This is a genomic window from Vibrio sonorensis (genome assembly GCF_001854765.1).
Taxonomy (GTDB): domain Bacteria; phylum Pseudomonadota; class Gammaproteobacteria; order Enterobacterales; family Vibrionaceae; genus Vibrio; species Vibrio sonorensis.
Window position 1 is genome coordinate 171,229 of the sequence record NZ_LJJE01000063.1, and the last position, 57,671, is coordinate 228,899.

Consider the following 57,671-nt stretch of genomic DNA (forward strand, 5'->3'; position numbering starts at 1 on the left):
AAATTTCCATCCCAGTTCAAACTTACAGATTGTCCATAGGCATCGGAGGAGTTTGGGTTTAAACCGCCGCTACTACCACCAATGTTCATGTTGTCGTTAGATTGAAAGAAATCCTCTTGTTTCCACAAAGCGTTTGTTTCATCAAAGCGGAAGATGTAAACCACATCTTTGTCTCCAACCAAGTTACTTCTGCTCGCGGGGTCACCGACGACTAAGGTTGTGCCATCTCCACTTAATGCAATGGACTCGCCGAAAGCATTTTCTGTATCACTTGCAGAGTTTTCCGGTTGGATAAGAGCAGGTGGATTGACACTTCGTTGCCACGTATCGTTGTGTTTTTCATACTGATAAACAAAGACACTTCCTTTTTGATTGTTTAGGTTGGGATCTCTGGGCATGGAAACGGCCAAAGTACTGCCGTTGCCGTTTAATGCTACTCGATAGCCAAACCAATCATCATTTTGTGGTGAAGGCGCTTTAATGTAGTCGATGTTTTGCCATTCGTTATTTTGACGTTTATACAGATAAACCGCTCCAGCCAAAGTTAGACTGGTATCAAACGGGTCTAAGCCGTTAGAGCGCTCGCCGGGTGCAGCGACGGCGAGTGTTTCACCATCCGCACTGAGTACAACCGAATACCCCATATATTGGTTGTCACTGCTGTTGGGCAACTCTATTTGCTTAATCATGCTATTGAGGCTGTTAGAATCGAAGTTAACTGAATAGAGGTTAGACGATGCTTGTTGCCCGCCTGCCTCTGCGATGACGAACATCTTGCTATCAATCAGGGGAAGAGGGTTCACTTTTATATATAGCTCGGAGGCATCAGTCACACTACCAAGATAGATACACGCCTCGTGATCGTCTGGATTGGCTTGGCATAGTGTGTATTCAACACTTTTCCCCTCTGCTTCCACGTCTTCCCAGTCTGCTTTTACAGTACCGTCCTGTTCTATGGTGAGCGAACGAAAGTTAAAGGCAGGTAATACGAAAGATTCAATGTTGGAATCGTTTTGTTGATCTTCTGCTTGGTTATCCGCATGTGGGCTGTTTTCTTCACCTAGATTAAAAGGGGTTGAACTGTCGCTGCAAGCGGAAGCAACTACACTGATACCCAACATCAAAGCAAAGTTTTTGGTTTGTGAAATCGTCAATGCCATTTTAATTACCGTTGTTAGAAATAACGCAGAGTAGTCAGCTCTTGGTAGGAATGTAATTGGCATATCTAAATAACAATAAACAAGAGTGGCAGTTGTATTGATGAAACCGGTGATTAGGAAGGAAGGTTTTATTAAGCGTTTTGGGAAAAAATGGCGCCACACTGGGCAACGCATTAGTCTAGGTATATCCCCTGCTGTTATCTTTGTGAAGGGTATTTCATTCTAAGGGCCATATTGACTAAGAAGATCAGTACAGGTACTTCGATAAGCGGTCCAATCACACCGGCGAATGCCTGATCAGAATGGATGCCAAACACGGCGATAGCGACAGCAATGGCGAGCTCAAAATTGTTACCTGTTGCAGTAAAGGCAATAGAAGCATTTTTATCGTAATCGATTCCCAGTTTTCGGCCGACAATAAAGCTGATAAAGAACATCACCACAAAGTAGATGGTCAGCGGAACGGCAATTCTAAACACGTCTAATGGAAGTTCGAGAATCATATCGCCTTTCAAACTAAACATTAAAACAATAGTGGCTAATAGAGCGATCAAGGTAATGGGTGAAATCTTAGGGATAAACACCTCTTCATACCACTGTTCTCCTCTGGTTTTGGTTAACCACTTTCTGCTTAGGTAGCCAGCTAGGAAGGGGATACCAAGATAGATAACAACGCTTTTCGCTATGTCACCTATAGAGATGTCGACTTCAATACCTTGAAAACCAAAATAGGGAGGAAGTACGGTGATAAACAACCATGCCATTGCGCTGTAGGTGAGAATTTGAAACGCACTGTTAATGGCGACGAGTGCGGCGCCATACTCTTTATTTCCCCCGCCTATATCATTCCATACCAAAACCATGGCGATACAGCGTGCCAAGCCGATAAGAATAATCCCCACCATATAGCCCGGTTTATCACCTAAAAACAATAAGGCGAGCACAAACATTAGGATTGGCCCCACTATCCAATTCATTATCAAAGACAGGGAAATGGCTTTTTTGTCTCGTGTGGTTTGCCCCATTAGGCGATAGTTCACTTTTGCAAGGGGTGGGTACATCATTAAGATAAGTCCGATGGCTAAGGGTATGTTTGTCGAGCCAATTGAGACGGCCTGATTCCAATCTGCGACTTGTGGAAACATTGCACCGATTGAGACGCCAATAGCCATGGCGATAAATATCCATACGGTTAGATAACGGTCCAGAAAACTCATCTTTGAGCTGGCGTTTTGGGCTAGGGATTGTTGCATATTGAATTCTCTATTGCTTATCGTCGATATACGATTAATCAGGTCGTTTAAAGTCCGAAATTTGCTGTTTAGTTAAGTGTGCTGGCCAACAGTTTTTCGAAGGCATGGATTTCACTGCGATTAATGCGATAACACACCTTAGGGGGCCTAGGCTCACTAATTATAAAGTCCGCTTGTTTCAGAATTCTTAAATGTTCTGACACTGTTGATTGCGCCAAACCCAGTTTAGAAACCAGATCGCCATTCAGACAGCCATTGGCTTTATCCATGGCAATTAGAATACGCAAGATCCGAACTCTCGCTGGATGAGATAGGGCTTTAGCTTTTGCCGCTAGTTCCTCTTCTTGTTGGATGCAGTTTGCATCAGTTTTGAAAATGGAATCATCGGTTACTTGGCATTGGCTCATAAGTTCAATCCTTAATCGTCGAATCGCGATAAAGGATACTCTGATTCATTGGATTTTCAACCTTGTCACCCACGCGCTTGCGTCAGTTCCTTGATGTCTTTTTTGTTGATGAACGTAGTTAAATAATGTATATCAATGAGTTGCAGGATAATAATTGGTCTCATGAAGGCCTTAACACTCAGTTTGTTCAGTATCGATACAAGCGAGTCACAGAGAAGCCACTAGACGTTCAATCAATTTTGGTCTACCCAAACTTAGTATTCGATTAGAGGTGTTGTTTTACTCTCAATCTTCGTTTTCTGGCCTAACACCAGAAACGATAGTCGAATCTAGCTTTATATTTTCTAAGTAGGTGAACATGCGCACATTACTATTGGGCCTTTTACTATTTGTTACTGTTGGCTGTAGCGTCGAAGATGACGCTAAGCCGCTAACTCCCAGTCCATTATGGGTTCAAGGTGAACTAGATAATGGATTGAAATATCATATCTATCCACTGGAGTCGAAGCCCGTCTCTATCCGTTTGTTTGTGAATGTTGGTTCGCTGGTGGAAACAGAGCAGCAGCAGGGCTACGCTCACTTTGTTGAGCATATGGCTTTCAATGGTAGTAAACATTTTACTTCCAACGATGTACTTAAACTCTTTGAGCAAAATGGATCGTCATTTGGCGCCGATATCAATGCGTATACCAGTTACAAAGAGACGGTGTACAAACTTGAAGTCGTTGACAAATCAAAGTTGGATAAAGGTCTGCTCTGGATGCGTGATATCTCTGATGGACTCACTTTTGCGCCCGAAGAGGTAGAGAAAGAAAAAGGCGTAATTTTTGGCGAGTTTAGACACTCTCGACCAGAACAAAAATCGTTTATCGATAAATCGTACCAGGATTTGATCTCGGGCTCCGCCCTAGAAAATAGAGACCCACTAGGAACAAAAGCGATAGTACAAGCGGCAACGTCTGAATCTCTAAAGGCGTTTTATCAGCATTGGTATCAGCCACACCTAAGCCATATTGTGGTCACTGGAGGTGTCGACGCGAAAGAAGTAGAAGCCTTGATTAAAGCAAAGTTTGAGAGTTGGAAAGGGGACGCAAAACAAACTCTACCAGCGAAAGCACCTGTTGCGATCAACTACCAAGATTTTGTTGCCCACGCAGGTGTTAATGAGCCATCAACAATAGATTTATTGATCCCACGTGGAACGCATTTGGTCAACGATGAAAGTTCAGTGCATCAGTCTATGTTTGATAGCCTGTCCAATGACCTGATATACCGAAGAATCAGTCGCGTTTTTAACGACTCCTCGATACCACTTGCCAGTATGGACGTCAGTTGGTTTAGCATGGAGCTAGATCGCGTCCATCTGATACACCTTGGTTTTGCTCCGGAATCGCGAGATAAGGCGCAAGAACTTCTGTTACACACGTTGGCATCACTGCGCGATCACGGCGTTTCTCAATTGGAGCTAGATAGTGTGTTAACGAGTTCGCAGCAAGAGCTAGATAACTTGGACACTGATTGGGATCTGATTTCAGCGGAAACGCATGCCGATAACCGAATCCAAACCATAAGCTATGGCCAAATCAAACAATCGAAAGAAGGCTACAAATCAACACTTAGCAGTTTTATTGCCAAAGCAAAACTGGAAAAAGTGAATGAGCAACTAAAGAGCTTGTTGAGCACTAAAGCGAGTTGGCACATGGCGGCGGACTCTAAGGAGAGTATAGAGGCTATAGAAAAAGCGCTGCCAATGTTAAAGCAAACGCTAGCGGAAAAGGGTAAAAAACCGCTAATTTTTAAGGTGAGTGACTCTGGGCTTGAATCGCCACCGGTTACTGGAGAAATAGTTGCGGCCAGTGAACAGAATGGCTTTTATCGGTGGACACTAGAAAACGGTATTGAAGTTTGGTACGAGCGAGATGAAAAAGCAGGAGATCAAGCCTATACCGTTTATTCGGCCAAGGGTGGAATAAGCGCGCTACCTGAGGCGCTTTATCCCTCGTTACAAGTCGCTGGGACAGTAATTTCGCGAAGTGGCCTTGGTGATTTTGATGGCTCAGAGCTGGACAGCTATCTAAGCAAGGAAGGTATCGCACTGTATCCGTTTGCTTTCTACACATCTCACGGTTTTGAAGTTACTTCTCCAGCGGACAAAATCGGCGATGCGTTTAAGACGATTTACAATGCATCGGCTCATATTCGCATCGATGATCGTCAGGTAGAGAAAGCGAAGAAAGAGTTTTACGACAATCGCACGCAGTACTTGAAGTCGCCTGAAGGCCAAATAGGCCAAACGGTTAACCGTAACTCTTATCGAGATTCCAGTATGCATTGGTTACTGTCTGGTGCTGAAATTTATTCAGTAATGAGCGATCAAATACGGCAAACACACCGTGAGTTATTTGGTAAGTTCCACAATCAAAAGCTGGTTGTTATCGCCAATTTAGATCCAGCAGACATCGCTGAAGCGTTAAGGCGCTACATCGCTCCCATTAAGTTTGAAATAGCTGAGCAGAGGCCACTTAACATTGGATTTAAAGACGAGATAAAGCCAAAAATTACCTCTGCAATTAACAACGAAAACAATACGGTTTACGTGATGAGAGTGGTCCAACCCGACGCCCCTTATCCCGGTGCGATAACCCCGTTCGTCGATGATATGTTGTCTCGCGTGTTGACACAGAGGCTTGATAAATTCGTTCGTGAAGAAAAAAGCTTGGACTACGCTCCGGCGGCATTTTCTTTGCGCTTTGATGGTGAACCAATTAATGATTGGTACTTCGAAGCGAGAGTAGAAAACGATAAATTAGAAACGCTTGAGAACGCGATGGATAAAGTTATTACCGACCTACTGGCGGGTGTCACTCAACAAGAAATCGATAGTGTTTCTAAGCAGTTGGTGGCCGATCTTTTGCCTTTGGAAAACGACTACATCCAGCGAGGTTGGTTTTACGCTCGATATCTGACTCATGGTTATGGTTTAGATATTATCACCAATGTCGAAACATCGATTCCGACCATTACGTTAAATGATATTCAGAAGCGCATTGATCAGAGTTTTGGAGAAGGGAGCATGACTTCGAAATACATCTTTACGCCGACGAAGTAAAACGGCAAATAGAAAAGTGGCATTCGCCACTTTTTTATTATTTACAGATCTGCTTTTACTTAACTTGATTCTACGGCGTTTTATTCGTGTTGAAAGCTACTGTGCTGGATAAAGTGGTCTATCTGTTCTGGAACAAAGCGACTGTAGATTATACTGGTATGGGTTTGGCCAGTGATAATGTGGTCTGTCATCCCCTGAATTCGAGTCTCTTCTACTGTCACCGTGCCATCAGAAAGAGTATCGTTTTCCATCATTAGTATGGGGCGAGCACCTAAAGCAACATTGCCAGCAATACTGCCCAACTTTTGGGGGTAACACCATTCGTCTTGGTGATTCTCCAGCCCATAGTCAGTGGCGTTACCCAAAATAGCACCAAGTCCTAGATCTTGAAGTCGGTGGACAATTGACGCCCCTTGAAGAGGTGAACCAATGGCTACAGCGTGAGAAATAAGGTCGACAGAAGGTTTGCGTTGGGCTAGGTAGTGTTTGATCATCAACCCACCTAGACTATGGCCGACCAGCACATTGGTCATACTCGGGTCAATCGCTTTGTCTATAGCGCGAAAAACCTTCTCTTCATCAATGGCAAGTGTGTTGTAGGTGATAACCTGACTAATATAACCAAGTTTACGTAGCTTCTGACTAAGGGGCTGCATGACGATACCGTGCATATATAGACCGTGAAGCAATACGATTTTCATACCTCTCTCCCTGAAAAGTTAAGGCACACTCCTATAGAGTGTGCACTTTGTATTCTAAATGCGCGTAAAGCGGAAACTCTGAAGTGGCTGTTCTTGTCCATCTAAAAATGCGTAAGACGTTAGGGTCCATACTTGCTGTCCGGCGAAACTCAATTCCAAACGCGTATCTGCAGTTGCAATGTCTTGATATATAACATCATTTATATTTGTAGGGTAGAAGTTATAGCGATTGCTATTGGCGTTAAATTCTCCCGCAAAGTTGACATCAACCTGTTTTGCATTGTTGGCAACGGCCAGTTGGTAACCTTTTTCAGGGGTAAATGAGAACTGTGCAGTTAGGTCTATACCGTGCTGGTTGGTTATCGCTACGTCTGCTTGTGTTGTTTTTGCCAAAGAGCCGACAGCACTTAGTTCATTGAGCTGAGACTCGTGGCTACCGTGATTCTGAATGTTGACGTTCCACTCACCGACAAAGTTGTCTAGTTCACTCCAGTTGCTCAGAGCAGTCTGGTTGTGACTGCTGTTACCTATTTTGCTAAGCGCATCGTTGCGATTGTCGTCGCGAATGTTTTCGCGATTGTTTTGAATGTCTGCCCCTGCGCCAGCGACACCACCAGTAACGCCTCCCGCAATGGCGCCTTTAACCGCAAGTTCAGGTTCGCCGGTTAATGCTCCTAAAGTAAGCCCTAATAAGGCTCCTCCAGCGGCTCCTTGCTTAGTTAAAGCATTTGGATCGTCCTCACCCGGTGTAACACACGCCGTAAGAAGAGGAAGGCTAATAGCGGCACAAAGTGCAGAAAGTTTAATGTTGTTCATACACAGTTCTCAAAGTTAATTAGTAAAAGCTGTGTCAAGACTAGAACACTAATGTCAGGAGATTATTATGAACGCTGTTTTATTGTATTTCAAATTGTTTCCACTATTTGTGAATAGCCTTAGGTATAAGAGACTGGAAATAGACTAAACTTTAATAATTACAGTTAATTACAACTTGTTTTAAAGGAAAAATGTCAATATGGAACCAAGAGTGAGTATTATTACCTTGAGCGTGTCAGACCTTGCGCGCTCTTATGAGTTTTACACGGCATTGGGTTTAACGTCGTCCCAATCACCGCAAGACGGTATCATTTTTTTTAAAACCCGCGGTACTTGTTTAGCACTGTATCCCGCAGAAGCGCTTGGTAAAGATATTGGTGGTGAGTACGCATCGAAGACAAAAGGTTTTTCAGGGGTGACGCTTGCGCACAATACGCGTACTCAATCTGAAGTGGATGACTTGTTGCAACGCGCGGAACGTTTGGGTGGAAAGATAGTGAAGCCCGCTGGAGACGTATTCTGGGGCGGTTACAGTGGATACTTTTCTGATCCCGATGGGCATTTGTGGGAAGTAGCTTATGCAGATAGTTGGCAGTTTAACGATGACGGCAGTTTAGTGATTGAATAGTGTCTTTCTGCTGGTTGAAATGACTTAATAAGGGTAGGGGCTCTCACTACGGGTAGATAGCCCTTTTTTTATCTTTAAGAATTAGAAATAATAGAAGCTATTCTTTCCAAGTATTTAATAATCTTATGCGCGCAGATGATCTTATTCTTTTCGCCCAAGTGGTCGAGCTTGGCAGCTTTAGTAAAGTTGCTGAGTTAAATAACTTGACCAACTCCGTTGTGAGTAAAAGGGTTGCCCGTCTTGAACAAGAAATTGGGGTGCAACTACTTTATAGAACGACGCGGAAATTGACGTTAACCGAAGCGGGTAAAGCGCTACTTAGCGGCGCTAAGAACGTCAAACAAGCGACTCAAGAAGCGTTAGACAAGGTCTCTGGATACGGTGAAGCCATCAGCGGCCACATTAAAATGTCAGTGCCGACGATTTCCGGTGACCTTATTCTCGCCGATGCCGTTGCAGAATTTTGCAATAAACACCCCGGCTTAAGTGTTGATATGTCTTTAGAGAACCGCTTTGTCAATTTGGTTGAAGAGGGTTATGACTTAGTAATTCGAACGGGTTATTTAGAAGACTCGTCCATGATCGCTCGCCATATCTTGGATTCACAATGGATAGTTTGCGCGTCTCCGTCATATCTGGCTCAAAATGGAAAGCCGCTAACTCCAAAGGATCTAACAACGCATAACTGCCTTCAATACGCCTACCAAACCACTGGAGCGGCGGATTGGGAGTTTAAAGGTGATAAAGAGAACTATATCGTACAAGTTTCTGGTAGCTTTTCGACGGACAATGCGACGGCTCTGCGCAAAGCAGCGCTTGGGGGGCACGGTATCGCCTATGTGCCAAGATGCCTTGTCTATCACGATATTCGAGATGGTCAGCTAGTGGATATTTTCCCGCAGCAAGTGGGAAAAAAGTTGGGCATATACGCGGTATACCCCTTTACGCGGCAACCGCCAAACAAGCTCAGGCTGTTAATTGAACATATCAAACAGCGATACTTGGCTATTTCTCACTATTTTTAACGCAAAAGAGCCACTGTTTATTATCAGCGGCTCTTTCTTATTGATACTTAACGTTATTAAGCAGCGACAACTTCTTCGTCTAGATCGAATGACGCGTCAATCAGTTTTCGAGTGTAATCGCTCTTCGGTGAGTGGAAGATCTCTTCAGCAGAACCTTGTTCCATCACTTCGCCTTTTTGCATCACCAAAACTCGGTCCGAAAGGGCTTTTACTACACTGAGGTCGTGGCTGATAAACAAGAAACCAATGTTGTGTTTCTTTTGAATATCTTTAAGCAGGTCTATTACCGTTAGCTGAACAGAGCGATCAAGTGCAGAGGTAGGCTCATCGAGAAGAATAAACGATGGCTCCAATATTAGGGCTCTTGCTATCGCGATACGCTGTCGTTGACCACCAGAGAACTCGTGTGGGTAACGGTTGATTGAATTCGGGTCTAGGCGCACTTCTTCCAAAGCCTTACGCGCGCGTTGCATGCGTTCAGCTTTTTTCATTTCTGGCTGGTGAACTGTTAGTCCCTCAGTGATGATATCGCCCACTGTCATTCTTGGAGAAAGCGAACCATATGGGTCTTGGAATACCATTTGGATGTCTTTTTTAAGCTCAAAGCGCTCTTTATCACTCAGTACTGCAACGTTACGACCTTTAAAGTGGATGCTACCCGTGCATGGCAGCAGTCCGATCAAGGCTCTACCCAAGGTCGATTTACCTGAACCGGACTCTCCTACGATTCCCAGCGTTTCCCCTTGCTTCAGTTCAAGAGAAATGCCTTTGACCGCTTCGAAATACTGGTTTTGGCTCTTAATAAAGTGCGATTTCACTAGGAACTTAACGCGGATATCTTCGGCTTTTAGCAAGTCGTTCGCGTGTTCATCAATCGGGTCTTTTGCCCCTTTTGGAATAGAGTTGATTAGCATCTTGGTGTAGTCGTGCTGAGGAGCGGCGAACAACTCGCTACAAATACCTTCTTCAACTACATCGCCTTTACACATCACCATAACGCGATCGGCAAAGTGCTTAACTACGCCTAAGTCGTGAGTGATGAACAAGATTGCCATCCCCATCTTTGCTTGGATCTCTTTGATAAGAAGCAGTACTTCGGCCTGAACTGTTACGTCCAGTGCTGTTGTAGGTTCGTCAGCGATCAAAATGTCTGGTTCGTTAATTAGCGCCATTGCATCATAATACGCTGTAACTGACCGCCGGAAAATTCGTGAGGATACTTAGTGTAGGCCTGTTCGATGTTTGGCAAATGAACCAGTTCGAACAGTTCTAGTACTTTTTTCTTCGCTTCCGTTTTGTTGACGTTACGGTGGCACATGATGGCTTCCGCTACTTGGATACCCACTCTCATGTAAGGGTTCAATGACGTCATTGGTTCTTGGAAAATCATACCAATACGGTCACCGCGTATGGTTAGCATCTCTTTTTCTGGGGTATTGATAAGGTCTTTACCTTCAAAAACCGCACTTGAACCTTCACGAATAATCGCGTTGCCCGGTAAAAGCTGCATCAATGCGTTTGTGGAAACTGATTTTCCGCTACCCGACTCACCAACGATGGCTAGGGTTTCACCTTTGTAAAGGTCGAACTCAACTTTCTTAACGGCATCTACAATACCGTCGTTAGTGGTAAAACTGACCGAAAGATTTCGAACAGATAGAATTGGTTGTGACATTGTACTTCCTTATCAATTTATCACGTGGGCTTCTTGCGCCCCCGCGTTTTGGTACTTAAGTGACGAGAAATGATGATGAGCGCGCTGAACGTGTTCAAACTCTAACATCCATTCGGCGTTTCGCTGGGCACTGCAAAATGCACCCATATGGCGTAACAGGTCTTCACTATGTTTCTCAAGAACGGTGGCAGTGGAATCGATTAAAGACCCTGTTTCAAGGGAGATAAATTGCAGCAAGCCATAAGCTTGGTTTAATGCATCGAAAGCTCGTTGCTGTTGTCCTAAACGATTTAGGATCTCCGATTGAGAAACAGTGGCGTCTCTTAAACCCGTCAGTAGACATGCAAACTGACAAGGTTTGGTCTCCTCATCACTAATTGCAGAGTGAATATGGCCGGGCATGTATCCTAATACCTGCTCGTAGAGGTAATGGGCTTCAGGCCAATGCCCCTGTTCTAGCAATTGTTCGGCTTTTAGATAATGTGACCAGCATTCTTGTAAATCCATGAAGGAAACTCCGCAAAAACAAACGCTGATATTTAAATGCAATTCATTAACTATTGCAAATAATTATCATTTAAATGTTAGTTTTTGCTTCGAAATTGAACGATATTTGAACACTTAGTGTCAATTACGCTGTAAGTCACTAAAATGTAAATGAAATCAAACTACACTCATAAAATAACCAACAACAAAGTAAGCGGATGGGGAGAGGGCGATGGCGATAAACAAACTGAAAGCTGAACAGCTCTATCATAGTGCGCAGCTAGAAAAATTGGAGAGTAAGTCAACTAAGGAACTGGCTCCAATAGACGAAATTGTCGGGCAAGAGCGCGCTCAGAAAGCCGTTGAGTTTGCTATGTCCATAGAGGAAAAAGGGTACAACATTTACGCTATCGGCCAAAATGGGCTGGGTAAGCGTACCATGATACTGCGTTATTTGAATCGCCATAAACACGATGGCGACGCTCTCTATGATTGGTGTTATGTCGCCAACTTCGAAGATACTCGGACTCCCAAGGTGCTTAAGCTACCTTCTGGTGTCGGTACGCGATTGAGGCAAGATATTGAAAAATTAATGTCGAAGCTACTTAAAGCGATGCCACTTGCCTTCGACAACGAACTTTATTACAGCCGTGCCGATAAACTCAAAGGGCAGCTAGAGCAGAAACAGCAGACTGAATTAGAAAACATCAGTAAAGAAGCGAAAACCAAAGATATTAGCTTAACCATTACGTCCCAAGGCGACTATCAGTTTGTCGCTATGAATGGTGAAGATCTCCATACTGAAGATTCTTTTGATGCGCTGAGCAAAAAAGAACAAGAAAAATTCGGTACCAGTATTGACGAGCTAGAGGTGCGCTTGCGATCTATGGTAAGGCAACTTACCGAGTGGGAAGAGGCGTACAGCGAGAAAATTAAAAAGCTCAACGATGACGTAACGCTTGATGTTATTACTCACTTTATCAAGCAACTTAAGGTCGACTATTCGCCTTATCCGGAAATCAAAAGTTATCTGACCGATTTGCAAAAAGATATCGTTGAAAATGCTGATATCTTCTTAGAGCAAAGTAATGAGCAAGGTGAGATAGCGACCGCCTCACTAGACAAAAAACTGCCTAGAAGGTACAAAGTTAACGTTCTTGTAAGCCGAAAAGATGAAAGCTTCCCAATCGTGGTGGAAGAGAACCCCAACTACCACTCACTGTTTGGATATATTGAAACAGCAACCTTTAAAGGCACCGTGTTTACCGATTTCTCCCTGATCAGAGCGGGTAGCCTGCACAAAGCTAACGGTGGTGTCTTGCTGATGGACGCCCAGAAGGTGCTAGAGCAGCCGTATGTATGGGATGGTCTAAAGCGCGCGCTAAGGTCAAGGCACCTAAGTTTTACTTCGCTAGAAAAAGAAGTCACGCTGACGGGTACTGTCTCACTAGATCCTGAGCCAATACCTTTAAAAATCAAAATTATCCTGTTCGGTGACTATCGCACTTACCAATTACTGCAGCACTACGACCCAGAGTTTAGCGAGTTGTTCAGAGTGACGGCTGACTTCGAAGATGAGATGAAGCGCGATGACAATGCTGAACTGCAGTACGCGAAATTCATCTCTAGTGTTGTGAATGACAATAACATGCTTCACTGCGACAGAAAGGCGATAGCTCGTATTATTGAGCACAGTTCTCGCTTGGCCGGAGACCAAAATAAACTGTCATTGCACTCTGCTAACATCGCCAACTTACTCCGCGAGTCTAATTACGTAGCGCGGCAAGCCAACTCAAACATGATTAGACAAAGCCATGTTGAAGAGGCGCTGAGCAACCAAGAGCTAAGAGTCAGTCGTCTGAAAGACAGCGTGATGGAAGGCTTTGTTAATGGCACCACCCTCATTCGCACCGAAGGGAGCGCGATAGGTCAGGTGAATGCTCTTTCGGTATTGAGTACCAGTGAATATATGTTTGGCGCGCCCAACCGAATCACCGCCACGACTTGTTACGGTGAAGGGGAGGTTATCGATATAGAGCGCAGTGTCGACCTAGGTGGCAGTATCCACTCGAAAGGGGTGATGATTTTGACTGCTTATTTGTCTTCGGTATTTGGCAAAACCGCACGAGTGCCATTGACGACGACCATTACCTTTGAGCAATCTTATGGTGGTGTGGATGGCGACAGTGCCAGTATGGCGGAGTTCTGCGCGGTTGTGTCTGCGTTTTCAAAGCAAGCAAACCGACAAGATATCGCCATTACCGGCTCGATGAACCAGTTCGGGGAGTCCCAGCCTATTGGTGGCGTTAACGAAAAAATAGAGGGCTTCTTTGACGTTTGTACTATCAAAGGCAGGAACAAAGATCAGGGTGTGGTGATCCCAAGGGCCAATATGCACAACTTGATGTTAAGGCCTGATGTGGTTAAAGCGGTCGAAAAAGGGGAGTTCCAAATCTGGGCTATTGACCACGTTACCGAAGCGATAGAACTCTTTACAGGTAAACCTGCTGGTACACCTAGCGATGAAGGGAGCTATCCAATCGATACGATATTTGGAATTGCACAGGCCAAGCTAAACGCTCTGAGAAAGTAAATTTGTTTTTTGGGTGAACAAAGTAAAAGTCCGGCGATAAACCGGACTTTTTTAATTGGCGATATTCATTGTAAGCTGCACATCAAGGGAGAGCTTAGCGAGCTTTTTGCTCAAGGATTTACGCGCTCTTTCCAATTCAGCAATTTCAATGTGTTTTTTGTTGGTATGAACGTCAATATTAATGCGCAGTTCTCTTCCAACTTTCGTAACACCCACTAGTTCTATGTCTTGCTCTAGCTTTCGATCAGCCTCAAGGATTTCATGGTCTACAGCACTGCATATTTCCTTGCTCGGTCTCATCATTAACAGTTCTTTAAGTGAATCGATGACCATTTGGGCTGGCACTTTAACAAAGTAAAAAGACATGACTATCATCATGATCGGGTCGGCATAAACCGCATAAGCGGAAAAAGGGGATAACGACACTAACCAAGCAACAACAAAACCCAATGTCACCGCAACGCTTAGCAAAGTGTCCATTTGCCACTGTTTAGCTTCAGCATCGATAAGGCCAGACGAGAAACGTTTAGATTTTCTGGCGATGTACCACCAAGCATAACCGCAACCGAGCACGTTGATAACGCCAAACAGAGTGGCTAACGAAGGATCGACTTCACGACCACCATTGAACATGGCGACGACGGCGGAATAAAGAGAATAGCTAACAACAAGTAGAATAACACTACCCTTGATAGCGATTACCACGGGTTCTAGTACGGCCTTACCAAAGGGAAAATAGTTTGAAGAAGGCGCGCTAATGTATTTTGAGACCGCAAGTGACAATAAAGTTAACAGCAGACTGACTAAAGAGTAAACGCCATCAAAAACGATAACTAATGAACCAACCAGTAATCCAAGTACCAGCCCTCCAACCGCAAAGCCTGATGCTAAAAGCGCTGAGAAGCCTAAGATTCTATTTTCATTTTTGCTGGTATTGGCACACATACAGGACTCATAGTCGATAAACACCTTTCTATTGTTCGCATATGAGCAGAATTAAACAATGAAAGTATGCCATTCCGGAATGGTGTGCATGTACAATTATTAGCAAAGTCTTTTAATTACAGTATCTTACAGTGATTATAGTGTGCCAGTATTTTTGACGCTGACTGATATTTAGCCAGTATAGAGGTTAAAAATCGAATAAATATTCGTTTAATTGATCGGCTAACCAAGTCATGGCTGGGTGTTCATTCATGCCTACAGCAGTAAACATGCAGTAGTCTTCTTGGTTTAATCCGTAGGTGTGTTTGATAACGGCTAACTCTTGCTTGCGCAGAAGATGGCGAATTAAAGGCTCAGGTAGAACGCCCCAAGCATTTTCGGTCAGTATGGTGCTCAGCATGTAATCAAAACTAGAAAAACCAATATGACGATTAGAAAGAGGCTCTAGTTCAGGGTTGTCTTTTTCGCTTAAATAAACCATCAGCGCTTGCATTGAACCTCTCAGATCTTCGTCGGTGACTCGGTTCTTTTTGCTCAATGGATTACTGCTTGCACATACTGACATCATTCGAATCTTACCCAGAGGATGAGAAACGGTGTGAGGATCGTCGATTCGTTCGTAATCGACACCGAAGGCAAAGTCTACTTGATGTGTCATGACAAGGTTGGATAGTCACCGCTAGACGCGAGAACAATGTTAAACGAGGTGGCGGGAAACTTGTCGTTTATCCGGTGCGCTAACTCCTGCCACATGTCGTCGGGAAGGGAGTCATCACGCGCTATCCATATTTCTGCGTTAAACTCCCCGCGAACTTGGGCGCAGGTCTGACGTATTCGGGACGTCGTAATTAATAGGGACTGGCAATCTTTATAGATGGCTTTTCCCGCTTCGGAAAGCGTTACATTATTTCCTGAGCGAACAAATAGCTCTATGTCGAGCTCTTTTTCTAGTGCTTTTATTGCCATGCTTAGTTTGGTTCGATTGCACTCTAGCTGACGAGCAGCCTCCGATACAGAACCGGTATCCGCGATAGAACAGAAGGCTTCAATTTGAGTTAAGTTCATAGGCTAGCTTTGATCCATGAGACGCAATCGTTTATTGAAAGAATCTTAACCAAAAAAAGGGCAATTGTCCGTTTTATTAGGGATAAAGCTATGAAGAGACATAGGTTTTGGTTTACTCTTGGGGCAGATGCCAAGTGCAAAATGTTATAGGGAGATCAAGATGACAATTGATTGGGATGCTCTTGCAGCGGACTGGGATAATCAAGAAGCGACCGCAGAGTACGCAGCCAAAGTATTTGAGTCACTACGCCAAGTGTACGATGTGAAAGGTAAGCACGTACTCGATTTTGGTTGTGGAACAGGGTTACTAAGTGAAAAGCTGGCCCCTGTTGCAAAAGATATCGTAGCTCTCGATGCGTCAGAATCGATGATCGAGCAGTTAGACACCAAACAGTTAGACAATGTTGAACCAGTGGTAGACATGCTCACACGTGGTTTGGTGGCTATGCATCCCGCGTTCCGCGGTCAATTTGATCTCGTTGTTGCCTCATCGGTGTGTGGGTTTTTAAATAACTTTGCTGATATTGCCGATATTGTTTTTAGTATTTTGGAAGAGGACGGCGTGTTTGTTCACTGGGATTGGTTAGTCGACAGTGACAACCTAGGCAGTGGTTTCACCGAATCTAAGGTCAAGCGCGTATTGACCAGCGTCGGCTTTTCTGAGGTTCAGGTCACTACCCCATTTTCTGTAAATACACCTGATGGCGAAATGCATGTGGTCATGGGGATTGGCAAAAAGTAGTCTTTGATTTCCTTTTTGTATACAAAACCCAGCCTAGGCTGGGTTTTTCGATGATCAACAAAGGAATAGATAGGGTTTAGCGAAACAGTTCAGAAATCTCATCTAAGACTTCGGGGTTGGCGATGGCCCCTCGATTCACGACCTGCTGCCCATGCACCACCTGTTTTACGGCAAGTTCGACCAGTTTGCCAGACTTAGTTCTAGGCACGTCGCTTACTGCATAAATACGACCGGGTACATGTCTGGGTGAACAGTGGTTTTTAAGACGATTACGGATTTTCTCTTGTATGGATTCATCAAAATCCAAGTGTTGTGCGACTTTTACGAATAGGACAATAATTTCATCGCCATCCACCAATTGCCCAACAGCAACACTGTCTAACACTTCATCTAATTGGTTCACCTGCTGATAGATTTCTGCTGTACCTATGCGAATACCACCGGGGTTTAATGTCGTGTCGCTTCGTCCGTAAAACACCATACCGCCGTTTGGCGTTATTTTCACTTCGTCACCGTGATGCCACGTATTTGGAAAACGACTCCAATACGCGTTGTGATAGCGTTCGCCGTCGTCGTGCCAAAAACCTAGCGGTTGATTTGGGAAACTGTTTAAGCAGACGAGCTCTCCCCTTTGATTGACAACGGCAACCCCAAGGTTGTTGTAGGCTTGTACATTCATACCTAATCCCGGCCCTTGGCATTCTCCTCGATACACTGGAGAGATGGGGTTACCTAGTACAAAACACCCGCAAATATCGGTGCCACCTGAAATTGATGCAAGATGGAGATCCGCTTTTATCGCTGAATATACAAAATCAAATTGCTCTGGGAAAAGTACCGAACCAGTAGAACAAAGGGTTTTGAGGTGGGTTAACGAATAGTATTGGCAGGGGTCATAGCGAGCTTTTTCTAACGCTTCTATATATTTAGCGGAAGTGCCGAACAAGGTCACTTCCGCTTCTTCTGCGAGATCCCACAGGCAGCCCGCCATAGGGTACATAGGGCTGCCGTCGTAGATGACCAGTGTTGCGCCACTGGCTAGCGCGGAGACGTGCCAGTTCCACATCATCCAACCGCAAGTTGTGTAGTAGAATACTCGATCTTTTGGTTGAACGTCGCAGTGCAGTTGATGTTCCTTTAAATGATTGAGAATTGTTCCGCCTACTGAATGAACTATGCACTTCGGCTTACCGGTTGTTCCCGATGAATAGAGAACAAACAAAGGGTCATTAAAGGCAACTCTTTCATAACGCAGTCCGCGGGGAATATAACTGGCTAAAATGGCTTCCCAATCAGAAAAGGATTCGTTGTAAAAGGTGTCGCTGCCACCTGTCTGTAAATAGTCAATCTGACAAGTGTTTTCGATACTGTCGATAGCGTGAACAAGCTGGCTGTTTTTCTCTTCCATCATGTGAGTTTTACCACCAAACGAATAGCCGTTGCAGCAAAACAGTATTTTGGGTTTGACTTGACCAAAGCGTTCAATAACGCTGTCGACCCCGAAGTCTGGCGAAGTTGACGTCCACATCGCGCCCAAACTGGTTGTGGCTAACATGGCAACGATAGTTTCAGGCATATGGGGTAGGTATCCCGCCACGACGTCACCGCGCTCGACACCGTTCTGTTTAAGCCATTGCTGCAGAACCGAGACTTGGTCGCAAAGTTGTTGCCAAGTTATCTTTCGGCTTTGGCCTCTTTCGTTTTTAAACCAAATTGCAATTTCATCTGGTGCTTGGAATGCGTAAGAGAGTAGATTTTCTGCATAGTTGAGTTGAGCTTGAGGGAACCATATAGTGTCACGGCTGGAGTAAAACTCACCCCATTTGGCAATGGCCTCCCCGTGAATGCAGTCGCCCTTGTATCCGATCACATCGCAGAACTGCCAAATCTCCAACCAAAAGTGCTTTTTGTTTTTGATTGACCAATCATGGAGCATTTCAAAATTGTCTATATGCTCGCTTTGCATATTTATATGTTTGATAAATTGCTGAATATTGGAGTCTTCGATTCGTTGCTTGCTTGGAACCCAAAGCGGTAGAGAGTCTTCCATGACGTCCTCGCGGTATGATCCTAATGCCTTAAATAAGTCTTGATGATGAACTAGCTAAAGTCAAACTTTTACCGATAATCATATTGCTGAAAAATAAGAAGAAAACGCAGTTATGTAAAATAATTGTTACAGATCTCGGCGTTAGACGTAACAAGATCAAATTGGCAGCAGAGAAAGGAGGGGATAGGCTTAATGTAACGATATTGTTAAGGAGTTTGCTATGGCGAAGTATGTCTCCAAACCAGTGAATTCTAACGGCTTAATAGCGTGGGAGCCCCATGAAAATGAGGTTTGGCGCGACTTAGTATCAAGACAGCTATCCATAGTCCATCAACGAGCGTGTAGGGCGTATTTGGATGGTCTTGATATGTTAAAGCTTCCACGGGATCGCGTACCACAACTTCCAGAAATCAATGGCGTTTTACTAAAACAAACAGGCTGGCAGGTAGAGCCTGTTCCAGCGCTTATTAACTTTGATCGATTTTTTGGGTTACTCGCTGAAAAGAAGTTTCCAGTGGCCACTTTTTTGAGAAGCAAAGAAGAGTTTGATTACTTGCAAGAACCGGATTTTTTCCATGAAATATTCGGCCATTGTGCGATGCTGACGCATCCGGATTTTGCTGCATTTACTGAAACCTATGGAAAGTTAGGTAAGTGTGCAACTGAGCGAGAACGAGTTTTTTTAGCAAGGCTATATTGGTTTACGGTTGAGTTTGGCTTGGTTAAAGAGTCGGGTGAAACAAAAATATATGGCGGAGGAATCTTATCGTCACCCGGAGAAACACTCTACGCTTTAGACAGCGACAAGCCAAACAGAGAAGCGTTCGACCTGTTGACCGTGATGCGGACACCTTATCGTATTGATATCATGCAGCCTGTCTATTATTGCTTGGATTGCATCAGTGACCTATACCTCCTAAGTCAAAAAGACTTGATGAGTGATGTTCATCTAGCGGACAAAAAGGGGCTGTTACCACCTCTATTTAAACCTAAGGAAATCGACCATGCTTGAAGAATTGCGTTGCGAAGCGTGTGGCAAAGAAGCGACACCGCTTAGCAGTAAAGACATTGAGTTGTTAATGACTGAGATAGAGGGCTGGGAGCTCATAGAGAAGGAGGGAGTTCCTCAGCTAGAAAAGCAGTTTCGATTTAAGAACTTTAAACTCGCTTGGGATTTTACCAACAAAATAGCCGAAATGGCGGAAGAAGAGTTTCACCACCCTAGTATTGTCCTAGAGTGGGGAAGCGTGACGGTAACTTGGTGGAGCCACTCGATTAAGGGGCTTCACCGCAATGACTTTATCTGTGCTGCAAAATGCGACCAGTTGAGTCCTTAGCCAAAACATCTTGCTTGCGTTGTTTAACTCCCTAGGCAATTCTCTCTTCAGAATCGACGAGGTGCAAGGCTGGCGGGTTTAATGTTTGAAGGAGCTTACAGCCGGTGACTGGTTTAGATTTGTAGAACCCTTGAATGTAGTCACATCGGAATTTCTCCAAAAGGGCAAGCTGCTTTTCTGTCTCTACACCTTCGGCGACGACACTCATATTGATGGTGTGTGCCATATTGATCACGGCTTCACACAAGTTGTTTGAGGTAATGTTCTCATCGTCGATTTTGCTAACGAACCCTCTGTCCATTTTAACGATATCAACGGGATAGTCGTTTAATACCGCAAGGGAGGAGTATCCCGTTCCAAAATCATCGAGGTAAATGACGAGCCCCATATCTTTTAGTTTTTGCAGGTTTGTCGCGCACACGGCGAATTCGTCTAATAAGATAGATTCCGTTAGCTCGATACCTAGCCTGTTTGCAGGAAAATCACATTCTTTGAGTAAGTGTTCAATTGTGTTTATCACGTGTTGAGATTCAAACTGCTTAGCAGATACGTTGACGTTAAATCGCGGTATCAGGTCTACTTTGTCACTGTGCCACAGGCGTTGAAGCGTTTTGCAGGTCTCTTTTAGCACCCAATCACCAAGTTTAATGATGAGCCCCGTTTCTTCTGCAATCGGGATAAACTCGGCTGGAGAAATATGCCCGCGTTTTGGGTGATTCCAACGTAACAGAGTTTCAAAGCCAACAATAGAATCTGAATGGATGCAGTATATTGGCTGGTACACTAGGTATATCTGTCGCAGTTCGATGGCGACAGTTAAATCTTGTTCGAGCTGAAACCTTTCCTTAGCGTTGTTAAACATGCGCTCGTGGAAAAAGACCACCTTTTCGTGAGTTGAACCTTTGGCATGATACATAGCGGTATCTGCTTCTCGCAGAATGCTGGCGAGATCTTGATCGTGGTCGGTAACAATAGAGACGCCAACGCTTGCCCCAATATGGCAGCTTTGTCCCTGTACTTGATAGGGCGCAGAGAGCAGGCTGGCATAGCGCTCTGCTATGCGGGCCAGTTGATGCTGACAGGTTTGCTCACTGAGCAATACAACAAACTCGTCACCACCAAACCTAAAACAGATGTCTTCATTTCGAGAGTTTTTTACTAGGCGTTGAGCAACTTGTTGTAACAGTTCGTCGCCCAGTAAGTGTCCCATAGAGTCGTTGATCATTTTGAAGCGATCGAGGTCCACGAACAAAATCGAGAACCCTTCTATTTCATTTTCTCGAATGCGCTTGAGTTCAAGCTCTACTTCATTGCTCAACGCTTGTCGATTAAATAGACCTGTCAAACTGTCTTTGATCGCTTGAATAGCTAAGGTTTGCGTTTTCTCTTCGATAACCTTGTCAGACACTCTTAGTCTGATCATGTAAAAACGAACGGCGGTCGAAACCGAACCGGTCAGCGCCATAATAAGAAGGAACGCCAGACCACCGTAGATGAAAAAACCGGAAGAATTACTGATGACAGATAACGAGACATGCCATTTTTGCTTGAGAAGCTGTGGCTCGATTAAATGCTCACTGGACGCTTTGTGCTGGAACAAATGTTCAGTCTTCAAGGTTTGATTTAAGTGAGAGGCAAACAACATGTTGTGATGCTTTTCATCATAGACGGTTAAATCAAAACTGTGAGAGTTGACTTCCTGTTTCCATGCGTGGCCTAAAAATTCGTGAATGACTAAGTTTGCAATAACAAAGCCTAATAGTCTTTCAGATTTATAAACCGGCAGAATCAAGCGCAGGCCAGGCATTCCTTCATGATTAAAGGTAGAAACGGTGAGTCGATTGAAAAAAGCGGCTTCTTCCATTGCCTTTCTGGTTTCGAATTCTGTTTCCATTCGTTTGCCCAAGTAATCGCTGCCTTCAAATTTTGGCGAGGCATAGAGTACTGGAAAAATGATGTCTGAATACCAAGCGTCAGAATTTGGTACCTGCTTCGGGAAGGGGGTAACTTGGTAGCCTAATAACCCCATTTTCCGGGCTCGGATTTCAGTGTTAGCAGTGTCGGCAACGGATACTGCTGGAAGCCAGAGAACGGAGTCAACACCAGTATCTATTCCCGTTCTATTTCTCAAGTAGCTTTCGAACTGAGTGACGGTTGGCGCATTGCTGTTCTTGATAAAGGCAGCGGTAGATTTCATTACTTCGTAGAGATCTTCAGAGGCAAGATCTAGAGAGTTAACCTTGTTGTTAAAGTGGTGATTGACTTGCTCTTGAAGCCGGTTAGTTTCGTAAATTCCAACCGAAATGACAGCACTAATGGCAAGGGAAATACCAGTAGTCCAGATTGCCAGTAAAGATTTGTTAGGAGTACGAATAGACAAGTTAATCTGCGCGCGTGATAGTGAATGTAATTCAGATGATAATGATTCTTACTATAATCGCAAGGTATTATTTTTAAAGGAATCGTACGGAATATTAATAATAAGCAAAGCTTTGCGTAAGCGTTTGTATAATTGGTTTTACCCCAGTTTTTACAAGGGAAATTCCGTCATTGTGGCTGGGATTGATCAAACTTTGCTGTTGTGAGGGCGGTAACTTCGTTGTAGTACTTGTTTTGTAACAGCCAAAGTTTATCTATCAGAAGCTGTATATCTTGCTTCAGGGATTCGTTAAATGCGACGTACTCGGAAGCGGATATGGCATTGACATTAAGCGCCGCTTGATTGCAGTGTCGACTTATCGACACCCACTGAGCTTGTAATTGTTCTATGTTTGGAAAACGCTGACTCAATCTATCAATCTCTATGCGAATTTCCTTGAAAACGCTATCCGAAAGCTCAATCTGACGTTGCATTTTTTTGTGCAACTGAGGTTTGCCCGGAAGCCAAAAACTCGATAGCTCATGGTCGGTGAACTCGATATGGAGAAACTTGTGCTCTTTGTAAACGGTTAAAAAACGATTGAATGCTTCAGCGTGCTGATTGTACCAAGCGTCGAGTGAGTGCTGCTGAGAAACTAGGTTTTGCCAGTGTTGTTCGTCGCAATGTTCTGCGTGAGCAGCCACTGGTAAAGAAATAAAACAAACGGCCGTTAACAATAAAAGCGGTTTTGCCATATTATGGTGTCAAAGGTGTTGTAGGTTCTCCAAAAGTATAGAAACGGAATAATGAAAAAGATAATAATGATTCTGCTGCTAATGGTAGGCATAGCATGTGCTGGCGGTGGATATTACATATTTTACTATAAGCCTCAACAAGATGCTCTTGCGTCTGCAAATGCAGAGGAAGAAGAGGTGGTTGAAGAATCGACTCCAGTTGAGGAGGAAGAAGTTGCACCACCAAAACCAGAAGTAACAGATTACTACGTTAGCCCGCCTAAATTAGGGGTGAGAGAAACCCCAAATCACGATGCATTTATCGAAAGTGTGGTTTATCGCGGTGATAAGCTACACATTTTAGAGAAGCGCGACGGCTGGGGAAGGATTTCGCCTTATTACGTTTATGAAGAAGGGGGACCTGAAGTGGCGGAGTGGGTTCCTATGAACGCTCTGTTAGAAGTCGCGCCAACCATCACCAAAGAAGAGCGAATAGAAACGGTTTCTGCATACATCGAAAAGTCTGACGATTTTAAGCAATATTTTGAGCGCTATATCGAAACCACGGACCGGTTGTTGAAAGAGAAAACCTGCTCCCCAGAAGATTTTGAGGAGCTAGGTGGCTGGGTACGTTCGCTTCGCTATAAAGATCGCGATGTTTATTTTGTTTACTGTGGCGGCTTAAAACAAGCCAACAAAATCTATTTAGATGTTCAAACGGGTGAAATTTTCTATCGCTAGAACAGAGCCGACTAAAGGGTATTTGCTTCTAAGAAATTCACCAATTTAGCCCATGATTTTTCGTCTGCATCTTGTCGATATCTCGGGCTATCAAAAACGGTAAACGCGTGGGGTGCTCCGCTGTACGTTACCATCTCATGAGGTACGCCGTTTTCCTCCAGTTCAACTGCTAGATTCGCAAAATCCGTCATAGTAATGGCTGTATCTGCGGTGCCGTGAAGGACAAGTATCGGGGCTTGAGTATTTTGGTGGCTTTGCCCTTCAGGTGTTTTGAGGCCTCCGTGGAAGGTGACAAACCCCTTGGCTTTCATTCCAGAACGAGCCGACTCAAGAGCTGCTGCGCCCCCAAAGCAGTATCCTACGACGACTACATTGTTAGGGTCTCCCCCAAGTGAAACGGCTTTGGCGAGGCTAAATTCCATTAGATTGCGAAGCTTTTCCCTGTCTTTGTAAAGTTCACCCGTGTGTTGACGCTTGTCTTCAATTTCTGTCGGCCTTACACCTTGACCAAAAAGGTCAACAGCAAACACGTTGTATCCCAGCTCGTTTAACATTTCAGAGCGTTTCACCTCGTAATCGGTTAAACCGTCCCAATCGTGAACCAGTAAAATTAACGGGGCATCTTCACTGACCATAGACCAGTGGCCCTCGTAGTTATTACCATTTACATTGTAAACTGAACTTTGATTGGCAAATGACACAAATGAAATCAGTGTTAAGCACAGTGCAATAGTGATTCTCATATTTCGTCTCCGTCGTTGGTTGTATTAGACTTAACTTTAGTACGAAGTGATAAAAAATAGAGATTAAAAAAGCCTCCCTTATTGGGAGGCGTATTCAGAAATGGAAACAACGACATGGCTTGTGAAAAGATTTCTAATAGTTCTGTATGCGTTGCTTGTTTTGGGTTGGTAAAGCCACAAGCGTGTTTAAGTACGTTGTAAAATGCCATTCCTGAGGTCTTATAGAACGCTCTCACTACGCCAATTCAACTAGCTTTTTAATCATGGCTTCAATGCCACTTGCGGCTTGTGAAATGTTGTCTGCGATCATATATGCAGGGGTAGATAAGACTTTGTGCTCTTGGTCATACACGTAGTCGTCTACGGGGCAAGAAATATGCGCTCCTCCCATTGTTTCAAAGGCTTGTGCGGTGTCACTGTCGTTGCCAATAGTGCCTTTTGTTCCCTTGGGGTAGATCATCGGAATGATTATCGGTGCTATACACATATAGGCTGCGGGCTTTCCAGCTCGGCAAAAACTTCGACAGGCAGAGGCAACGTGGGCGTTAATACTACACTCTGCACCTTTTAGCGCAAAATCAGTGAGGTTTTTCGCTGCGCCAAAGCCTCCCGGTAAGACCAAGGCGTCGAACTCTTCGCTATGGAGTTTACTCACATCTTGAATGTTACCTCGACAAACTCGCGCAGACTCTTGCAGTACGTTGCGCTTATGCTCGTCAACGTCACCGCTTAAGTGATTAATGGTGTGCGATTGCTCGATATCAGGTGCGAAGCAATGCCATGTTGCTCCACTTTTCTCAATGGCGTGTAAGGTGAGAACGGCTTCGTGGATTTCGCTTCCATCGAAGACACCACAGCCACTTAATATGACGGCTACTCTTTTCATGCTATTCCCTTCCAAAGTGCTTAATGACGGTTGCTCGGTAAGCTCAATCTTCCGAGCAAGGTGTCAACGTTATCCATGATTAGGGTATAGCACTGTTTTAAGTGGCCTACTTAAAATTAATCTTTTTGTGAGGAATCTTTCTCGCTAGTGACCTCATGACCCTCTTCGTTCTGAGCATCCTCATCTGATTCGTTATCGTAATGCTTTACCAAAAAGGGTGTGAGCATAACGCTCGATGGTAAAAAGTGCTTCATAATTTCCCCCGAATTTAACTGCTTTTCACTGTTTATAACTTGGATTAACGGACAAGATATTGAGGAGCGTCATAGGTTTAGGGGAAAGTGCTTTGGAATTTGATTACATGAGCTAAGTATCACATCCCGAGTTCTTTATCCCAGTATGCGATATCACCTCCAAGTTTACTGCTAATAAAATCGATAAAAACTGATACTTTTGAAGGTAAGTGCTTTCTTTGCGGAAATACCGCATATGCAGCATGTACGGGTAGCTGATAGTCTTGCATTAGTGGGATAAGATGCCCTGACTTTAAATCTCGTGCGGCAAGAAAAGTGGGCAGTTGACCTATGCCTAAACCAGAGAGCAGTGCTTGACGAATGGCTTCACTGTTATTAACACTAAAACGACCTTTGGGTAGCACTTTGTATTGACGTTTGGACTTTTCAAAGGTCCATTCATTACCCCCTTTGAAATAGGTGTACTGCAAGCAGTTGTGTTGGGTTAAATCCAGGGGAACAATTGGGGCTAAGTGGTTGGCAAGGTAATCCGGTGACGCACAAAGTACGCTCCGACAGGTTACTAAGCGTTTTGCAACTAAGGAAGAATCGGGAAGGTGGCCAATTCTTATTGCTAGATCATAACCGCCAGCGACTAGATCTACCATTTGGTCTTCCAATTGCAGGTCTATTTCGATCTTGGGATATTGGTTTAAGAACTCAGCGATAAATGGCGCAATGTGGTTGATGCCAAATGACATGGGTAAAGTGATTTTTAGTTTGCCTTGCGGCAATCCTTGTAATTCACTTACCGCGTCTACACCTTGTTGTGCAAGGCTGTAGGCTTGAGATACGTAGTCGAAATAACGCTGTCCCGCTTCTGTCAAACTAAGCGTTCTTGTGGTTCTATTTAGTAAGCGCGTGCCCAACTGGTCTTCTAACTGGTTGATGCGTTTACTCAAGGCGGATTTGGTGACTCCAATCTTGTTGGCTGCGAGTGAGTAGCTTCCGGACTCTACCACTGCGATAAAAGCGGGAATGGCATTGAATGAGTGCATATTGTGTAGGTGTGGTTAACAATGAGTTTACGTATCGCTAGATTATCATCTTGTGCAAAACAATATAGACTAAGTTGCTTGATATTGAGGAGTCGATCATGAAGTACGAATGGATTCTGTTTGATGCAGATGAAACCCTTTTTCACTTTGACGCATTTAGAGGGATGCAATTGATGTTTGAACGCCGTGGCGTCGCCTTCGACCAACAGGATTTCGAGCAGTATCAAAAAGTAAACAAACCTCTCTGGGATGATTATCAAAATGGCGATATCACGGCACAGGAAATTAAACACCAAAGGTTTGTGGAGTGGGCCAACAAGTTAAACACCAGTACCTTTGAGCTCAATAGTGAGTTCCTCAATGCCATGGCAGATATATGCACCCCGATCCCTGGTGCATTAGACCTTGTAGAGTCGCTGCAAGGTAAAGCCAAGTTAGGTATCATCACTAATGGTTTTACCGAGTTACAGCAAATTCGCCTTCAAAAAAATGGTATGTCTGATTATTTTGAGCAAGTGATCATCTCTGAAGAGGTGGGTGTGGCTAAGCCCGATATCGGCATCTTTCAGCACGCATTAAACGAGATGGGCAACCCTTGTAAGAGCAAAGTGTTAATGGTGGGAGATAATCCAAAATCTGATGTATTGGGCGGTTTGCAATTTGGCATTGAAACCTGTTGGTTAAACCGATCTGGAAGTCAAACAATTGATGGTATTGAACCTCATTACAATGTGAGCTCTTTGCACGATTTAAAGCGGATTCTTCTCGCTTAAGAATGGCTTATTCGTCTGGAGCGTACATAGATATATAGTGTTTGAGGGATTTGTTCTCTTCCGTTGTGAATCCCTCATCGAGAATGGTGAGTTTTTCAATTCTATCCAGTCTAAAATTTCGGTAGCTATCTCGCAGTTCACACCAAGCGACTAAGGTCCAAACCTTACCCCAAAAGATCTGCCCAAGTGGTTGCAGTAAACGCTTGGTTTGAACACCAGATTCCGCGGTATAGGAAATTTCTACTTTGAGTTTATTGTCAGTGGCGTGGCGAAGCATTTGTCCGCGTTTGGCCGTATCCGACTGAGTGTGGTAATCGGGGACAAGCAAGGGAAAACTTTCCACCTGCTGCTTTAGTTTGTCCGGTAATACGGAAAGTATCTTTGCTGAAGCACTTTTAGAGCCGTTGGCAAGCTCCTCGTCAGACCAAGCTCTTACCATTCGCATGCCAAGTTCTAAAGCCATCATCTCTTTATCGGTGAACATAAGAGGTGGCAAATGTGCACCCGACTTGAGCAAGTATCCAACGCCCGCCTCTCCTTGAATGGGGACTCCTGAGTTGATTAGAGACTGTATATCCCGATAGATGGTGCGTTCGCTGACTTCCATCACTTCTGCCAAGTGATTTGCGGTGACAGCATATCGTTTTGAACGCAACAATGTCAGAAGTTCAAACAGTCTTTCAGATTTACTCATATCATCTTAAATATTTTGATCGTTAAAGAAAAATGGTCGCCTACGAGGTAGAGTGGGCGACCAAAATTATAACCGCACATAAGCGAGCAGGATAGCGCAGTGTGGTGACTTTGTGGTTTAGTCTTGTTGGCTACCGCAAGTCTTCATTTTAACAACACTATGCTGCATCTTTACCGTGGGAGCGTCGATAAGTGCCATAAGTGGCGCACAATCGGCAGAGGAGGGAAATTGTTTGCCAGCGTTTAGCGCTTCTTCCATCGAACTCCAATATACCGAATCTGTCCATTCGTTTGTTTCTGCATTATGGCTTAGGGAGCGGTAACAAAAGCCCGGTAGTGTCGAGACAAATTTTTGGCTTTGCTCTGCGGCTTCTAGTAAATCATTTTCTGTAACGCCTTTGTTTAATTTAAAGCTAACCAGTTCTAGTACATTTTCCATTGTATTTTCCTTTTGTTTGATGGCTGTGATTTGCTGAGTTAAAGATTACCTATGTGCATTGTCAAAACCTGTCAGGAGGAAAGAATTAACTATCGATTCGCCTCCTCTCTTGTAGGTGAAATTTGAGATATGCATCACTATTAATATTAAATTTGATGCCTATTATTTAACCGGATAGGGCACGTCTTTGACGTTAGACAGGGAAGCTAGGGACAAAAAAGGCTTAAACAATGGCTATTTTAGGAACGATAAGTGAGTGGAATCGCTCAAAAGGTTGTGGATACATAGCAGTTGAAAACCAAAAAACGAAAATCTTTTTTAATATTCACGACGTTAGAGGGTATTCTCGCGAACCTGCAGTGAGAGAAACCGTCTTATTCAAGTTAAGCAGTGATACTGCTGGCAGTCTAAGGGCGGTAAACATTGAAAGACCGGTGGTCTTCAATTTTTCTTTGGCTATGGTGATTTGGTTCAGCACCGTAATGGGCGCAAGTATTGCACTGTTGGACTATCCACCTGTAGTGGGGATGTTCTATTTGCTACTCAGCTCTATTAGCTATATGTGCTATCTATTCGATAGGTCTGCAGTCAGACTTGGAAAAAATAGAGTACCGGACTTTTTATTTCACTTGCTCAGCTTGTTGGGTGGTTGGCCGGGGAGTTTATTGGCGCAAAGCTTTATGCACCACAAATACGACAGCTTGGTGTTTAAATCGGTTTTCTGGCTAACAGCGGTGATTAACTTTTGCTTTTTCGCGTGGACAATTACAGAACCAGGAGAGCAAATGTTGAATTATTTGGTTGGCTCTCTTAACTATGTAATCTAGCTTAGAGTGTGCGGTTCTAGTTAAGTTTAAGCCCGTCTGATCGGCGTATTGTCTTCAAAGCCATATCATTGCTCGTATTAGGTAGCGAGCGCTAAAGAGTAAAACTTTTAGCGCTCGCTAATTTATATATGACAAAAAGCTCTTTTAAAGGTGAAGTTTAGAAATGGGTAGGTTAAGCCTCGGCTGTTATTTTTTGCTTTTCCACCAGTATGAAAGAACTAGTACAGTAATAAGTAAAGCTATGATACCTGCTAGCTCTTCTGGGTGGCTATGAGCTTCTCCACTGATGTGGGCCAGTGCAATACTTGGCAGTAACGAAAGTAGATACAGAGTTTTTTTCATGACGTTTCCTCGTTAAAAGTGTTTTTACTTTGAGATAGAGCGATAGCGAGTTGGCCTAAAGAAAGACCGCCGTCACCACAAGAATATTGATGGTGTTCAAGCACGGATATCTCAGGGTTTAGTCGTTCAATAATGAGCTTTTTCAATAGGGAGTTATGAAACACTCCTCCGGTTAGAGCTAAATAAGGCAGTCGATACTGCTCAGATGCTTCGTTCGCTAGATTAGCGAGAGCTCGCGCCAGCGAAAGATGAAATAGGTATGCCTTTTCTTCGACGTTTGTGTTGAGAATGTGCCAACTTAACCAGAATGGAACTAGGTCTAGTTTTTGTCTTTTAATAGGTATTTCTATAGGTTGCAATGGCAGGTGACAGGCTTTTTCTGCCAGTGATTCTAATTGGTTAGCTGCTTCACCCTCATACTCGATTTTTTGTGGGCAAATATCTAAAGATGCTGCAACTGCATCAAACAAGCGTCCAGCCGAGCGTGCCCTATGGCAGTTTAGGTGCTGTGAGCGAATGAGCGATTGATAGGGGATATTTGGAAATTGAACAGTGAACACGGTCTCTGCAATGTCTGGAACGAACTCTAATAAGTGGCCTAGATAGGAGCGCCATGGCTGTTTAGCTGCCTTATCTCCTCCTATCAAACTTATGGCTGGTATTCCTCCTATTGTTTGGCAATGGTCGTAATCGGCGATCATTATTTCAGCTCCCCAAAGTTCGTCTTTGCAACCCCAGCCTAGGCCATCGAGTGCGAGAGCTAATACGGGCCCAGACTTCCTCTTCCAACCATTCTCAATTAAACACGAGGCAACATGCGCATGGTGGTGCTGAACCAAACACAGGTTTTGATTGGATTTATTGGCTCTGTTTTCTGCTAGTTGATGGGTGAAATAATCTGGGTGACAGTCCGCGACGTGGTGAGTGGGAATCAACTGATAAACTTGAGTCAAATGCTCTATGCATTTTTCGTACTGCTCTTGTGCCTGAATATTTGTTAAGTCTCCCAAATAGGGGCCTACGGTGACATGCCTCCCTTTACCGAAGGCAACACTACTTTTAAGGTCTCCACCATAGGAAAAGAAACCGTCAGCGTCTGGAAAGTCATCTGGAAGAACAAGAGCATCTGGCACCATGCCTCGCGACCGTCTTATTGTTTGTTGTTGTCCTCTAAAATCCACCTTCACAACAGAATCATCACAACGCTGCGCTATGTCTCTGTTGTGTAAAACGAACACGTCTGCGACATTTTTTAGTGAATGAAGTGCTTCGTGATTGTTTATAGCTGGGGGGAGTCCAGTACAATTTCCAGATGTCATGACCAATGGAGTGTCTATGGCGTGTGCAATGAGATGTTGGAGTGGATTAGAAGGCAACATGATCCCGATATGATTTAGGTGTGGAGCGACACCTTCACATAAGCTGCCAGACTCTTTTTTAACTAATGTGATAGGAGCAGCAGGACCTTGGAGCAATAGCTTTTCTTGAGGCGTTATGCTGGCGAACTGCTGAGCGGTTTCAACATTTTTTACCATGACGGCAAAAGGTTTACGCTGGCGGTGTTTTCGTTTTCTAAGTGCGGCGACTGCATTGGCATTAGTCGCATCGCAGACTAGATGAAAGCCACCTACTGAACGAAGTGCAATAATTTTTTCTTGTTGAAGAGCGTTGACCACTATTTTCAACCAACTTCCGTTGATTGGTTGACCTCTATTATCCGTTATCCACACATTTGGGCCACATCGATGACACGCAGTTGGTTGAGCGTGGTAGCGCCGATCGTTAGGGTCGCAGTAACTTGAATGGCATTGCGGACATAAATCAAAATCTTTCAACACTGTATTGCGGCGGTCATAAGGCAAAGCGTAGACGATAGAAAACCGTGGGCCACAGTGGGTACAATTAGTAAATGGATAATTGAAGTAATGGCTATTTGGAGTGATTAAATCATGGATGCAATCCGGACAGGTAGCGCTATCAGGAACGATCTGGGTATTAACTTGTGTTGTTTGAGAGCAGACAATATTAAATGTTTGTGGTGGAGTAGTTTTCCAGTAGTAGGTGCTTTTGTGGATGTGAAAAATTTCTGCCAGCATTGGTTTTTTCTGTTCCACCTTTTGGATAAATCGATCTGTAATCGATTTGTCTTTTGGCTGACATATCCGAATAAGAACCCCATGACCGTCATTGAACACTTCACCTACCAACTGAAATTGGTGAGCAAGTTTCCATATAAACGGTCGGAAACCTACCCCTTGAACTTTGCCGGTAATCCGTATTTCAAAGCCTTGGGTCATGATGTCAAACCTTGTTTATTTAACATATACGAGGCATAGGCTCGGTTATTGGAAGCTCTAGAGGACGACTTGCCCCTAAAGCGTTGTTAACTACAATGCGGCCGCTTGAGTTTACCGAACCGATTATGGCGGCACTTCTACCTATGTCAGTGTTTTTTATCGCTTGTAAAGCGGCTTGGCTATCTTGTTTGGAGACGATAGCAATAAGTTTTCCTTCATTGGCAAAGTTGATAGGGTCCAAGCCTAAAAGTTCGCAAACACCTTGGACTTCTTGATTGATTGGAAGTGAGCTCTCTTCCAGAGTAAAACCACACTCTGAAACAGTGGCAAACTCATGCAAGACAGCTGTCACCCCGCCACGAGTAGCGTCGCGCAGCGCCCTTACACCATTTAGTGGTAGTAACGCATCTACAATAGGATAGAGGCAATCGCAATCGCTAACCAGATGACCATCGAGACCAAGGTTTTCTCTAATGTTGAGAAGGGCGGCACCGTGATCCCCAAGGGTTCCGGATACTATAATTACGTCATCTGGCTGGATCTGTTTTGCACCCCAATTAATAGAGTCGGGGATGACCCCAATGCCACATGTGTTTATAAAGAGTTTGTCGACTTTTCCTCTTGGAGCCACCTTAGTGTCACCAGTAACGATTTGGACTCCTGCTTGCTTTGCGGTTTGTGCCATAGAAACAACAATTGCCTCTAATTGCTCAAAAGGGAGCCCTTCTTCGATGATAAAGCTAGCGGATAAGTAGAGTGGCTTGGCACCACTCATCGCTATATCATTGACCGTGCCACAAACCGAAAGGTGGCCAATATTTCCTCCCGGAAAGAAGATAGGCTCGACAATGTAAGAGTCGGTAGAAAATGCGAGTTGGCACCCTAACGAAGTGAGAGATGTCAAGTTCACTCTGGCCTGATCTTCAAGTGTTAAAAGCGTTGGATTTGAAAAATGGCGAATAAATAGCGAGCAATTAGCTCTTGCATCATTTTTCCGCCGCTACCATGAGCTAAAGTTATTTTGTTTTGCTTCATTATTTGTAGTCCCCGTGATAGCCGGATGCATCTGGTTGATAAGCGTAGTAGGCTGCGCATGCTCCTTCGGAAGAGACCATTAAGGCGCTTATAGGATGTGAGGGAGTACATTTGTTAGCAAAGAGACCACATAGATTAGGTTTACAACGCCCTGATAACACATCACCGCAACGGCTTTCTACAATGTCACTGTCGTTAAAATTGCTGGTTTTAAAGCGCTGTTCTGCATCAAAATTTGCATATTGTTGGCTAAGCTGAATTCTCGAATTTTCTATTACACCTATACCGCGCCACTCACATGAACCTTGAGCAGTAAATACCTCATCTATCGCTTTTAGTGCGGTTTGTCGCCCATGAGTTTCTACCACTCTAGAATACTGATTTTCTAACTCACACTTATCTTCTATAAATTGGCGGAGAAGCATCAATAGGGCTTGCAGCATATCTGATGGTTCAAAGCCAGTAACGACACTGGGTTTGTGGTAGTCGTCGATCAAGGACAAAAAGGGCGGTGTTCCGGTGATCATGATTAGGTGGCCGGGTAAAAGAAATCCATCGATCGCAATATCGTTTCGATTTAACAGGGTCTTAAGTGTTGGCATCAAGGTGATGTGTTGACAAAAAACAGTTAAGTTTTCAACGCTGTAGCGTTTTGCTTGCTGAAGCGTAATCGCAGTGGCAGGGAGGGTGGTTTCAAATCCCAACGCAAAAAAGATGACTTGCTTATCGGGGTGGTCTGTCGCCAGCCGCAGAGCATCGCTAGGAGAATATACTATACGAACATCACAGCCATCAGCGCGTGCGTCATATAGTGAACCCATACTGGAAGGTACGCGCATCGCGTCTCCAAAAGTAGTCAAAATAACATTGGGTTGCTTAGCTAGTTCTATGCATTGTGCGATTCGCGTACTGGGTAATACACACACTGGGCAACCTGGCCCGTGAATAAACTCTATCTCATTGGGCAATAGCTGTAACAAGCCATATTTGAACAAGGTGTGGGTATGACCTCCGCACACTTCCATTATTTGGAGAGGTTTTTTTTCGGGTTCAATCTGCGCTAAAGTCGCTTTGATAGCTCTAATGAGGCTGCTAAGCATGGTTGGGTCACGAAAGTTAGTTAGAAAATTCACTTTTTCACCCCCATGCACGTTTGGTACTCGGCCTCTAATTCCTTCAGTGCTTGAAGGTTTTTCTCTGCTGCTTCCTGATTAATAACACACATAGCGAAGCCGACGTGAACTAGAACCAACATCCGAGCAAGTCGTCTAAGGGGAGGTCGGCAATGCAAGTCAGGCTTACTTCACGACGAACTCCGCAGGTTTCCACTAAACCAATTTGGTTTATGGGGTCTACTATCTTGACCACTTTGGCAGGCACACCTAAACACATTGCGCTATTCCTTACCGTGCGAATATTGATCAAGCCAATTTAACCATTGCTCCATACCTTCACCACTTTTGGCGGAGAGTAAAATCGTTTGGATATCTGGGTTGACCCTTTGTGCATTGGCGATGCAAGTGTCGGAGTTAAAATCAAGGTGTGGAAGTAAGTCGATTTTATTGATAATCATTAGCTGTGCATTGGCGAAAACATCTGGATATTTTAGCGGCTTGTCTTCTCCTTCCGTGGTAGAAAGAATGACAACTTTGTGTGTTTCTCCTAAATCAAAAGCAGCAGGGCAAACTAGATTTCCGACGTTTTCAATAAAAAGGGTACTTACTGCCGTGAAATCAAAATTTGTAATGGCTTTTGAAACCATGTCTGCATCGAGGTGACAGCCTTTACCAGTATTGATTTGTACCGCTGGCGTGCCAGTGGCACGTATTCGATCTGCGTCATTACTGGTCTGTTGATCTCCCTCAATGACGGCACATGTTTGAGGTCCAAGTCGAAGTAGTGTTTCGGTAAGCAATGAGGTTTTACCAGCTCCTGGGCTAGATAAGAGATTAAAAGTATTAACCTTATTACTCACTAGAAAGGCTCGGTTTTTGCTAGCAATAGCATCATTTTTTGCATGAATATCTTGTTCGATTTGCACCATTCGAGATTGGCTCAACCCTGATGCGTGAGAATGTTCAGAGCTTTGCGTCATCGCAGGGTTTGAAGTTGATTCAGACCCTTTTGGATTAGTGTGGGTAGAGTTAAAAGACCTATCTGCATTGTAATTGCCATCTAAGTGGTAGTGGATCGAAACTGGTGCGTGATAATGATGGTAGACTAACTTTTCATATCTAGAGTGGTGACGTGGGGCATCGTGAGAATGAATCTGCTGCTTGTCTATAAGCACAGTGCTGTTGGCACATCCGCAAGTTGTACACATTAGAACACCTCCAATTGTTTGATTTTAAATCCTGAATCACCTTGGTATTTGAGATGGAAACCTTGGCATCTAGGGCACGGGATAAAACGATCACTCACAAAGACGATTGTTGAACAATCAAAGCACCAAGCTTGTCCATCAACTTTATTGATTATTAGTTGTGCGCCTTCTGCAAGGCTGCCTTTGCACACCACATCAAAACAAAATTTGAGGGCGTGAGACTCAATGCATGAAGAGGGGGTAATATCGATAAACACGGTTTTAACGCGACTGTACTGCTCTGTTACAGCCTGTTCTTCCAGCAATTGCAAAAGGCTTTCACAAAGTGACATTTCATGCATGATAGTTGTCCATTTCAGCACCTTCGATTGTCACACGGAACTCAACGCAGGGGTCGATGGCTCTGATGAGCATACTTACCCATAACGGGTTGTTTTGAGGTAGTGTTTGTCCGAGTAGTGAGTGGTATAGCAGACCTTTTCGGGAAAAGTGACGATCGGTAGGGGCGCTAATTTTATAGTCTGTTACCTTACCTTGTGCGACATGTACTTGATGGGTTAAAAGGCCTCTGGCCGTTAATGCAGTTCCTCTGTTTGGCGGAGTAGCAATGGATGGGTCCAGTATAGCTTTGGCTGTTTCGAGCAGAGAGATAGGACTCTTGTGGCTAACCCATTTCCCCACCTTTTACTTGCTTGGTCGATGAGTAGATGACGTGTTCGTGTCATACAAGTTGAGTCTTCTACGTTATCAGCTAGCTTTGCAGCGCCAAAGCTTGCCACGTCAGGTTGGGTAAGTTGCTGGAATAGCCTTGGATAAGGAAAGTCACTTCCTATCCATTGCATGAGCTGATCCCAGTCTTTTATACCAGCAAAAGAACTCGGTCTTATTCCATAGAGCTTGGTTAACAGTTGGTCGATTTCGGGCCGTATATGTTCAATATCTTTGGAAGCAAGGGAGGGGGTTATCTCGTCTTGCTTTGGGGTGTCAGGCCGACTACTCGATAATGGATGCAAGAGCTTTGCAATGCTGATAGTGAATCTTTCAATATTTGGATGAGGAGTGAGTAACTCTGACATTTGCCAAAGCTGCCAAGTATGTTCTTTAAGCCATTCCAGAGTGCACCGCTGAGCCATAACAAAAAGTTGTTGATGGGAAAAGAACTCTTGCTTAACGACAGCGAAAGTTCCAGAGGATGCGCATAGATGAGATTGAGCGCATAGAGTAAATAACTGCGAAATTTTTTTAGCTACCTGCTCTTCTGTTAAACCGATAAACAGCCTGCTTGTGGGCAGTATCCGGTAGTTTTCTATGTCGATAGATGTAATCGTGTTACTAGAATCAACAATAAGATGAACTTGGATGTTGTTACGCGGTAAGGTGATTTCGTTATCGATATTCATTCAGCTTACCACCGGATTATTGTGTTGACCGTTTAGCAATCTGCGCCTTGACGGGTTTTCAAGCGTATGGTCTGAAACGTTAATAGCGGTTACTAAGTGGCGTATATCTCTTGTTAGTTGCTTTCCTTGTTCCATACTGGACAGGTTTCCAACCGGAGAAAGCAGTGAACAAGACAAGTATGTTCCTAAGGTGTCCATTTCTCCGGCGACAAAGGTATAAATTCCAGACGGAAGCGTTAAAGTGACTTTTTGTCCTACTTGCATTGTGCGCCACTGACGGTTTGGTCCGGGTAGTAACAATAAGCTTAATGTCCAAGGCGTTAGTAAGACCCCTAGCCAATCTTCCTCGAAAATCTCAAAGCCATGTGCAACGACGCTTATGTTTGGGTTACAAAATGGAAGTTCGACCATTTGTTGTTGCCACACAGAATGGAAAGCGCGCTCAACGATAGCTGCTGGGTTATGAATAAAGGTGTTTGGCACGACTCATATCTCCATTTTTTATGGCATCGATGATAGCGATTGCTTCAAGAGCTTGTTGTTGGGGTAATATTTCACATGCAAAGCCACCTAGCTGTATAAGCAAATAATCGCCTTGGTTTACTTGCTTATCTAATAGGGTCAGATTGACAGTGAAGGTTTGTCCCCTCTGCCGAACGGTCGCGGTAAGAGTGTTGTTTGAAACGGAAACAACTTGTGCGGGTACGCCTAAACACATGGGCTGACTCGCTTACTTGTTGGATGTATACCTATCTCGATTAAGTAGCTGATGACTTTTTCAATCATTGTTGGCAGCGCTTGCTTTACAACTTTGCTCATTTCAAGGCCGGGAGAGGTATCTGCTGGAACGATACCAACAAGAAACTGATGCTTTGGGGATTCGTCCAATAGTTTGAGCGCTCCTAATAGATCAGATAACCCCAATTGATGGGGAGAGATTTTGGTACTCAACATCGCAGGTATTTCGTCATTGTGGAGAGTAATTACGCTACCCGCAGGCCCGCCCGTTAACACAGCATCAACGAAAATGACGTATTCCCTTTTGGATAGCCAGTCCAGCAACTCCATCCCAGCTGTCCCTCCGTCTACAATTTCTACTTGATCGTTGTTCTGATATCTCTCTGCTAGTAGGTTGACTGCATGAATACCTACTGATTCATCACGAAGTAGTAAATTGCCTATTCCAAGTATCAGTACTTTCATAGTCATGTTCGTTTTCACCTTAACTGCATCAAATTAGAGTATTTTGACTTGGGTTACTCCTTGGCCTCGGGTATCAACTATATGGACGGCGCAAGACATACAAGGTCGAAAGAGTGAATGGTTCGGATGACTTCTAGTGGCCTTTTGGGATCTGCAATGGGCGTTCCTATTAGAGATTGTTCATAAGGTCCCATTTGGTCTTTGCTATTGCGGGGTCCTGAGTTCCACGTAGATGGTACGACAGCCTGATAGTTCTCAATCTTTCCATCTTTAATCACTATCCAGTGAGAAAGTAGGCCTCGCGGCGCTTCGTGAAAACCAACTCCTTTAACAACTCCTGATGGAAACACGGGTTTGATATAAGTAGAGGTATCACCGGATTTTATATTGTCGACTAACGCTTGCCACTCAACAGACATGTGATCTTTTAGCACCGCACATCGCACGGCTCTTGCGGCGTGTCGGCCTAAGGTGGAGTGAAGTTGGCTTAGTTCGATGCGTTTTCCTGTCAAGTTTTCTAAGGTGTTAAGAAAGCCTGTTAGGTGTCGGCTTGTTGCTTTATCTCCGGCGGCTACTGCGCATAGTACTTGTGCCAGTGGGCCAACTTGCGTAGCTTGACCATAAAACGTGGGCGCTTTTACCCATGAGTATTTGCCTTTGTCTTCAAACCCAGTGTAATGAGGATTAGTCTGGCCTTCCCATGGATGAAATGGGCCTTCTTCGGTATACCAAGCGTGTTTATTACTCTCTTCAACGCCTTGAATAACAAACGGATCGTCATGGGTAGATATTGGACGGAATGTGCTTAGATCGCCATTCTCTAAATATCCACCAGGCATTAGGAAACTACCTCCCTGACTATCAGTTGGTAGCTCAGGAATCGATAAGTAGTTCGTGACACCTTGACCAATAGAGAGCCATTCTGGGTAGTGAGCAGCAACAATGGCCACATCCACCTTGTATACTTGCTCTATAAAGGCATCAAGTTGATCGATAAACGATTTTATATACATCAATCTTTCATGATTGAGAACGCCTTGTGAATCTAAGTTGATGGGGTTAGCTACGCCACCGACAGCCAAATTTTGGATATGCGGTGACTTTCCACCCAAAATGGCAACAATTCGGTTGGCGTTACGCTGGTATTCTAAGGCTTGAAGATAGTGAGCAACGGCGATCAAGTTTACTTCGGGCGAAAGCTTCATTGCTTTGTGGCCCCAGTAGCCATTGGCGAATATCCCTAATTGCCCACTGTCTACTAAGTCTTTTATTTTGCCTTTTACTTTTTTGAACTCATTTGCGGAATTTAAAGGCCAATTTGAATGGGGAGCACAAATTTGTTCGCATTTTAGAGGATCAGCCTGTAATGCAGAAACGACGTCAACCCAATCGAGAGCGGAGAGTTGATAAAAGTGTACAATATTGTCATGAATGCCATGAGCAGCGACAATGAGATTGCGAATATGCTGTGCATTTTCGGGAACATCCAAGCCGAGAGCATTTTCGACTGAACGGACTGAGGCTATGGCGTGAACCGTCGTGCACACACCACAAATACGCTGTACAAATGCCCATGCGTCTCTAGGATCTGTGCCTTTGAGTATCTCTTCCATTCCTCGCCACATGGTACCGGAAGACCAAGCATTTACGACTTTTCCTTCTTCGATTTCACAATCGATGCGCAAATGACCTTCAATACGAGTGACAGGGTCGATACTTATACGTTGGCTCATTGTTCACCTCTTGCTGTTACATTTTTTCGCTTGGGCTCTTGTTCATTTAGAGGCGTTGTTTTTTCCAATACCTCTCTATGAACTCGATCAAGTGCTAGGACGGGTAGATAGCGAATTAACAAAATATAGGCGGCAACCTGAAGCACAATTAGACCTGCTGATATAGTCAGTTCTAATGCGCTAGGGAAGTATTGGTAGCCGTCACCCGGAAGGTAACCCATTGTAGAAAGGTTCATTCGCCATAATGATGATCCCACCATCATGGAGGTTGCCCCGATAAATAGCCAACGTGCGTCTTTGCGCAAGGCATCCCAATGAAAAATGATGAGTGGGAAACAGAGCAATAGAATTTCTGACCAAAACATCAAAGCGTAAAAGTCGAAATTAGTTAGGTAACTCACTTTGTTGTTGAGGACGAGTTCGCCATATCTGAGAATGATAAACAGCACCAAAAAAAGGTGAGCAACTTGTGTTAGTCGATAGAACAAGTGCGAGCTGTCTTCCATCCCTTGATCATGCAGTCCTGCTTGAGTAAGCGCGCCAATATAAACCACGATAGACAATCCCATAATGGCGGCAGTGATTAATGAAAGCACGGGCAGCAGTTCATAGCTTTGCCATAGCGGATGTATTTTGTGCCCCGCAAGAATAAACAGTGAACCCATTGAAGACTGATGCATCATAGGGAGCAGCAAACCTAGCGCAATAGCGATATACATGACTTTGTTTAACTTAGCCAAAGTCGCTTTAGCGCCAAACTTCTCAAAAATAGACGGGGCGAACTCAATAGCGAGCACGCCGATATAGATGGTCATGCACACTGCTGTTTCAAACAAGACGGAATTTATGTTGAACTGTCCGGGAACGAAAAAATAAGGGATGTTTAAATAGCGACCCAAATCAATTGTGATTGAAAGTCCTCCTAAGCCATAACCAAACAGACTTGTTAATAAAGCGGGTCGAACCAGAGGATGATAAGCGCCACGGTTAAAAAAGTAGACTAACCATGCCAATGCCCAACCGCCGCTAGCTAGACCAGTACCCACCAATAAGTTGAAGCTTTTTAAAACTCCCCATGCGTAACCCCCATTTAGGCAGAAACCGAACCGATACCATAGAACATTCGATAGGTGATAACGCCAATACTGATAGCAATAATTGCGATGAAAAGAATTACTTTTGGCGTAAAAAGCTTGCCACCTAAGGGCTGTGAAGGAGAGTGACTCATTGGTTATCCTCCGCGTTTCGCTGTTCCTGATCTGTTATGTTTTTTCGAGTTCTTAGCAGAAAAGCGCCAAATAAAGCCATTGGAAGTACCATTCCTTTGTAGAGACTATGCTGCATTGTTTCAGCTCTTGCGCCGACGGCTCTGTTGGAGAGTTCTGGTAATCCAATGTTTTGGAAAGGTACGCCACTGATGACCAACACTTGAGTACCACCACCATCATGCTCACCAAATACATAATTTTCATAACTGGGAACCTGAGAGCGGTGCGTGTCACCACTGTCTAGGGTTTGCAGTGGATAGAGATAATCAGAACCTGCCTCTAGCAATAAACGACGTTTAGCTTCACTTAGAAGTTGTGACCTTTTGCCGTAAATTACCGCGCCAGTCGGGCAGGCTTCAACACATCCAGGTAACAGACCTTGATTAAGCCGTTCAACCCCTTGTTGATTACAGAACTGACATTTTTGGATTTGTCCGTATATATCTAGATATTCGTATTGCGGGACGTTATAAGGGCAGGCGACCATGCAATAGCGGCAAGCTACGCAATACTCCTTGTGATGACTGACGATACCGGAAATGGGATCTTTGGTCATTGCTGAAACCGGACAAGCAGAAACGCAATCAGGGTCAACACAGTGCATGCATTGCCTTTTTATGTACGCATATCCGTTATCAAGCTGATCCTTGTTCTCTCCAGTTCCTGCATCCCACACTTGAATAACATTATGAGTGTGAATAGAAAGCTTACTGTTTATGGATGAAGTCTCGGACTCTGGGCTTGCTTCTAAGTGGTTCACTTCTTGACACTTAAAAACACAAGCCTGACAGCCAATACAGAGTGTAGAGTCGTACAACATTCCGATGGCATCTGGAGAAGGGCTATGATTTGGTCGAGCATGAGACTTGTTTGTTCCAATCATCATTGCAGAACACGAGCCAACAGCATTGGTGAGAAATTGACGACGATCCATAGCTATTTCTCCAAATCGCGCTGCGCTTGCTGCTCGCCCAGCTCTTTAATTGTCATCAGACCAACACCAGCAACAAGACCCGCCGCCGCGCTTAGTATCGCTACCGCAGAAGTTGATTTTTCGCCACCAACAACGAGATCGACATTCGGGTGAATAGATGAAGGAGTCATGCGTTGGACGTTAGCGAGTTCGTGAATGGGTTTGCTAAAACCGACGTTTTCTTCGTTACAACCTATGCAAGGGTGACCGATGCCGACAGGCCAAATACCACCGCCGATATCGCAAAATTCCAAAGTAGAACAATTACCGTGTGTTTCTGGTCCTTTGCAGCCCAGCTTGTAAAGACACCAGCCTTGTTTGTGTCCTTCGTCTCCAAATTGACGAGCAAAGCGCCCAGCATCGAAATGAGGACGACGCTCGCAATGTTCGTGAATCAAACGGTCATAGGCAAATTTAGGGCGGCCTAAGGTATCAAGGGCGGGCAACCGATCGTACGTCAGTAGGTGGGCGACAGTGGCTAAAAAGTTATGAGGGTTAGGTGGGCAACCTGGAATATTTACTATTGTCTTGTTTGGCAAAATGGGTTGAAGGGAACTGGCCTGCGTCGGATTAGATCCGACAGAAGGGGCGCCACCCCAAGCAGCACATGAGCCAATGGCAATGATAGCGGCCGCGCCTTCGGCAGCCTCAATTATGTGTTCGGTTATAGGTTTGCCCGCGACAACGCAATAGACTCCGCCATCTTTAACTGGGATCGAACCGTCTACAACTAAGACATACTCGCCAGCATATTTTTGTATCGCGTGGTGCTTATTCTCTTCGACTTGATGACCTGCTGCTGCAGACAAAACTTCGTGGTATTCAAGAGAAATCATATTGAGAATTAGATTCTCAACTGTTGGGTGAGTGGAACGCAATAGGGATTCGGTACACCCGGTGCATTCTTGAGCTCCTATCCAGATCACCGGAGGTCGGCGTTTAGAAGTAAGGGTTTTGGCAATAACTTCGCCTGCGTTGACACTCTGTATTCCTAAAGATGCAGCCAAACCGCTGCACAGCGAGATAAAAGACCTTCGACTGATGCCGTGGTCTTTCAGAAGAGTGTCGTCACCCATATGGAATCTCCGATCTGTAATCGTAAATTAGTGGCAATAATCCAACAGTGGACAGGATCGGTTTTTAACTTGCCATAAAGGGTTCGAAATTACCCTAACCCTATGTAGTTAGGTGTGTATTGTTGGAATAGAACCTTGAACAATAGGGGGAAACAAATGTTGGTATAGTTGTTAATACTACAAGGTGGGTTGGGTTGTAACGAAACTTGCAAAAGTACCTAGCAAAGATGCCTTTGATTTTATGGTTTGGTGAGAAAAAACTCGTTTGTTGCGCTATTAAAATCGCGGGGTTTAGACGTTTTGTATAGCTTTATCAAAATACGGCTACAGACGATCACAATGAAGCACGCCGTAGTTTGCTAACAAACGATTCTATTTCTGCCAGTCTTTTTCGCTTGATAGAGCTTGCTATCTGCGCTGGTGATCAGCCGCTCGGTCGTGAGATAGGTGATTGGACCGACCGTGTTGACACCAAAGCTAAATGTGATGGCGCTTCCTTCGCCAAATGTCTGTTTGCTAAGCGCCTCTTGGATGCGGTGTATCACTTCTAGCGACTGCTCTAACGCGTAATCGGGCAGCACAACCGCAAACTCTTCTCCGCCATATCGGGCTAGGACAGCGTTGTCCTGCGCTGTTGCGTGACGTAACACCTCCGCTAACTCGGTCAGCACTTTGTCACCGACTATGTGTCCAAAGCGGTCGTTTACCTGTTTAAAGTAGTCGACGTCGCACAGGATAAAGGTGAGGCAGCTTCGTTTTGCTTCTGCTTGCTGTAAAAGTTGAGTGAGCTTTTGATTAAAGCCTCTTCGGTTTAACAGCTTGGTGAGTTCGTCCGTAATGGATTTTTGCTGTAGATCTAGATTTTCATCTTTGAGGTTTGATGTACGTTCAGCGACTTTCTTTTCTAGATTGGCAAGTACGTTTGTCAGACTATCGGCCATCTCTCGCATACCTTGGCCCAAAGAGTCCACTTCTCGAATTGCACTTAGCGGTTGAGGAAGTTGAGATATGGCGTTTAGATCGTTGTTGTGCGCTGCTTTTTCTAGTTGGCGAATAGGTTGGCCAATGTGCCAAGCCAGCATGCTGCCAACAATGCCAATGGACAAGAAAAGCAAAAAGGTGATGACGGTGATGGCCATGCTGTAATCTTTGAGCACTTGATGGTGATGGGCCTTTGGAATAATCACACCAACATACCAAGTCTCACCATATTTGTGCTTAATCTCACTGACGTGGTAGAGATAGGTTTCTCCGTTGACATCAAGTTTGTGTTGCCCTGATTGAAGCAGCTTACCTGCATGTTGTAACGCGGGTATTTTGTGGTCTGAGAGCGTTAGACGAACCATTGATTTGTCTTTGTTGATGGTGAAGAGCTCGTCGTTGCTCGAAGTGGCAATCAAGGCTCCGCTTTTTTCGGCAATAAACGTGAAGCCACTTTCCACTAGCTCTATGTCGGCTAAAAAGTCATCGAGTTCGTTAAGTGCCATGCTAGCTGCGGTGACTGCGATTAAGTTTCCGTTGTCGTCGTAAACGGGTGCCGACATACCGATTCCCAAGCTGATATAACCAACATAAGGGTGTATTGGGCTCCAGACTAGGCCATTCTTTTTAACGGCATCGAGATAGAAAGGCCGCTTGCGCGGGTCGTAGTTTGGATATTGAGGCTCATCGGTTCTTTCGCCAACAATGGTATTGTCGTCGTAGTAGTAGCCGGTGAGTAAACCTTTTTCTTCAAAAAAGTTAGCGGCAATATTGATGCTATCGGATTTATGGGGATCCCTAGAGGCTGCAATGTAGCGTCCGTCCGCTGTTGCCATTGAAACAAACGTCAACTGGGGATATGGCAAACTCTGTTCGCGAAAACGTTCCGCAAACAGCGTCAGGTCACCCATGTTTGCTGAGTGTCGTTTTATTGCCGCTCGATTGATTTCAACCAAGCTTGGCAGTACGTGTGTAGCGTGTGTTATATGGCCGACGATCCGGTTTTCTACTTCACTGGTGTATTGCTTACCTATTTTTTCGGCGACGCTTTCAATAGTGTATTTCGCCATCACGTAGGTCGTAAGACCTGCCACGATAGCGAGAACGATGAATGGAAGCGTGATAGCAAAACGCAGTGGTACAGTTTTCAAACCAAAAATCTCAATGTTGAGTCATTATTTGTGCAAATTTATAGAATGCGAATGATACTTAACCCTTTATTGATGATGCAAATGAATTAAGTAACAAACCGCTAAAACAAAACGCATATCACTAGAAGTATCATTAGTTGGAACAATATTGACCAAATTAACCATAGTTTTTAAGTGGTTAAATGGGCTGGTTTATACTGCACTTCTCTGTTTATACTTGCATTCGAGTTAGAGTAATTATACTACTGACGGCGAATGAAAATTTGATCAAGCTATGTATAATTAGTTGATTTTCATATGGACGTAGCTTTTACTTTTGCTCAATCAGCAAAGTTTAGGCGTCAAAAACGTGTGATACTTCTAAATGGTTCAAAGGTGAAGCAGTGCAATATGTAAATATCAAATTAGCGATTGAAGATCAGATAGAGTCTGGGTTGTTAATGCCAATGCAAAAATTGCCTGCTGAACGAAAACTCGCCGAATCTTTTAACACGACTCGGGTGACGCTTCGCGAAGCTCTTTCATTGTTGGAGTCGGAAGGAACTATTTTTCGCGAAGATAGAAGAGGGTGGTTTATTTCTCCGGCCCCTTTTCGCTACGACCCAAGTCAGCTTGACGCATTTGAGAAAATTGCAAAAACACAAAACCGCCGTGCGGAAACGAAAATTCAGTCATTCCAAACTGCTATGGCAGATAAAACCGCGACTAAGCTCTTAAAGCTTGAGCCTTTTGCTGACGTACATGTATTGGACTGCTTAAGGTACCTAGAAGGCAGGCCGGTAGCGTATACCACTACTTATGTTCGCACTGATAAAGCCCCAAGCCTTGAACAAAGCCAACTTGAAGCCTCTTCTTTGGCTGAAGTATGTCAAAGTCAATATGGTGTCCGATATAGTCGGTTGGTTTATAAAGTCTCGACTAGTGCAGTTACGCAAGAATTGGCGCATTCACTTCGAGCAACCGATGGCACTCCTGTTTTGCTGGTAGAAACAACGCGCTACGATCAAGCAGGAACCGCCGTAGACGCCACTATTGAGTATTGGCGACATGACGCTGTTAGCATAGAGTCAATGGTCGATATTAATTAGTCTTTCGATGAGCTTCATTCAAAAGTTTTATTACATCTGTTGCAGCGATATTCCAATATCGACTAAAAAATCAGCGCGGAAATGACGCCTGTCGATTGCTTCGCTTTCTAACTCGCTGACTCTTGGCTTAAAAGCGCCTATGCATTAATAGCACCAGTTTTCGCTATCACTTTTCTACTCTCTATGACCGTCAAAAAAATCCACTCGAAAGGAAAGAACACTAGTCTGTGGTGGGTCTATATTCGTACTTATTACGGAGCCACAAAAAAGCGTAAACGGTCTAAGCAGCGATGTGGTGATGACAAGTATCAGGCAGGGGTACGCCTGATTTTAAAAGGTAACTAAGGAGTCAGTTATGATTAAAGTAATTAGTTTAGCAAGCGTATTTTTATTTAGCTCAGTGGCGATGGCCGGTTTGAGCGGTAGTTCATCAACAGTCGTTACTAACGGCAGCTTAAATGGCGATTTGGAAATGTCAAAAGATGCGGCATTTGCAGCTGGTAAAGACATGTTGATGGATATTAACAACAAAACACCTTTCGAACTCAGCAAATCTGTTAACTACAAAAGTAATTCTGTTGTAGACAGAAGTTCGTTCGAAATTCGCGACTCTAATGTGACAATTCGCGAAGTTATCACGAGCGATGGTGATATTGCTTACCAACCAGTAGTCAATATTAACTACGAGTACAAAGCGAGACAAAGAGATTAAAGAATTTTTAGTTTTTGCTAGCACTTTTAAGAGCCCACTTTGGGCTCTTTTGTTTTATCTATATGGTTACTCACACGGTGGTGTAACATGGACAACCGCTAACCCACCTAGCGATGTTTCGCGGTATTTCTTGTTCATATCCTTGCCTGTCTGGTACATGGTCTCTATGACTTTATCCAACGAGATAACACACTTACTTGTGCGCTTAAGTGCCATGCGCGACGCGTTAATCGCTTTAACTGCGCCCATTGCGTTTCTTTCTATGCAGGGTACTTGAACTAAGCCCGCTATTGGGTCGCAGGTCATACCCAGAGAGTGTTCCATGGCAATTTCAGCAGCAATACAGACTTGTTCGTTACTGCCTCCTCGCAATGCAGTTAACCCCGCTGCGGCCATGGATGACGAAACCCCTATCTCTCCTTGGCATCCCACTTCAGCCCCCGAGATTGACGCATTGGTTTTGTATAAAATACCTATCGCTCCCGCGACTGCCAAAAAGTCTTTAAGCTGTGTTGTGTCTAGGTTGCGGATAAATCGGTGATAGTACATAAGGACAGCGGGGATCACGCCAGAAGCGCCGTTGGTCGGTGAGGTGACTACTTGTCCCCCTGCAGCATTTTCTTCACTTACCGCGAACGCGAATAGATTGATCCAGTCCATCACTGCCATAGGATCTTGTTCTATTGCTTGGTACGCTTCTAGTTTTTTTAGCAGGTTCGGTGCGCGTCGAGTAACGTTTAGTCCACCCTCTAAAATTCCCTCTGTAGTAAAGCCGCGTTCCATACACAAGGTCATCACTTTCCATATCTTATCTGCCTTTTTCTCAATCTCTTGCTCGGTGTGAAAGCAGGCTTCATTTTTAACAACCATGCCACCTAGGCTTAAACCATTGACTTCAGCAGTGTTTAACATCTCCTCAGCGGATCGGAATGGAAAAGGTACCTCTACCTCTGATTCCGTTTTGCCGTGTTCGAGTTCTTTTGCGGTGGCGATAAACCCACCACCAACCGAATAGTAGGTTTCAAATTCAACAAGGTTGTCGTCTTTGTCAAAGGCGGAAATGGTCATCCCGTTTTCATGGAGCGGGAGGTTTCTTTTGTGAAATACGATATCTGAAGAGTACGAAAAACCAATTTGACAGTTTGAAGTAAGTGCGAGACGTTTTTCTTGAATGCAGCTTTGGAGCATGGCTTTAGCACTGGTCATTTTTATCGTGTCAGGACGATTTCCAACTAAGCCTAATATTACCGCTTTGTCAGTGTGATGGCCTTTACCAGTAAGCGAAAGGGAACCATAAAGATCGACTTGAAGACGGTGAACTGCCTCCAATTTAGAGCGTAACAATTGATTAAATTGATAACCAGCGAGCATTGGACCATTGGTGTGTGAACTGGAAGGACCAACTCCAATCTTAAATATTTCGAATATAGATAACATAAAGACTCCTCATCCATGCTCCACTTTCGACCACACTAGTGGTTTGGCTATTTCTGGCCTGCTTAAACTAGAGTGTTATCCTTTATTATATCAAAACTTCTTTTTGACCTATTTGAGCGCGCTATCGCTTTACTGGCTTTGAAACGAGGTTTAGTTATTGCGTTTAGCACTTAGTATCAACAATAGTCTAAGTCTTTGGCAGAAAGCCAATTTTTGCAGCGGCAAAATAAGAGTGTGACTAGTGAAACGTCCAAGTATTAGGTATCTTGTGTTAGACAGTGCGTTTTAGGGGCATGGCAGGCGAATATGGCTTACAACACAATAGTAATGGTTCTAGGCAAACGATTGGTTGATGAAAAACTCACTCTAGAAGGACAAAGCCGGGCAGAACTGCTAATTCGTGCGAGCCAAGAGTTTAACCCCAACAACACACTTGTGCTTATTAGTGGTGGAAAAGCCCCAACAGATGAGATGAGTGAAGCCAAAGCGATATATCAACAAGCCAATGCGGAGAAATCACTGGAAAAGTTCACCGTGTTGTTGGAAGAAGACTCTCAAACCAGTATTGAAAACATGAAGTTTAGTGCCGAACTGCTGATCAATAGCGGTTTGCTGGTAACTGAGGGCGTAATTGAGTTGATACTCTTGTCTAACGACTATCATCTAGAACGTATTTTCCAAATTCAACAGCTTCTCAATGAACAAGGGTTGTTAAAACACCTGAGGGAACGGATGAAGGCAGCGGGTTTGCAACTTTCTCTTTCCAACCAATTGGAACATCACTTAACTGCCAACTACCCATACGCATCAGATAGGTCGAAAGCATTTCTGCTTCTCGATACGTTGACAATCTATCGCGTTTTTATCGAAGGTACAGTTCGAGGTGCATTTAAAATGCCCAATAAGGCGTTGGGAGAAATACCATATTCGATGGCACTAGAATCGATGGGTGAACTTACAACTACCGTTCGTCAAACACCTTGCTTGCAAACGTATGCATCGGATATAGCGAGACTTGAGAAGGACATACGAAGTTTGGGTATGTTAGAACAAGGTGTTAGCCCAGCTACTCTCACATTACTAGATCAGTTTAGCAAGCGATTAACTCGACTTAATCGCTTGCTAGACCCAGACAAAGCTATTTAATTGGCCAAGAACTAGCCTTGGTCACTGTTTTGGTGGTGATTTCGAAAGTACTCCCATTGTTCTACTTTTTCGCCATTTGGAAGATGACAGTAGGTTACCCGCATGGCGTTTTCCGTGACTGTCTCTAGCTCCCCTCCACGCTCTACACAAAATACCGCTGCTGGATTAGCCATCGATGCATAGCTCTTAACTTCATATTCGTCTGAGTTATTAGAACAGCCAACTAACAGTAAGGCACTCGCTCCGATAGACAATAAGACACGTGTTTTCATTTTAGATTCTCCAAGACCACGAGTTAAGTTGCATAGGGATTATAGGAGAACGACGAATAAACATTGTCTTAAGTTTGTTAAAAGATCGAAGACGACTAAAATTATAACTGTTTAATAATAGTTATGGATTGGCCTATTTATCCAAGAGAATAAAGGCCGCAAAGAAAAGGGCAGGGATATGTCTGATAGTAAACATCGTTTGGTAACACGCAGTGACTTTGATGGGCTAGTGTGCGCAGTATTGTTAAAGCATCTTCAATTAATTGAAGAAATAAAATTTGTGCATCCAAAAGATATGCAAGACGGCATTGTAGAGATAACCAACAATGATATCGTCACTAATCTTCCTTATGTAGCGAATGCTTTTATGGTGTTTGATCATCATTTGTCTGAAACCCTTAGAACAAAGGGCAACAAAGATAATCATGTGATTGATGCTAATGCTCCTTCAGCAGCACGTGTGGTTTGGGATCACTACGGCGGGACCAAAACGTTTCCTCGAGAGTGGGATGAGATGATGGAAGCGGTCGACAAAGGAGATTCAGCTCAGTTTAATCGGGACGAAGTGTTGGATTCTACGGGGTGGAATCTTCTCAACTTTCTTATGGATGCGAGAACTGGTTTAGGTCGCTTTCGAGATTTTCGCATTTCTAACTACGACTTGATGATGGATCTTATCGATTACTGTACTAATCACACTATTGAAGAGATTCTCTCACTACCTGATGTAAAAGAGCGTATCGATCTATATAAAGAACACGAAAACTTGTTTAAAGACCAACTGCTGCGTTGTGGAAAGATCTATGACAACCTCGTTGTATTGGATTTGACTAAAGAAGAAACAATATACGCGGGAAACCGATTTATGATTTACGCCCTGTTTCCCCAATGCAATATTTCGATTCACAAACTTTGGGGCTTTCAAAAGAAGAACATCGTTTTTGCTACAGGTAAATCTATCTTTGATAGAAGTTCAAAAACAAATGTTGGAGACTGATGCTTAAATATGGTGGCGGTGGGCATAAATCTGCGGGTACCTGCCAAATTGCCACCGAGCAAGCTTCCTTGGTCGAACAAGAACTTATCGAATCGATAACGAGAGATGGATAAAGAATAAGACCCGCAATTGCGGGTCTTTTTACAGGGGCATTACGCGATTTCGGCCTAGTTGTTTTGCTTCGTACAGAAGACCGTCGGCGCGCTCAATCAAAGCGTCTGGTGTATCGCCGGGCAAAAATTCGGAAACGCCAAATGAAGCGGTGATATTACCGACCTGTTGTGACGTCTTCCTATCTTTTATTGATAGTTTTTCTATCGCACGACGCAACGACTCTGCAAACTGACGGGCAATTCTTAGCGATTTATTAGGAACGATTAAGGCGAACTCTTCACCGCCGAATCGGTAAGCAGTAATACCTTCGCGACAACTCAACTGCAATCGTCTAGCGATACCTTTGATGACGGTATCACCAAAGAGATGACCATAATTATCGTTGTAGCTCTTAAAATGGTCGATATCGAGCAGTATCAAAGAGAGGTTTTGCTGTGCACGACAAAGCGTTTGCAAGTCAGCGTCAAATGCTCTTCGGTTGTAAATACTGGTCATGCTATCAAACAAGGCGTCTTTTTGAACTTCGGCAAGCTGAGATTTTAACTTGTGAATTTCATCGCTGGCAGTAGATAACTGACTGTTGAGAAACTTGGTCGAGTGTCTAATCTCACGGGACTCCGAAACCAACTGCCTCACAATTCCCATGACTTCTTCAATGGATACACTTTCTGTTTCAACGCGCTCCAGACTGGAAAAGCTCTTGTCTATCAGTTCGGAAAACTGAGAAGTATCGGAGAGCGTATCTGTCATGGAACTGGCTACTTCATTGATCAAAATTTCAATGTTGGCACGAAGCTCATTCATATCTGTTTCTGAACGGCTTGCAATATAGCTATCGTATAGTTGTTTGCTTGATGCTGGTGGCAGAATGCCATAGTTTTCCAAAACAGTGTCTAACTCATGGTTTAAGTTAGGGATAGCGTTATCCACATAGGTATACCAGAGTGCATAGTTTGCTGGAGTTGCAGCAACATGGTTCTTCATCATCAGCGGTACCGCTTTTTTCAAATTGGCGGTGGATTTCTTGAAGTCTTCGCTCATGCGTTTCTAATACTCATTTGATTAACTTTTCTCACTTAAGATTAGCGGATATCGTGTTGGGTTTCCTTTAAAAAACGTGAAATACGCCAATAATGTTAGAAAAAATTTTGAAAAAGGGTAGTTTTAAATCATAGGTTTAGCTTAATGCAGCCCATTGTGCTTGCTCAAGATAAAGCGAGAAAACCGTAAATATTATAGCGATTATTTTAGTCGAATGGGTGAAGAGTCGTCGATATAATCGTTTTAAAAGTAAACGTATGTAAATATAGATGTGATAAATGGTCTAAGAGGGATCGAACGCGTGGACATAAAGCAATTGAGTAGTTTTATTGACCAATTTGTAGAAGTAGAAGGCAGCCATCCTTTTGGGCCTGATGCTTTGGTGTATAAAGTTAGAGATAAGATGTTCGCCATCCTAGCAAAAAGGGAAGGACGAGAATACGTAACCGTAAAAGGTGCCCCAGAGGACAATGAAGTTATGTGTAGTCAGTTTAGCGATATAACACCGGGATACCACACGAACAAAAAGCACTGGGTGACTATCTATTTTAACGGTGACGCGGAAGATGGTTTAGTAGAAGACTTGTGTGAGCGTTCCTATCGCCTTGTTGTAAGCAAACTGAGTAAAGCGAATCGCACACAGCTCGGTTTTGATTAGAGTTGACACAAGAAAGGGGCTACTTCAGCAACCCCTATTAACAAAACAGACAACTACTCAATCACTTCAGGCTTCTTTTTTTCTAGTTCTTTAGCGCCTCGGAGCATCGCTTGAACTAAGTCTCCGGCATTAAACTTTTCAAGCGCTTCGTGTGCGCCTACTTGATGGGCGCGGTCAAGGCAGATTTCGCTGGAAAGAGAAGTGTGAAGGATACAGTACGCATGGTTTAAACTGTTGTCATTCTGAGTTTCAAAAGCCAATTCATATCCGTCAAGCCCTGGCATTTCGATATCACTCACTAGCAAGTCGATAGGTCTTCCATTTGCCGCTTCACTGCGCATTAGCTCAAGGGCATCGAGGCCGTTTTTGCATATTTGATATGAGATGTTGATCCCGTCTAAAGCATCGGACAGTTGTTTACGGGCGATTGAAGAGTCGTCAACTAAGAGGATGCTGAGTGCCTTTAACCTTTCGCGCTCAATATCCGTCAACATAGGAATATTAGTCGACTCATATTGAGGGTAGATTTTAGATAGCAGAAGTTCGACATCCAACATCTGAACAATTTTATCATCGTGTCTGGTAATTCCCGTCACGAAAACATTGTGGCCTGCGGTAGAAGGCGCGGATTCGATAGAACGCCAATCACATTCGATAATTTTTTCAATTGTCCTGACCATAAAAGCGACCACTGTTCGCAGACAGTCGGTGACAATTAAGTAGCACGATTGGTATTCGTCGGGTTGCACAGGTCTAAAACCAATGGCGGCAGCATATCAATTACTGGCACCGTCAAATCCCTAATCGTGACAGTTCCGATTACGTGGTGGTGCGAATAAGGAATTTGCGTGGTCGGCATGTAAGGAACAATCTCCCTAACTTTTAAGGTGCCGATTGCAAATAACTGCTGTTGGGCGTTGAGTGTGAACATCAACATACCTTGAGACTGATTAGCCTTGCTAATAGTTTTTGCCATACTGGATTCTCAAAAACGATACGCTATGAATAAATAGTAACGGAATTATGTCGGTGTGCAATTAGCACAATAGCCTAATCGTGTTTAATTGCAGATTTATTGATCTACATGCATGTCGTTATGGAGTGGAGATCTCATTAATCCTAGTTATAATGCCGCTCATACAGTAAAAAGTGTGTGAGAAATATAGATGGCAAAGACCGCAGCAGCGCTACATATCTTGGTGAAACATAAATCACAAGCAGAAGATATTATTGAACAGCTCAAAAAGGGCGCAAAATTTCAGACCCTAGCAAAAAAATACTCGACTTGCCCCTCAGGAAAGAAGGGGGGAGATTTGGGAGAGTTTAGACGCGGGCAGATGGTGCCTCAGTTCGATAAAGTGTGTTTTCAAGGAGAAGTGTTAACACCGCACTTGGTAAAAACGAAGTTTGGATGGCATGTTGTTAAAGTGTTGTATCGAACCTAGTCCTAGCTGCAATATTCAGTTAATTGCAATGGCTTATTTAATTCAATAAACCTATTAGGGATAAATGTTACTAATAACTGTATAACTCTTATAGATTGAATAGTAATGATTTATCTCAATGAGTAAATAAACGCTCAATTAAAGCCCGACTTAATGTCGGGTTTTTTATGTCTTCTGCTAATATTTAAATAAGCAGTAAAATTAATTTCATAGTAACCATAAAAAAAGTGGTGAAATAAATCATTAGTAATCTTGTGGTTATATTGAATTTTAACTTAGTAACTGTGCGGCTATTGTTATTTATGACTATAAACCGCCCATTCAGTAGGGTTTATCAGCTTGTTCAGATTGGAGGTGAGTGTAATATCTTGATATTTAAGCACTTTGGTAATATCGAGTCTGGCGATATATATATAGTTGTACATTTAGTGTGGGTTAATTAAATCCATGATGTTTATCTGGTTATATTTTAAATAAAGATCTAGCTTAAAAAATAGTTTCTAAATTTGTTCTTTTAGTTTTCTAACAACGTATATATGTGTATAAAGTGTGGCGAAAATATAATTTCTAATCTTCATAATTATACCGACATTGAAATGATAATAAAATGTTATAAATATTAAATTGTTGTTTCTTTGTTTGTGGCTTTAAATTGTACGAGCACTGTTGAACGAAAGCATATTTTTTAAATTCAGGTAACCAATTTTGTCTGTGATCTTTTTATAACAAAGAATCCAGGGAGGACAAATGAACTTAAAATGTAACATCAAAGTTGCATTAGTCTTGGTGTCAGTGATGACACTGGTATTTATAGGCTGGCTCTTTAGCACCAATATGGTGCTGTTCGATCCTAAAGGCCCTATTGGTGAGGCTCAGGAATCGCTAATCATCACCTCTGTCGTTCTTATGGCTATTATCATAGTCCCTGTACTGTTTATGTGTGTGTATTTCCCTTACAAATACCGCCACACGAACAAAGCAGCGGAATACAAGCCTAACTGGGAACACTCGTCTAAAATTGAGGTAGTTGTGTGGACCGTACCTTGCTTGATTATTCTTGCGTTAGGTTGGGTAACATACCTCACTTCATACTCTCTGGATCCGCGAGAGGAACTCCAGTCAGAAAAAGACCCGATGACCATTCAGGTGGTTGCGATGAACTGGAAATGGCTATTCATTTATCCAGAACACCAAATTGCTACCGTCAATGAAGTTGCGTTTCCCGTCGATCAACCTGTCCGTTTTGTCGTAACGTCAGATACTACAATGAACTCCTTTTTTATCCCTCAGCTTGGTAGTCAGGTTTACGCGATGGCCGGTATGGAGAACCGCGTTAACTTGATGGCTACAGAAGAGGGCACTTATCGTGGTATTTCTGCAAACTACAGTGGTTTTGGTTTTGCCAATATGCGCTTCCAAGCCCACGCTACCGATGAAGCTGAATTTGACCAGTGGGTCGCCAAGGTGAAAGCGTCGGATAAAGCGCTTAACGACGACAGCTACAACTGGCTAACTGCAAACGCAAAAGAACAAATCAAAACACCTCATCCGGTGACCTATTTTGCTTCAGTGGACCCGCTGAGATTTAAAGACATTATTGAGAAACACTCAGGAGCACAAAATGGCCTATAAAGGCGATGTATATGCTGAGCCGGATCCGATTTTCGGTAAACTGAACTGGGATGTTATTCCCTATACGGATCCAGTGATACTACCCGTACTGATTTCGTGTATTTTGGGCGGTCTAGGACTGCTCGGTTTTATCACCTATCAACGCAAATGGAAGTACCTCTGGGATCACTGGTTTACTTCGGTAGACCATAAGAAAATTGGTATTATGTATATCATCGTTGCCTTGGTAATGATGATACGCGGCTTCTCGGACGCAGTTTTGATGCGTTCTCAGCAAGCAGCTGCAACTATCGATGCATCCTATTTGCCACCAGAGCACTACGACCAAATCTTTACGGCTCATGGCGTAATTATGATCTTCTTTGTCGCCATGCCTCTAGTGGTTGGCTTGATGAATATCATAGTACCGCTTCAAATTGGTGCACGTGACGTAGCCTTCCCATTCCTAAACTCGCTGAGCTTCTGGCTGTTTGTGGTTGGTGCCATCCTTATCAACCTCTCGCTATTTGTCGGTGAGTTCGCTGCAACGGGTTGGCTAGCTTATCCGCCACTATCTGGGATGGAATACAGTCCTTGGGTAGGTGTCGATTATTGGCTCTGGTCTTTGCAGATCTCCGGAATCGGTACCTTGCTAACGGGTGTCAACTTTGTCGTAACCATACTACGCATGCGTGCTCCGGGCATGAAGTTGATGCAGATGCCAGTGTTTACTTGGACAGCGTTGTGTTCAAACGCCCTTATTGTATTGGCTTTCCCAATTCTAACAGTGACACTAACGTTACTGACTCTTGACCGATACATTGGTACTCATTTCTTTACCAATGATATGGGCGGCAACCAGATGATGTATGTGAACCTCATCTGGGCATGGGGTCACCCAGAGGTTTACATTCTGATCTTACCGGCTTTCGGTATTTTCTCAGAGATAACCGCGACGTTTTCTCGTAAGCGCTTGTTCGGCTATACCTCCCTTGTATGGGCGACAGCCGTAATCATGGTGTTGTCGTTTATCGTTTGGTTACACCACTTCTTTACTATGGGGGCCGGGGCAAGCGTTAACGCCTTCTTCGGAATAGCCACCATGATAATATCCATACCCACCGGGGTTAAGATATTCAACTGGCTCTTTACCATGTACAAAGGGCGCGTGGAGTTTTCCGCCAGCATGTGGTGGACGATTGCATTCCTTATTACCTTCACCATAGGCGGTATGACGGGCGTAATGTTAGCGGTACCAGCGGCTAACTTTGTACTGCACAACAGCTTGTTTGTTATCGCGCACTTCCACAATGTAATTATTGGTGGCGCGGTGTTTGGTTACTTTGCTGGTTTCACCTACTGGTTCCCGAAAGCAACAGGTTTCAAATTGCACGAAGGTTTAGGCAAACTATCTTGTGCGCTGTGGACTATCGGCTTCTTTGTTGCCTTTATGCCAGTCTATGTACTTGGCTTCAACGGTATGACCCGTCGATTAAACGTGGCTGATAACCCAGAGTGGGCACCGCTGTTATGGATTGCTGCGTTTGGCGTCGCGATTATCGCAGCTGGTATTGCGACTCAGTTCTATCAGGTTTACGTCAGTATTCGCGACCGCAAGCAGAACATGGATACTACTGGTGACCCATGGGATGGCCGCACATTAGAGTGGGCAACTTCTTCACCACCTCCTTTCTACAACTTTGCTACTTTGCCAAAGATCCACGATCGCGATGAGCATTACTACCGCAAAGAAGAAGGGACTGCATACCAGGCACCAGAACGCTATAAGCGTATTCACATGCCAAAGAACACATGGGCTGGTGTCGTGATCAGCTTCTTCTCACTTATCTTTGGTTTTGCCTTTGTATGGCATATCTGGTGGATGGTGCT

At 44.0% G+C, this 57,671-nt stretch carries 52 protein-coding genes and 4 pseudogenes (2 of these 56 only partly in view); 18 read left to right on the forward strand and 38 right to left on the reverse strand.

Features of this window, described 5'->3' with window-relative positions; all coding sequences use genetic code 11:
• The 3 genes from BLO31_RS10980 to BLO31_RS10990 form a co-directional block, all read right to left on the reverse strand.
• Positions 1–1,160, reverse strand: the 5' portion of a protein-coding gene (locus tag BLO31_RS10980; protein WP_070965985.1) for an FG-GAP repeat protein. It extends 700 nt beyond the left edge of the window; the window shows 1,160 of its 1,860 coding nt (coding positions 1–1,160); the start codon lies at positions 1,158–1,160; its stop codon lies beyond the left edge, outside the window.
• Between the two features lie 197 nt (positions 1,161–1,357).
• On the reverse strand, positions 1,358–2,413 hold the full coding sequence (arsB, locus tag BLO31_RS10985) for an ACR3 family arsenite efflux transporter (RefSeq protein ID WP_070965988.1): 1,056 nt from the start codon (positions 2,411–2,413) through the stop codon (positions 1,358–1,360).
• Between the two features lie 68 nt (positions 2,414–2,481).
• Entirely contained in the window at positions 2,482–2,820 is a 339-nt protein-coding gene (locus tag BLO31_RS10990; protein WP_070965990.1) for an ArsR/SmtB family transcription factor, read from the reverse strand.
• Positions 2,821–3,178: 358 nt separating this feature from the next.
• Between BLO31_RS10990 and BLO31_RS10995 the strand changes: the two genes are divergently transcribed.
• Positions 3,179–5,929, forward strand: coding sequence for a M16 family metallopeptidase (locus BLO31_RS10995; protein WP_070965993.1), 2,751 nt, complete (start codon positions 3,179–3,181; stop codon positions 5,927–5,929).
• 80 nt (positions 5,930–6,009) lie between these two features.
• Here the strand turns inward: BLO31_RS10995 and BLO31_RS11000 are convergent, their stop codons facing one another.
• Together BLO31_RS11000 and BLO31_RS11005 are read right to left on the reverse strand one after the other, a co-directional pair.
• A complete protein-coding gene (locus BLO31_RS11000) occupies positions 6,010–6,630 on the reverse strand; it encodes a lipase family protein (RefSeq protein WP_070965997.1) in 621 nt (206 codons plus the stop codon).
• 54 nt (positions 6,631–6,684) lie between these two features.
• The gene (locus BLO31_RS11005) at positions 6,685–7,446 is read right to left on the reverse strand and encodes a hypothetical protein (protein ID WP_070965999.1); all 762 of its coding nucleotides are present in this window, start codon (positions 7,444–7,446) and stop codon (positions 6,685–6,687) included.
• A gap of 199 nt (positions 7,447–7,645) precedes the next feature.
• Between BLO31_RS11005 and BLO31_RS11010 the strand changes: the two genes are divergently transcribed.
• Together BLO31_RS11010 and BLO31_RS11015 are read left to right on the forward strand one after the other, a co-directional pair.
• Positions 7,646–8,074, forward strand: coding sequence for a VOC family protein (locus tag BLO31_RS11010; protein WP_070966002.1), 429 nt, complete (start codon positions 7,646–7,648; stop codon positions 8,072–8,074).
• Between the two features lie 125 nt (positions 8,075–8,199).
• The gene (locus BLO31_RS11015) at positions 8,200–9,099 is read left to right on the forward strand and encodes a LysR family transcriptional regulator (protein WP_070966005.1); all 900 of its coding nucleotides are present in this window, start codon (positions 8,200–8,202) and stop codon (positions 9,097–9,099) included.
• A 56-nt stretch (positions 9,100–9,155) separates the two neighbouring features.
• Here BLO31_RS11015 and BLO31_RS11020 read toward each other — a convergent pair.
• Positions 9,156–10,774: pseudogene (locus BLO31_RS11020) on the reverse strand (ABC transporter ATP-binding protein).
• A 12-nt stretch (positions 10,775–10,786) separates the two neighbouring features.
• Complete coding sequence (locus BLO31_RS11025; protein WP_070966008.1) at positions 10,787–11,281, reverse strand: hypothetical protein; 495 nt, start codon at positions 11,279–11,281, stop codon at positions 10,787–10,789.
• A gap of 211 nt (positions 11,282–11,492) precedes the next feature.
• Between BLO31_RS11025 and BLO31_RS11030 the strand changes: the two genes are divergently transcribed.
• Positions 11,493–13,853 carry a Lon protease family protein gene (locus BLO31_RS11030; protein WP_070966011.1) on the forward strand — a complete coding sequence of 787 codons (2,361 nt, stop codon included), beginning with the start codon at positions 11,493–11,495 and terminating at the stop codon, positions 13,851–13,853.
• A gap of 51 nt (positions 13,854–13,904) precedes the next feature.
• Here the strand turns inward: BLO31_RS11030 and BLO31_RS11035 are convergent, their stop codons facing one another.
• Complete coding sequence (locus BLO31_RS11035) at positions 13,905–14,798, reverse strand: cation efflux transmembrane domain-containing protein (protein WP_070966014.1); 894 nt, start codon at positions 14,796–14,798, stop codon at positions 13,905–13,907.
• 187 nt (positions 14,799–14,985) lie between these two features.
• Positions 14,986–15,863: pseudogene (locus BLO31_RS11040) on the reverse strand (LysR family transcriptional regulator).
• Between the two features lie 160 nt (positions 15,864–16,023).
• On the opposite strand from BLO31_RS11040, the gene BLO31_RS11045 reads away from it, so the two are divergent.
• The gene (locus BLO31_RS11045) at positions 16,024–16,605 is read left to right on the forward strand and encodes a class I SAM-dependent DNA methyltransferase (RefSeq protein ID WP_070966018.1); all 582 of its coding nucleotides are present in this window, start codon (positions 16,024–16,026) and stop codon (positions 16,603–16,605) included.
• A 76-nt stretch (positions 16,606–16,681) separates the two neighbouring features.
• On the opposite strand, the gene BLO31_RS11050 is transcribed toward BLO31_RS11045, so the two are convergent.
• Complete coding sequence (locus tag BLO31_RS11050; RefSeq protein WP_070966021.1) at positions 16,682–18,655, reverse strand: acetoacetate--CoA ligase; 1,974 nt, start codon at positions 18,653–18,655, stop codon at positions 16,682–16,684.
• 220 nt (positions 18,656–18,875) lie between these two features.
• On the opposite strand from BLO31_RS11050, the gene phhA reads away from it, so the two are divergent.
• Together phhA and BLO31_RS11060 are read left to right on the forward strand one after the other, a co-directional pair.
• On the forward strand, positions 18,876–19,667 hold the full coding sequence (phhA, locus tag BLO31_RS11055) for a phenylalanine 4-monooxygenase (RefSeq protein ID WP_070966026.1): 792 nt from the start codon (positions 18,876–18,878) through the stop codon (positions 19,665–19,667).
• The gene (locus BLO31_RS11060) at positions 19,660–19,992 is read left to right on the forward strand and encodes a 4a-hydroxytetrahydrobiopterin dehydratase (RefSeq protein ID WP_070966029.1); all 333 of its coding nucleotides are present in this window, start codon (positions 19,660–19,662) and stop codon (positions 19,990–19,992) included. The genes phhA and BLO31_RS11060 overlap by 8 nt, the downstream gene beginning before the upstream one ends.
• Before the next feature lie 31 nt (positions 19,993–20,023).
• On the opposite strand, the gene BLO31_RS11065 is transcribed toward BLO31_RS11060, so the two are convergent.
• Complete coding sequence (locus tag BLO31_RS11065; protein WP_070966033.1) at positions 20,024–22,372, reverse strand: bifunctional diguanylate cyclase/phosphodiesterase; 2,349 nt, start codon at positions 22,370–22,372, stop codon at positions 20,024–20,026.
• Between the two features lie 167 nt (positions 22,373–22,539).
• Positions 22,540–23,106 carry a hypothetical protein gene (locus BLO31_RS11070; protein WP_070966036.1) on the reverse strand — a complete coding sequence of 189 codons (567 nt, stop codon included), beginning with the start codon at positions 23,104–23,106 and terminating at the stop codon, positions 22,540–22,542.
• Positions 23,107–23,157: 51 nt separating this feature from the next.
• Between BLO31_RS11070 and BLO31_RS11075 the strand changes: the two genes are divergently transcribed.
• Complete coding sequence (locus BLO31_RS11075) at positions 23,158–23,826, forward strand: flagellar basal body-associated FliL family protein (protein WP_175443211.1); 669 nt, start codon at positions 23,158–23,160, stop codon at positions 23,824–23,826.
• Between the two features lie 11 nt (positions 23,827–23,837).
• Here BLO31_RS11075 and BLO31_RS11080 read toward each other — a convergent pair whose 3' ends face one another.
• From BLO31_RS11080 to BLO31_RS11095, 3 genes are all read right to left on the reverse strand, one after another.
• Complete coding sequence (locus BLO31_RS11080) at positions 23,838–24,569, reverse strand: dienelactone hydrolase family protein (protein ID WP_070966041.1); 732 nt, start codon at positions 24,567–24,569, stop codon at positions 23,838–23,840.
• A gap of 235 nt (positions 24,570–24,804) precedes the next feature.
• On the reverse strand, positions 24,805–25,455 hold the full coding sequence (gene elbB / locus BLO31_RS11090; protein WP_070966046.1) for an isoprenoid biosynthesis glyoxalase ElbB: 651 nt from the start codon (positions 25,453–25,455) through the stop codon (positions 24,805–24,807).
• A 373-nt stretch (positions 25,456–25,828) separates the two neighbouring features.
• Complete coding sequence (locus BLO31_RS11095) at positions 25,829–26,746, reverse strand: LysR family transcriptional regulator (protein ID WP_070966049.1); 918 nt, start codon at positions 26,744–26,746, stop codon at positions 25,829–25,831.
• A gap of 98 nt (positions 26,747–26,844) precedes the next feature.
• On the opposite strand from BLO31_RS11095, the gene yjjG reads away from it, so the two are divergent.
• Positions 26,845–27,519 (forward strand): pyrimidine 5'-nucleotidase, encoded by a 675-nt coding sequence (gene yjjG / locus BLO31_RS11100; RefSeq protein ID WP_070966053.1) that lies wholly within the window; start codon positions 26,845–26,847, stop codon positions 27,517–27,519.
• Positions 27,520–27,526: 7 nt separating this feature from the next.
• Here yjjG and BLO31_RS11105 read toward each other — a convergent pair whose 3' ends face one another.
• Entirely contained in the window at positions 27,527–28,213 is a 687-nt protein-coding gene (locus tag BLO31_RS11105; RefSeq protein WP_070966057.1) for a helix-turn-helix transcriptional regulator, read from the reverse strand.
• Between the two features lie 117 nt (positions 28,214–28,330).
• Complete coding sequence (locus BLO31_RS11110) at positions 28,331–28,651, reverse strand: hypothetical protein (protein WP_070966061.1); 321 nt, start codon at positions 28,649–28,651, stop codon at positions 28,331–28,333.
• Positions 28,652–28,881: 230 nt separating this feature from the next.
• Between BLO31_RS11110 and BLO31_RS11115 the strand changes: the two genes are divergently transcribed.
• Positions 28,882–29,478: a DUF1294 domain-containing protein gene (locus BLO31_RS11115; RefSeq protein ID WP_070966064.1), complete on the forward strand. Its 597-nt coding sequence runs from the start codon at positions 28,882–28,884 to the stop codon at positions 29,476–29,478.
• A 186-nt stretch (positions 29,479–29,664) separates the two neighbouring features.
• Here BLO31_RS11115 and BLO31_RS23845 read toward each other — a convergent pair whose 3' ends face one another.
• The 17 genes from BLO31_RS23845 to BLO31_RS11190 all read right to left on the reverse strand — a co-directional run bounded on the left by BLO31_RS23845 (position 29,665) and on the right by BLO31_RS11190 (position 45,260).
• A complete protein-coding gene (locus BLO31_RS23845) occupies positions 29,665–29,820 on the reverse strand; it encodes a hypothetical protein (protein ID WP_175443212.1) in 156 nt (51 codons plus the stop codon).
• Positions 29,817–32,117 (reverse strand): carbamoyltransferase HypF, encoded by a 2,301-nt coding sequence (hypF, locus tag BLO31_RS11120; protein WP_070966068.1) that lies wholly within the window; start codon positions 32,115–32,117, stop codon positions 29,817–29,819. Before hypF ends, BLO31_RS23845 begins: the two co-directional genes overlap by 4 nt.
• A gap of 19 nt (positions 32,118–32,136) precedes the next feature.
• On the reverse strand, positions 32,137–33,027 hold the full coding sequence (gene hypE, locus BLO31_RS11125) for a hydrogenase expression/formation protein HypE (RefSeq protein WP_245688481.1): 891 nt from the start codon (positions 33,025–33,027) through the stop codon (positions 32,137–32,139).
• A gap of 124 nt (positions 33,028–33,151) precedes the next feature.
• Complete coding sequence (gene hypD, locus BLO31_RS11130) at positions 33,152–34,285, reverse strand: hydrogenase formation protein HypD (protein ID WP_070966071.1); 1,134 nt, start codon at positions 34,283–34,285, stop codon at positions 33,152–33,154.
• Between the two features lie 109 nt (positions 34,286–34,394).
• The gene (locus BLO31_RS24060; RefSeq protein WP_217495119.1) at positions 34,395–34,544 is read right to left on the reverse strand and encodes a HypC/HybG/HupF family hydrogenase formation chaperone; all 150 of its coding nucleotides are present in this window, start codon (positions 34,542–34,544) and stop codon (positions 34,395–34,397) included.
• Positions 34,545–34,548: 4 nt separating this feature from the next.
• Positions 34,549–35,475, reverse strand: a complete 927-nt coding sequence (gene hypB, locus BLO31_RS11140) for a hydrogenase nickel incorporation protein HypB (protein ID WP_070966076.1) — start codon at positions 35,473–35,475, stop codon at positions 34,549–34,551.
• Positions 35,475–35,816 (reverse strand): hydrogenase maturation nickel metallochaperone HypA, encoded by a 342-nt coding sequence (hypA, locus tag BLO31_RS11145; RefSeq protein WP_070966080.1) that lies wholly within the window; start codon positions 35,814–35,816, stop codon positions 35,475–35,477. Before hypA ends, hypB begins: the two co-directional genes overlap by 1 nt.
• 234 nt (positions 35,817–36,050) lie before the next feature.
• The gene (locus BLO31_RS11150) at positions 36,051–36,875 is read right to left on the reverse strand and encodes a hypothetical protein (RefSeq protein ID WP_070966084.1); all 825 of its coding nucleotides are present in this window, start codon (positions 36,873–36,875) and stop codon (positions 36,051–36,053) included.
• Positions 36,876–37,358, reverse strand: a complete 483-nt coding sequence (hybE, locus tag BLO31_RS11155; RefSeq protein WP_070966088.1) for a [NiFe]-hydrogenase assembly chaperone HybE — start codon at positions 37,356–37,358, stop codon at positions 36,876–36,878. It lies immediately after the preceding gene.
• Complete coding sequence (locus BLO31_RS11160) at positions 37,336–37,593, reverse strand: HypC/HybG/HupF family hydrogenase formation chaperone (RefSeq protein WP_070966092.1); 258 nt, start codon at positions 37,591–37,593, stop codon at positions 37,336–37,338. Before BLO31_RS11160 ends, hybE begins: the two co-directional genes overlap by 23 nt.
• Positions 37,584–38,084 carry a HyaD/HybD family hydrogenase maturation endopeptidase gene (locus BLO31_RS11165; protein ID WP_217495120.1) on the reverse strand — a complete coding sequence of 167 codons (501 nt, stop codon included), beginning with the start codon at positions 38,082–38,084 and terminating at the stop codon, positions 37,584–37,586. The genes BLO31_RS11160 and BLO31_RS11165 overlap by 10 nt, the downstream gene beginning before the upstream one ends.
• A 71-nt stretch (positions 38,085–38,155) precedes the next feature.
• Positions 38,156–39,811, reverse strand: a complete 1,656-nt coding sequence (gene hybC, locus BLO31_RS11170; protein WP_217495121.1) for a hydrogenase 2 large subunit — start codon at positions 39,809–39,811, stop codon at positions 38,156–38,158.
• Positions 39,808–40,857 carry a polysulfide reductase NrfD family protein gene (locus BLO31_RS11175; RefSeq protein WP_070966095.1) on the reverse strand — a complete coding sequence of 350 codons (1,050 nt, stop codon included), beginning with the start codon at positions 40,855–40,857 and terminating at the stop codon, positions 39,808–39,810. Before BLO31_RS11175 ends, hybC begins: the two co-directional genes overlap by 4 nt.
• A 44-nt stretch (positions 40,858–40,901) precedes the next feature.
• Positions 40,902–41,039 carry a hypothetical protein gene (locus tag BLO31_RS24520; RefSeq protein WP_245688482.1) on the reverse strand — a complete coding sequence of 46 codons (138 nt, stop codon included), beginning with the start codon at positions 41,037–41,039 and terminating at the stop codon, positions 40,902–40,904.
• A complete protein-coding gene (hybA, locus tag BLO31_RS11180) occupies positions 41,036–42,013 on the reverse strand; it encodes a hydrogenase 2 operon protein HybA (protein ID WP_070966098.1) in 978 nt (325 codons plus the stop codon). The genes BLO31_RS24520 and hybA overlap by 4 nt, the downstream gene beginning before the upstream one ends.
• Before the next feature lie 2 nt (positions 42,014–42,015).
• Entirely contained in the window at positions 42,016–43,128 is a 1,113-nt protein-coding gene (locus BLO31_RS11185) for a hydrogenase small subunit (protein WP_070966102.1), read from the reverse strand.
• A 359-nt stretch (positions 43,129–43,487) separates the two neighbouring features.
• Complete coding sequence (locus BLO31_RS11190; protein ID WP_070966105.1) at positions 43,488–45,260, reverse strand: diguanylate cyclase; 1,773 nt, start codon at positions 45,258–45,260, stop codon at positions 43,488–43,490.
• Between the two features lie 383 nt (positions 45,261–45,643).
• Between BLO31_RS11190 and BLO31_RS11195 the strand changes: the two genes are divergently transcribed.
• A complete protein-coding gene (locus tag BLO31_RS11195; protein WP_070966108.1) occupies positions 45,644–46,348 on the forward strand; it encodes a UTRA domain-containing protein in 705 nt (234 codons plus the stop codon).
• A 355-nt stretch (positions 46,349–46,703) separates the two neighbouring features.
• Positions 46,704–47,060, forward strand: coding sequence for a DUF3316 domain-containing protein (locus BLO31_RS11200; protein ID WP_070966111.1), 357 nt, complete (start codon positions 46,704–46,706; stop codon positions 47,058–47,060).
• Between the two features lie 66 nt (positions 47,061–47,126).
• On the opposite strand, the gene BLO31_RS11205 is transcribed toward BLO31_RS11200, so the two are convergent.
• Complete coding sequence (locus tag BLO31_RS11205; protein WP_070966116.1) at positions 47,127–48,497, reverse strand: L-serine ammonia-lyase; 1,371 nt, start codon at positions 48,495–48,497, stop codon at positions 47,127–47,129.
• Positions 48,498–48,803: 306 nt separating this feature from the next.
• Between BLO31_RS11205 and BLO31_RS11210 the strand changes: the two genes are divergently transcribed.
• Positions 48,804–49,643, forward strand: coding sequence for a YdcF family protein (locus BLO31_RS11210; RefSeq protein WP_070966120.1), 840 nt, complete (start codon positions 48,804–48,806; stop codon positions 49,641–49,643).
• 11 nt (positions 49,644–49,654) lie between these two features.
• On the opposite strand, the gene BLO31_RS11215 is transcribed toward BLO31_RS11210, so the two are convergent.
• Entirely contained in the window at positions 49,655–49,915 is a 261-nt protein-coding gene (locus BLO31_RS11215) for a putative hemolysin (protein ID WP_070966123.1), read from the reverse strand.
• A gap of 178 nt (positions 49,916–50,093) precedes the next feature.
• Here BLO31_RS11215 and BLO31_RS11220 point away from each other — a divergent pair.
• Positions 50,094–51,025: pseudogene (locus BLO31_RS11220) on the forward strand (exopolyphosphatase).
• Between the two features lie 28 nt (positions 51,026–51,053).
• On the opposite strand, the gene BLO31_RS11225 reads toward BLO31_RS11220, so the two are convergent.
• Complete coding sequence (locus tag BLO31_RS11225) at positions 51,054–52,067, reverse strand: GGDEF domain-containing protein (protein ID WP_070966126.1); 1,014 nt, start codon at positions 52,065–52,067, stop codon at positions 51,054–51,056.
• Positions 52,068–52,368: 301 nt separating this feature from the next.
• On the opposite strand from BLO31_RS11225, the gene BLO31_RS11230 reads away from it, so the two are divergent.
• Positions 52,369–52,725: an MmcQ/YjbR family DNA-binding protein gene (locus BLO31_RS11230; protein ID WP_070966129.1), complete on the forward strand. Its 357-nt coding sequence runs from the start codon at positions 52,369–52,371 to the stop codon at positions 52,723–52,725.
• Between the two features lie 53 nt (positions 52,726–52,778).
• Here the strand turns inward: BLO31_RS11230 and BLO31_RS11235 are convergent.
• Positions 52,779–53,701, reverse strand: a pseudogene (locus BLO31_RS11235) (chemotaxis protein).
• Between the two features lie 190 nt (positions 53,702–53,891).
• Here BLO31_RS11235 and ppiC point away from each other — a divergent pair.
• The 3 genes from ppiC to cyoB all read left to right on the forward strand — a co-directional run.
• Positions 53,892–54,170, forward strand: coding sequence for a peptidylprolyl isomerase PpiC (gene ppiC / locus BLO31_RS11240; RefSeq protein WP_070966134.1), 279 nt, complete (start codon positions 53,892–53,894; stop codon positions 54,168–54,170).
• A 747-nt stretch (positions 54,171–54,917) separates the two neighbouring features.
• Positions 54,918–55,802, forward strand: coding sequence for a ubiquinol oxidase subunit II (gene cyoA / locus BLO31_RS11245; protein WP_070966138.1), 885 nt, complete (start codon positions 54,918–54,920; stop codon positions 55,800–55,802).
• Positions 55,803–55,830: 28 nt separating this feature from the next.
• Positions 55,831–57,671, forward strand: the 5' portion of a protein-coding gene (gene cyoB, locus BLO31_RS11250) for a cytochrome o ubiquinol oxidase subunit I (protein ID WP_175443213.1). It continues 208 nt past the right edge of the window; 1,841 of the gene's 2,049 nt are visible here — the first part of the coding sequence; its start codon is at positions 55,831–55,833; its stop codon lies beyond the right edge, outside the window.

Excerpts from the sequence above, each read along its gene's own strand:
- BLO31_RS11160 (WP_070966092.1), bottom strand. The coding sequence starts at position 37,593 with ATGTGTTTAGGCGTACCCGCACAAGTTGTTTCCGTTTCAAACAACACT.
- BLO31_RS11095 (WP_070966049.1), bottom strand. The coding sequence starts at position 26,746 with ATGCACTCATTCAATGCCATTCCCGCTTTTATCGCAGTGGTAGAGTCC.
- phhA (WP_070966026.1), top strand. The coding sequence starts at position 18,876 with ATGGCGAAGTATGTCTCCAAACCAGTGAATTCTAACGGCTTAATAGCG.
- yjjG (WP_070966053.1), top strand. The coding sequence starts at position 26,845 with ATGAAGTACGAATGGATTCTGTTTGATGCAGATGAAACCCTTTTTCAC.
- BLO31_RS11105 (WP_070966057.1), bottom strand. The coding sequence starts at position 28,213 with ATGAGTAAATCTGAAAGACTGTTTGAACTTCTGACATTGTTGCGTTCA.
- BLO31_RS11205 (WP_070966116.1), bottom strand. The coding sequence starts at position 48,497 with ATGTTATCTATATTCGAAATATTTAAGATTGGAGTTGGTCCTTCCAGT.
- BLO31_RS11200 (WP_070966111.1), top strand. The coding sequence starts at position 46,704 with ATGATTAAAGTAATTAGTTTAGCAAGCGTATTTTTATTTAGCTCAGTG.
- hypA (WP_070966080.1), bottom strand. The coding sequence starts at position 35,816 with ATGCATGAAATGTCACTTTGTGAAAGCCTTTTGCAATTGCTGGAAGAA.
- BLO31_RS11035 (WP_070966014.1), bottom strand. The coding sequence starts at position 14,798 with ATGTGTGCCAATACCAGCAAAAATGAAAATAGAATCTTAGGCTTCTCA.
- BLO31_RS11070 (WP_070966036.1), bottom strand. The coding sequence starts at position 23,106 with ATGGCAAAACCGCTTTTATTGTTAACGGCCGTTTGTTTTATTTCTTTA.
- BLO31_RS11005 (WP_070965999.1), bottom strand. The coding sequence starts at position 7,446 with ATGAACAACATTAAACTTTCTGCACTTTGTGCCGCTATTAGCCTTCCT.
- cyoA (WP_070966138.1), top strand. The coding sequence starts at position 54,918 with ATGAACTTAAAATGTAACATCAAAGTTGCATTAGTCTTGGTGTCAGTG.
- BLO31_RS10995 (WP_070965993.1), top strand. The coding sequence starts at position 3,179 with ATGCGCACATTACTATTGGGCCTTTTACTATTTGTTACTGTTGGCTGT.
- BLO31_RS11000 (WP_070965997.1), bottom strand. The coding sequence starts at position 6,630 with ATGAAAATCGTATTGCTTCACGGTCTATATATGCACGGTATCGTCATG.
- hypF (WP_070966068.1), bottom strand. The coding sequence starts at position 32,117 with ATGACCCAAGGCTTTGAAATACGGATTACCGGCAAAGTTCAAGGGGTA.
- BLO31_RS11025 (WP_070966008.1), bottom strand. The coding sequence starts at position 11,281 with ATGGATTTACAAGAATGCTGGTCACATTATCTAAAAGCCGAACAATTG.
- BLO31_RS11225 (WP_070966126.1), bottom strand. The coding sequence starts at position 52,067 with ATGAGCGAAGACTTCAAGAAATCCACCGCCAATTTGAAAAAAGCGGTA.
- BLO31_RS11060 (WP_070966029.1), top strand. The coding sequence starts at position 19,660 with ATGCTTGAAGAATTGCGTTGCGAAGCGTGTGGCAAAGAAGCGACACCG.
- BLO31_RS11050 (WP_070966021.1), bottom strand. The coding sequence starts at position 18,655 with ATGGAAGACTCTCTACCGCTTTGGGTTCCAAGCAAGCAACGAATCGAA.
- arsB (WP_070965988.1), bottom strand. The coding sequence starts at position 2,413 with ATGCAACAATCCCTAGCCCAAAACGCCAGCTCAAAGATGAGTTTTCTG.
- BLO31_RS11215 (WP_070966123.1), bottom strand. The coding sequence starts at position 49,915 with ATGAAAACACGTGTCTTATTGTCTATCGGAGCGAGTGCCTTACTGTTA.
- ppiC (WP_070966134.1), top strand. The coding sequence starts at position 53,892 with ATGGCAAAGACCGCAGCAGCGCTACATATCTTGGTGAAACATAAATCA.
- BLO31_RS11075 (WP_175443211.1), top strand. The coding sequence starts at position 23,158 with ATGAAAAAGATAATAATGATTCTGCTGCTAATGGTAGGCATAGCATGT.
- hybC (WP_217495121.1), bottom strand. The coding sequence starts at position 39,811 with ATGAGCCAACGTATAAGTATCGACCCTGTCACTCGTATTGAAGGTCAT.
- BLO31_RS11015 (WP_070966005.1), top strand. The coding sequence starts at position 8,200 with ATGCGCGCAGATGATCTTATTCTTTTCGCCCAAGTGGTCGAGCTTGGC.
- BLO31_RS23845 (WP_175443212.1), bottom strand. The coding sequence starts at position 29,820 with ATGAAAAAAACTCTGTATCTACTTTCGTTACTGCCAAGTATTGCACTG.
- BLO31_RS11110 (WP_070966061.1), bottom strand. The coding sequence starts at position 28,651 with ATGGAAAATGTACTAGAACTGGTTAGCTTTAAATTAAACAAAGGCGTT.
- hypB (WP_070966076.1), bottom strand. The coding sequence starts at position 35,475 with ATGTGTACAACTTGCGGATGTGCCAACAGCACTGTGCTTATAGACAAG.
- BLO31_RS11080 (WP_070966041.1), bottom strand. The coding sequence starts at position 24,569 with ATGAGAATCACTATTGCACTGTGCTTAACACTGATTTCATTTGTGTCA.
- BLO31_RS11010 (WP_070966002.1), top strand. The coding sequence starts at position 7,646 with ATGGAACCAAGAGTGAGTATTATTACCTTGAGCGTGTCAGACCTTGCG.
- BLO31_RS11210 (WP_070966120.1), top strand. The coding sequence starts at position 48,804 with ATGGCTTACAACACAATAGTAATGGTTCTAGGCAAACGATTGGTTGAT.
- BLO31_RS24060 (WP_217495119.1), bottom strand. The coding sequence starts at position 34,544 with ATGTGTTTAGGTGTGCCTGCCAAAGTGGTCAAGATAGTAGACCCCATA.
- BLO31_RS24520 (WP_245688482.1), bottom strand. The coding sequence starts at position 41,039 with ATGAGTCACTCTCCTTCACAGCCCTTAGGTGGCAAGCTTTTTACGCCA.
- BLO31_RS11115 (WP_070966064.1), top strand. The coding sequence starts at position 28,882 with ATGGCTATTTTAGGAACGATAAGTGAGTGGAATCGCTCAAAAGGTTGT.
- BLO31_RS11150 (WP_070966084.1), bottom strand. The coding sequence starts at position 36,875 with ATGAATATCGATAACGAAATCACCTTACCGCGTAACAACATCCAAGTT.
- BLO31_RS10990 (WP_070965990.1), bottom strand. The coding sequence starts at position 2,820 with ATGAGCCAATGCCAAGTAACCGATGATTCCATTTTCAAAACTGATGCA.
- BLO31_RS11185 (WP_070966102.1), bottom strand. The coding sequence starts at position 43,128 with ATGGGTGACGACACTCTTCTGAAAGACCACGGCATCAGTCGAAGGTCT.
- hybA (WP_070966098.1), bottom strand. The coding sequence starts at position 42,013 with ATGGATCGTCGTCAATTTCTCACCAATGCTGTTGGCTCGTGTTCTGCA.
- BLO31_RS11045 (WP_070966018.1), top strand. The coding sequence starts at position 16,024 with ATGACAATTGATTGGGATGCTCTTGCAGCGGACTGGGATAATCAAGAA.
- BLO31_RS11030 (WP_070966011.1), top strand. The coding sequence starts at position 11,493 with ATGGCGATAAACAAACTGAAAGCTGAACAGCTCTATCATAGTGCGCAG.
- BLO31_RS11165 (WP_217495120.1), bottom strand. The coding sequence starts at position 38,084 with ATGACTATGAAAGTACTGATACTTGGAATAGGCAATTTACTACTTCGT.
- elbB (WP_070966046.1), bottom strand. The coding sequence starts at position 25,455 with ATGAAAAGAGTAGCCGTCATATTAAGTGGCTGTGGTGTCTTCGATGGA.